Annotated in this window: 40 protein-coding genes and 1 pseudogene (1 of these 41 running past the window's edge); 7 read left to right on the forward strand and 34 right to left on the reverse strand. The window is 45.5% G+C overall.

Features of this window, described 5'->3' with window-relative positions:
• The first annotated feature begins 281 nt into the window (after positions 1-281).
• Both AC1DLM_RS17820 and AC1DLM_RS17825 read left to right on the forward strand, forming a co-directional pair.
• Positions 282-2,183, forward strand: a complete 1,902-nt coding sequence (locus tag AC1DLM_RS17820) for a TOMM precursor leader peptide-binding protein (protein WP_477570723.1) — start codon at positions 282-284, stop codon at positions 2,181-2,183.
• A gap of 242 nt (positions 2,184-2,425) precedes the next feature.
• Positions 2,426-2,536, forward strand: coding sequence for a YjcZ family sporulation protein (locus AC1DLM_RS17825; protein WP_171628410.1), 111 nt, complete (start codon positions 2,426-2,428; stop codon positions 2,534-2,536).
• A gap of 172 nt (positions 2,537-2,708) precedes the next feature.
• Here the strand turns inward: AC1DLM_RS17825 and AC1DLM_RS17830 are convergent, their stop codons facing one another.
• The 15 genes from AC1DLM_RS17830 to AC1DLM_RS17900 form a co-directional block, all read right to left on the reverse strand.
• On the reverse strand, positions 2,709-4,106 hold the full coding sequence (locus AC1DLM_RS17830) for a sulfatase family protein (protein WP_441987386.1): 1,398 nt from the start codon (positions 4,104-4,106) through the stop codon (positions 2,709-2,711).
• An 18-nt stretch (positions 4,107-4,124) separates the two neighbouring features.
• On the reverse strand, positions 4,125-5,660 hold the full coding sequence (locus tag AC1DLM_RS17835; RefSeq protein ID WP_441987387.1) for an extracellular solute-binding protein: 1,536 nt from the start codon (positions 5,658-5,660) through the stop codon (positions 4,125-4,127).
• 29 nt (positions 5,661-5,689) lie between these two features.
• A complete protein-coding gene (locus AC1DLM_RS17840; RefSeq protein WP_477570724.1) occupies positions 5,690-6,556 on the reverse strand; it encodes a carbohydrate ABC transporter permease in 867 nt (288 codons plus the stop codon).
• A gap of 22 nt (positions 6,557-6,578) precedes the next feature.
• The gene (locus tag AC1DLM_RS17845) at positions 6,579-7,529 is read right to left on the reverse strand and encodes an ABC transporter permease (RefSeq protein WP_441987389.1); all 951 of its coding nucleotides are present in this window, start codon (positions 7,527-7,529) and stop codon (positions 6,579-6,581) included.
• A gap of 151 nt (positions 7,530-7,680) precedes the next feature.
• Positions 7,681-10,008, reverse strand: a complete 2,328-nt coding sequence (locus tag AC1DLM_RS17850) for a helix-turn-helix domain-containing protein (protein WP_477570725.1) — start codon at positions 10,006-10,008, stop codon at positions 7,681-7,683.
• A gap of 229 nt (positions 10,009-10,237) precedes the next feature.
• Positions 10,238-11,005 (reverse strand): DeoR/GlpR family DNA-binding transcription regulator, encoded by a 768-nt coding sequence (locus tag AC1DLM_RS17855; protein WP_441987391.1) that lies wholly within the window; start codon positions 11,003-11,005, stop codon positions 10,238-10,240.
• A 46-nt stretch (positions 11,006-11,051) separates the two neighbouring features.
• The gene (locus tag AC1DLM_RS17860; RefSeq protein WP_477570726.1) at positions 11,052-12,026 is read right to left on the reverse strand and encodes an aldose 1-epimerase family protein; all 975 of its coding nucleotides are present in this window, start codon (positions 12,024-12,026) and stop codon (positions 11,052-11,054) included.
• Positions 12,027-12,084: 58 nt separating this feature from the next.
• A complete protein-coding gene (locus AC1DLM_RS17865; protein ID WP_441987393.1) occupies positions 12,085-12,633 on the reverse strand; it encodes a D-lyxose/D-mannose family sugar isomerase in 549 nt (182 codons plus the stop codon).
• Positions 12,630-13,856, reverse strand: coding sequence for a carbohydrate kinase family protein (locus tag AC1DLM_RS17870; protein ID WP_441987394.1), 1,227 nt, complete (start codon positions 13,854-13,856; stop codon positions 12,630-12,632). Before AC1DLM_RS17870 ends, AC1DLM_RS17865 begins: the two co-directional genes overlap by 4 nt.
• Positions 13,857-13,858: 2 nt before the next feature.
• Positions 13,859-15,016 carry a Gfo/Idh/MocA family protein gene (locus AC1DLM_RS17875; protein ID WP_441987395.1) on the reverse strand — a complete coding sequence of 386 codons (1,158 nt, stop codon included), beginning with the start codon at positions 15,014-15,016 and terminating at the stop codon, positions 13,859-13,861.
• 30 nt (positions 15,017-15,046) lie between these two features.
• On the reverse strand, positions 15,047-15,880 hold the full coding sequence (locus AC1DLM_RS17880) for a class I fructose-bisphosphate aldolase (RefSeq protein ID WP_477570727.1): 834 nt from the start codon (positions 15,878-15,880) through the stop codon (positions 15,047-15,049).
• 237 nt (positions 15,881-16,117) lie between these two features.
• On the reverse strand, positions 16,118-18,604 hold the full coding sequence (locus tag AC1DLM_RS17885; protein ID WP_441987397.1) for a glycoside hydrolase family 38 N-terminal domain-containing protein: 2,487 nt from the start codon (positions 18,602-18,604) through the stop codon (positions 16,118-16,120).
• A gap of 51 nt (positions 18,605-18,655) precedes the next feature.
• The gene (locus AC1DLM_RS17890; protein ID WP_441987398.1) at positions 18,656-18,817 is read right to left on the reverse strand and encodes a hypothetical protein; all 162 of its coding nucleotides are present in this window, start codon (positions 18,815-18,817) and stop codon (positions 18,656-18,658) included.
• A 445-nt stretch (positions 18,818-19,262) separates the two neighbouring features.
• Entirely contained in the window at positions 19,263-19,730 is a 468-nt protein-coding gene (locus AC1DLM_RS17895) for a NanQ anomerase/TabA/YiaL family protein (RefSeq protein ID WP_441987399.1), read from the reverse strand.
• A 12-nt stretch (positions 19,731-19,742) separates the two neighbouring features.
• A complete protein-coding gene (locus AC1DLM_RS17900; RefSeq protein ID WP_441987400.1) occupies positions 19,743-20,705 on the reverse strand; it encodes an N-acetylneuraminate lyase in 963 nt (320 codons plus the stop codon).
• A gap of 167 nt (positions 20,706-20,872) precedes the next feature.
• Between AC1DLM_RS17900 and AC1DLM_RS17905 the strand changes: the two genes are divergently transcribed.
• Positions 20,873-21,739 carry an AraC family transcriptional regulator gene (locus AC1DLM_RS17905; protein WP_441987401.1) on the forward strand — a complete coding sequence of 289 codons (867 nt, stop codon included), beginning with the start codon at positions 20,873-20,875 and terminating at the stop codon, positions 21,737-21,739.
• Between the two features lie 115 nt (positions 21,740-21,854).
• Here AC1DLM_RS17905 and AC1DLM_RS17910 read toward each other — a convergent pair whose 3' ends face one another.
• The 7 genes from AC1DLM_RS17910 to AC1DLM_RS17940 form a co-directional block, all read right to left on the reverse strand.
• Entirely contained in the window at positions 21,855-26,942 is a 5,088-nt protein-coding gene (locus AC1DLM_RS17910; protein WP_477570728.1) for a CBM96 family carbohydrate-binding protein, read from the reverse strand.
• 99 nt (positions 26,943-27,041) lie between these two features.
• Entirely contained in the window at positions 27,042-28,637 is a 1,596-nt protein-coding gene (locus AC1DLM_RS17915; RefSeq protein ID WP_477570729.1) for an extracellular solute-binding protein, read from the reverse strand.
• Between the two features lie 56 nt (positions 28,638-28,693).
• Positions 28,694-29,584: a carbohydrate ABC transporter permease gene (locus AC1DLM_RS17920; RefSeq protein ID WP_441987404.1), complete on the reverse strand. Its 891-nt coding sequence runs from the start codon at positions 29,582-29,584 to the stop codon at positions 28,694-28,696.
• Between the two features lie 3 nt (positions 29,585-29,587).
• Positions 29,588-30,562, reverse strand: coding sequence for an ABC transporter permease (locus AC1DLM_RS17925; RefSeq protein WP_441987405.1), 975 nt, complete (start codon positions 30,560-30,562; stop codon positions 29,588-29,590).
• A 180-nt stretch (positions 30,563-30,742) separates the two neighbouring features.
• Complete coding sequence (locus AC1DLM_RS17930; RefSeq protein ID WP_441987406.1) at positions 30,743-33,067, reverse strand: helix-turn-helix domain-containing protein; 2,325 nt, start codon at positions 33,065-33,067, stop codon at positions 30,743-30,745.
• A gap of 45 nt (positions 33,068-33,112) precedes the next feature.
• A complete protein-coding gene (locus AC1DLM_RS17935) occupies positions 33,113-34,732 on the reverse strand; it encodes a response regulator transcription factor (RefSeq protein WP_477570730.1) in 1,620 nt (539 codons plus the stop codon).
• The gene (locus AC1DLM_RS17940; RefSeq protein ID WP_441987408.1) at positions 34,713-36,512 is read right to left on the reverse strand and encodes a sensor histidine kinase; all 1,800 of its coding nucleotides are present in this window, start codon (positions 36,510-36,512) and stop codon (positions 34,713-34,715) included. Before AC1DLM_RS17940 ends, AC1DLM_RS17935 begins: the two co-directional genes overlap by 20 nt.
• A gap of 177 nt (positions 36,513-36,689) precedes the next feature.
• On the opposite strand from AC1DLM_RS17940, the gene AC1DLM_RS17945 reads away from it, so the two are divergent.
• The 3 genes from AC1DLM_RS17945 (at position 36,690) to AC1DLM_RS17955 (ending at position 39,926) form a co-directional block, all read left to right on the forward strand.
• A complete protein-coding gene (locus tag AC1DLM_RS17945; protein WP_477570731.1) occupies positions 36,690-38,048 on the forward strand; it encodes an ABC transporter substrate-binding protein in 1,359 nt (452 codons plus the stop codon).
• A gap of 88 nt (positions 38,049-38,136) precedes the next feature.
• Positions 38,137-39,075, forward strand: a complete 939-nt coding sequence (locus tag AC1DLM_RS17950) for a carbohydrate ABC transporter permease (protein ID WP_441987410.1) — start codon at positions 38,137-38,139, stop codon at positions 39,073-39,075.
• Between the two features lie 11 nt (positions 39,076-39,086).
• Positions 39,087-39,926, forward strand: a complete 840-nt coding sequence (locus tag AC1DLM_RS17955; RefSeq protein WP_477570732.1) for a carbohydrate ABC transporter permease — start codon at positions 39,087-39,089, stop codon at positions 39,924-39,926.
• Between the two features lie 78 nt (positions 39,927-40,004).
• On the opposite strand, the gene AC1DLM_RS17960 is transcribed toward AC1DLM_RS17955, so the two are convergent.
• The 9 genes from AC1DLM_RS17960 to AC1DLM_RS18000 form a co-directional block, all read right to left on the reverse strand.
• Positions 40,005-40,808: a polysaccharide deacetylase family protein gene (locus AC1DLM_RS17960; RefSeq protein WP_441987411.1), complete on the reverse strand. Its 804-nt coding sequence runs from the start codon at positions 40,806-40,808 to the stop codon at positions 40,005-40,007.
• A 16-nt stretch (positions 40,809-40,824) separates the two neighbouring features.
• The gene (locus AC1DLM_RS17965; RefSeq protein ID WP_477570733.1) at positions 40,825-41,736 is read right to left on the reverse strand and encodes a carbohydrate ABC transporter permease; all 912 of its coding nucleotides are present in this window, start codon (positions 41,734-41,736) and stop codon (positions 40,825-40,827) included.
• A gap of 2 nt (positions 41,737-41,738) precedes the next feature.
• On the reverse strand, positions 41,739-42,689 hold the full coding sequence (locus AC1DLM_RS17970; protein ID WP_171628453.1) for an ABC transporter permease: 951 nt from the start codon (positions 42,687-42,689) through the stop codon (positions 41,739-41,741).
• 88 nt (positions 42,690-42,777) lie between these two features.
• Positions 42,778-44,451: a type 2 periplasmic-binding domain-containing protein gene (locus AC1DLM_RS17975; protein ID WP_441987413.1), complete on the reverse strand. Its 1,674-nt coding sequence runs from the start codon at positions 44,449-44,451 to the stop codon at positions 42,778-42,780.
• Positions 44,452-44,550: 99 nt separating this feature from the next.
• Positions 44,551-47,340 (reverse strand): sensor histidine kinase, encoded by a 2,790-nt coding sequence (locus AC1DLM_RS17980; RefSeq protein WP_477570734.1) that lies wholly within the window; start codon positions 47,338-47,340, stop codon positions 44,551-44,553.
• Positions 47,340-48,119: a response regulator transcription factor gene (locus AC1DLM_RS17985; protein ID WP_441987415.1), complete on the reverse strand. Its 780-nt coding sequence runs from the start codon at positions 48,117-48,119 to the stop codon at positions 47,340-47,342. Before AC1DLM_RS17985 ends, AC1DLM_RS17980 begins: the two co-directional genes overlap by 1 nt.
• Before the next feature lie 131 nt (positions 48,120-48,250).
• Complete coding sequence (locus AC1DLM_RS17990; RefSeq protein ID WP_441987416.1) at positions 48,251-49,324, reverse strand: sialidase family protein; 1,074 nt, start codon at positions 49,322-49,324, stop codon at positions 48,251-48,253.
• A 39-nt stretch (positions 49,325-49,363) separates the two neighbouring features.
• Positions 49,364-50,314, reverse strand: a complete 951-nt coding sequence (locus AC1DLM_RS17995) for a D-2-hydroxyacid dehydrogenase (RefSeq protein ID WP_441987417.1) — start codon at positions 50,312-50,314, stop codon at positions 49,364-49,366.
• A gap of 23 nt (positions 50,315-50,337) precedes the next feature.
• A complete protein-coding gene (locus AC1DLM_RS18000) occupies positions 50,338-51,507 on the reverse strand; it encodes a mandelate racemase/muconate lactonizing enzyme family protein (protein ID WP_441987418.1) in 1,170 nt (389 codons plus the stop codon).
• A 401-nt stretch (positions 51,508-51,908) separates the two neighbouring features.
• Between AC1DLM_RS18000 and AC1DLM_RS18005 the strand changes: the two genes are divergently transcribed.
• Positions 51,909-54,344, forward strand: a complete 2,436-nt coding sequence (locus tag AC1DLM_RS18005; protein ID WP_477570735.1) for a sialidase family protein — start codon at positions 51,909-51,911, stop codon at positions 54,342-54,344.
• A gap of 228 nt (positions 54,345-54,572) precedes the next feature.
• On the opposite strand, the pseudogene AC1DLM_RS18010 reads toward AC1DLM_RS18005, so the two are convergent.
• From AC1DLM_RS18010 to AC1DLM_RS18020, 3 genes and pseudogenes are all read right to left on the reverse strand, one after another.
• Positions 54,573-54,674: pseudogene (locus tag AC1DLM_RS18010) on the reverse strand (sigma factor-like helix-turn-helix DNA-binding protein); the annotation flags it as partial.
• A 98-nt stretch (positions 54,675-54,772) separates the two neighbouring features.
• Positions 54,773-55,825 carry a hypothetical protein gene (locus AC1DLM_RS18015; protein WP_477570736.1) on the reverse strand — a complete coding sequence of 351 codons (1,053 nt, stop codon included), beginning with the start codon at positions 55,823-55,825 and terminating at the stop codon, positions 54,773-54,775.
• A gap of 73 nt (positions 55,826-55,898) precedes the next feature.
• On the reverse strand, positions 55,899-57,671 hold the 3' end of the coding sequence (locus tag AC1DLM_RS18020) for a sugar-binding protein (protein WP_477570737.1). The gene runs 3,150 nt beyond the window's last position; 1,773 of the gene's 4,923 nt are visible here — the last part of the coding sequence; its start codon lies off the right edge, out of view — the gene reads right to left on this strand; the stop codon is at positions 55,899-55,901.

Consider the following 57,671-nt stretch of genomic DNA (forward strand, 5'->3'; position numbering starts at 1 on the left):
CCTTCTGCCACCAGAGATACATTGCTATACAATGTACTCCTGTTTAGGTAAGATCGATTGGATACCTGTCCACCCATGTGTAAAAACAGTCATTCACCTACATCTGAAAATTGTAAGCGCCTTGTCCAATACGTGCATATATTAGTCATCACTCCTATAAAATGAAGTCATCTTAAAGAAAGGTTGTTATTAGGAGAAAAATTAGCGGAATCCTTGAAGCGATGAGATTCAATTTTGGAATCCTTGAGCGGGGGCTAATGCTGCGAGATGAGGTGATCTGCATGAATGCTATCATATCCGTTGTTGGAACAGGTTTATTGGTCGACTTCGTATGCGGAATGTTATTGGACCATTATCAGGTCGTTCGACAGAAAGATTTCACTTCAGACATACCGAAAGCAGCGAAATTGGTTGTGGTGCTGCACGATGACTGGCCTTCCTCGGGATACTTAGAGGCTGAAGAGGTGTTACAGCAGGTTGGCATCCCATGGCTGCGGGGCTTTATTTCAATGGATGAGGGCATAGTTGGGCCTTTGATTCGTCCGGGTGTGCCGGGATGCACGGAATGTGCGGATAACCGGCGTTTTACGGCGTCGCCTGGGAACATACAACATGCAGTACGATCTTCGCCCTCAGGACTTTGGCATGTTGCTCACTTGCTGGTTGCCGAGACGCAGCGAGTGCTGCAGGGCAGCCGAGCCCATACAGAAGAGCATATGTATATCGTTAACCTAAATAATCTGAGTAGCTCGCTCCATTTTATTCTGCCTGACCCGCTTTGTCCGGTGTGTGGCTGCTTGCCAGACGATTCATCGGAGGCGGCCAACATTTCGCTCAAGCCGAGACCGAAGATAAGCGCAGACAGTTACCGATGCCGTCCGATAGAGGACCTGAAACAACATTTGGTCAAAGACTATTTGGATTACCGAACTGGCGTTTTTAATGCCAAGATGCTTGACCTCGAATCGCCGTTTGCTGGGGTGGGGGTCAATCTGCMGTCGTTTATGATGGGCGATGAGGTAACGGGAGGTCACAGCTTTTCTTATGCTGAAAGCGAATTGACCGCAATCTTGGAAGGATTGGAGCGGCACTGTGGAATAACCCCCCGCGGCAAACGAACCATAATCTACGACAGCTTCAACCATGTTGCGGATCAAGCACTCGACCCCTCCAAGGTTGGATTATATTCGAAGAAACAGTACGCCCAGTCTGATTGCACGTTCCAACCGTTTGACCCCGCCATCCCGATCGATTGGATTTGGGGCTATTCGCTAGTGCAGAATTCTCCGATCCTTGTTCCTGAGAGTCTCGCTTATTACAGCTCGGGATTTGGTTCCGCCTTTGTTCAGGAAGGCTCTAACGGGTGTGCATTAGGCGGGAGCTTGGAGGAAGCCATCTTGCACGGTATTTTGGAAGTGGTGGAGCGCGACGCGTTCCTGATGACTTGGTATGCGCAGTTGCCTATCCCGCGCTTGGACCCCTATTCCACTAACGATCAGGAACTGCGGCTCATGCTCGAAAGGCTCCGCGTTGTTGCCGGATACGATATACATTTGTTTAATATGACGATGGAGAATGGGATTCCGAGCATTTGGGCACTCGCGAAAAGCATCAGCCCTGGGAAGATGAATATTATCTGTTCGGCGGGAACTCATCTGGATCCAGTAAGAGCTGCGAAAAGCGCCATTCACGAATTTGCCGGCAGGTTGATCTTTTTGCAAGAGAAATTTGAGGAGGGCCAAGAACATATTAGGCAGATGCTCGACGATCCATTTCTCGTATATCAAATGGAGGATCATGCCCTGCTTTACGGTTTGCCGCAAGCAGAGGAACGGCTGCAATTTTTGTTGAACGACCAACGCCCGCTCAGAACGTTTGACGAGGAGTTCAAGCGTAAGGCAAGTCATGCGGATCTGACCGATGATCTGAAGGACACGATCGAGGTGTTTCACCAATTGAACCTCGATGTGATTGTGGTGGATCAATCATCGCTGGAAACGCTGCGAAACGGGCTGCATTGTGTAAAAGTACTGATTCCGGGAATGTTGCCGATGACGTTCGGACATCATTTGAAACGCTTGACGGGGCTAAAGAGAGTGTATCGGGTGCCGGCGAAGCTTGGATATGCGAAAGAACCGCTGAAGGCTGGTCAACTCAATCCTCATCCGCATCCATTTCTATAATAGCCGAATGATCAGTATGTCAACTCCATTATTATCGTCATTTGTGACTCACAAATAAACCGGATTCCTGTACGCTTAGGAATCCGGTTTATAATGTGTGTATTCATAGGGGGAAGATGCGGTTATTTTTTCCGGGTATATTGTAAATGTAAACTCAATTTGGTGCATACGTCCAATCAATTACTATCTAACGAACATATTTTATACCGTAGTGACAAATCACCAGAGGGGAATGAGTACACATGGGAGCAGTAGGTTATGGTGGAAGTTGTGCAGGTCACGGTTCAAGCGCAGCAGCTATTTTGGTTCTTTTTATTCTTTTGGTTATCATCACGTCAGCTTTTGTATGGTAATTCCTTAATCCTACACAAATAATAACGAGAAAAAACGTCCGCGAAATAAAATACGGGCTGTTTTTTCTCGTTGTTTTTATCATAAACAAATCACCAATAAAATCACTTGGAATTAGCTCTGCGCTTGCTGCATTGGGATATCACCTTGATTAGCACCGAGATCTCAAAGAGGCTACTCGTGATACGCCTTCTTTCCTTGCCCGTCGAGGCCGGCAAGCTCCAGCTGACCAAAGCCAGTCACCGCTTCCCGCGTACCATCACGGCTCGGATCAACATAGCTGACGAACCAGGTATCCAGCCGTTCCTTCATGGAACGTCGCTGTTCTTCGGCCTCCGGCGCGTCGATCACATTGTTGCGTTCGTCCGGGTCGGCCGCCAAGTTATATAACTCATGCGGTCCATAAGGATACCTGTGAACGTATTTCCATTCCCGCGAACGGATCATGCGAACCGGACCGTATTCGTCATAGATGACGACATCCTCTCGTCCAGCCCCTTCATCGCCAAGCAAGAGGGGCAGGAAGCTTCGACCAGGCAGATTCCCCGCTTCTGGATGCTCAATCCCTCCGACATACGCCAGCAATGTCGGCATAAAATCGTACCCGCTGACCAGTTCGTCGCAGACGCTGCCTTGCGGAATGCGGCTCGGGTGGCTGAAGATGGCTGGTACTTTAACGGACGTATCAAACATATTGAACGGGAACGTGCCGTTGCCTTTCCCCCATATGCCGTGATGACCGCAGTTGAAACCGTTGTCGCTCAAGAAGCAGATCAGCGTTTGCTCGCGCATACCCTTCGCCTCGAGCTTGTCGAGAATGCGGCCAACATTGCGGTCCATTGCCGTCACGGCAGCAAAGTATCCTTTCAAGTTTTCCCGTTGGTCGTCGGACCAAGGTGCTGTTTGGATCGACCAGGGATGCTTCGGCTCCTGCGGGCAGGTGTCGAACTGGCAATTATCGTACATATCGACGAACTCCTGAGGATGGCTGTCGATCCAAGGACTGTGCGGCGCCGTGTAATGCACACCCAAGTAAAACGGCTGATCATCTTGTTGTGACTCCAGGAAATGCAAGGCATCGTCGGTGATAACATCGGTCAAGTAACCCGGTTCGTCGATCAATTCGCCATCGCGAATCATCGGCGCATTATAATAAGCGCTGCCTCCCTGCTGGTGCACATACCAATGTGTAAATCCTTTTTGGGGCTTTATACTGTCGCCAAGGTGCCATTTCCCGCTCAATCCACACGTATAACCGCTATTAGCTAAAAGTTCCGTATAGGCKGTTTGGCCCTTCAAATATTCAATCGGTCGATCCCCCACATTACCACCGCGAATCCAATCATGTATGCCGTGTTGCGACGGCATGCGTCCGGTCAACAGCGAAGCGCGCGCAGGCGAACATACCGGCGAGGTGCAGAAAAAGTTCGAGAACCGCACCCCTTCTGCCGCCAAACGGTCCAAGTTCGGCGTCTGGATCTCGCGATTGCCAGCACAGCCGAGCGCCCAAGCGCCTTGATCGTCACTCAATATGAAAACTATGTTCGGCTGCTTTTGTACAGATGGAAGCATCTTATCAACACCCTTTCCTTACTTCTTCTGCTGCGCCAAGTACGCCTTGTTAACCGCTTCTAGCACTTTGTTGCCGCCTTGGTCACGCCATTTTTTAGATAACTCGGCCAAACCAGCGTCAATTTCCTTCTTGCCAACAATCATGTCGAGATAATATTGATTCAACAATTCCCCCAACACGCTGCCCATCTCCACTTCCTCAGCGGTCGTCACATTCACGAGGTTCGGGACCAGGTTTTTTGTGGCGATGTCTACGGATTGCTTCGCTCGGTCGGCCTGAGGCTCGGTCTGCGGCAAATAATTTTCCGTAAGCGGCCATACGACGCTGCCCCAAGCGAGTGGATGCGACCAGCCGTTAGTGGCAAAGCCGTCTTTGGCCCGTTCTTCTTCATTGTACGTAATTTTGTCGCCTGCTTTCGTGTAATGAACGCCTTCGATTCCAAGCTCTAGCAAGCTTCGGCCTTCCTTAGACAGCATGAATTCGATTAATTTAGCCGCTTTTTGCGGATCTTTGGAATTTTTCGTAACCGCTGTGAACAGGCCGCCCTTCGGCGCACTCGCCATCCCTCTTTTGCCATCCGGTCCGGCCGGCGGTGCCATGAATCCAAGCTTGCCTTGCGGATTCACTTTTTGCAGGCTCGTTTCGAGACGGTTCACGTGACGAAACAGCGGTGTGCCCATGAATCCGACCTTGCTTTGAAAAAACTTTTGCTCCCGCTGCTGTGTATCGTTCAGCAGAAATTCCGGGTCAATCAGCTTCTCTTCCCACAACTTACGCAAATATTGAACGCCTTGCTTGAAAGAGGGATGCTCGAATATGGGAGCGACCTTGCCTGTGCTGTCCAGAACCCAATCGCCATGAGGCAAACCATAACCGTACAGGACGAAATGGAACGACCCGTTGAATCCAGTGCTTTTGGTGCCTGTCAATCCGTACGTATCGGCCTTTCCATTCTTGTCGGGATCTTTCGTCGCGATTTCTTTGAGCACCGTATATAATTCGTCCAGCGTCTGCGGCACCTTCAATCCGAGTGTTTCAAGCCAGTCCGCGCGATAGGCAACCGTAGTGTTCGAGCGCTCCTCGATGAAGGGGTACCCGTAATATTTACCGTTAACGGCGGTCCAAGATAATTGCTTCTCGAGCTTCTCCTTGACGGTCGGCATTACGGGCAAATAGTCGTTTAACGGTACGAGTAAGCCTTCCGAGATCCATTGGTTTAATGATGGGGACGGATAATTAATGGTCACGATATCCGGCAAGTCCCCGGTCGCCATAGCAACGTTGATCTTCTCAAAGCCGTTCTCCGGCACGAGCTTGACTTCCAAATCGATACCGAGTTTATTGTTGATTTCGGCAATAACCCGGTCTCCCGGATTGATTGCCTTGGCAGCACCGTCGCCTGGGGTGAGAAATACGATTTTGACCTTTTTGACTTCCTTATTCGTTCCGGTGGCACCTGCCCCAGACTCATTTTCGGAGTTTCCGCATCCTGCTACAGATACCGCCAGCACCCCGGAAAGTGCAAGTGCAAGCCATTTATTATTTTTTAGCATCGTTTGTCCTCCTCTTCTAATACGAACCGTCATTCCTTAACCGCTCCAAGCGTAACCCCTTGCACGAAATACCTCTGAAAGAACGGGTATATGAGCATGACTGGAATGGTGGAAATCATGATCGTTGCCATCTTGATCGATTGACCGAGCAGAAACGGGCTGTCACCTCCAGATTGAAAGGCGGYCTCGTTATCAATGAGCATGGACCGCAAAAATAACTGGAGCGGCCATATTTCCTTATCCGTCACATACATGACCGCTGTGAAAAATTCGTTCCATTTCGATACCGCATAAAACAAGGATATGGTAGCGATGGCTGGCATTGACAGCGGGACGATAATTCGCAGCAATATACCGAAATCATTGCAGCCGTCGATGCGCGCAGACTCTTCCAAGCTTTCCGGAACGGATGAGAAGAAACTGCGCATGAGAATCAAATTATACGTCTGAATCGCTGCGGGAATCATCATTGCCCACATCGAATTGATGATTCCGAGCTGTTTGACTACCAGATAGTTCGGAATGATGCCCCCGCCGAACATCATCGTGAATACGATCGCGAACATGATGATACGTCCGCCTGGCAACTGCTTCTTGGAGAGTGCGTAAGCGGCCAATAGGGTCGCTATCATGCTAATCAATGTTCCGAGTACAGTAACGATCACACTCACTTTGTACGAAACCCACAACTGCTTCAAACCGAGAATATAGGTGTAGGCTTCGAATGTAATCGATTGTGGATAGAGATGAATGCTTGATGACAGACTTTCTTGAATGGGCGTGATCGAGACGATGAGCGAGTCCCAGAATGGGTACAGCGTCAACAGCGTGATCAACACCAGAAATATAACATTCGCTGCGTCGAATAGCTTTCCGCCGAAACTGCCGCGAACCATGCTGCATTCCTCCTTTGCCTTTTTAGTAAACACCTTGCTCACCCATCATACGGGCCAGCCGATTCGCGATAATAAGCAGCAAGAAGTTAATTGCCGATTTGAACAAGCCGACTGCTGCGGCCAGGCTAAACCGTCCTTCGGTCAACCCGATCCTGTACACATAGGTGTCGATAATATCGGATGTTTGATAGACACCAGGATGGTACAACACGAAAATCTGTTCGAAACCCGCCTCCATCAGATGGCCAATCCTCAAAATCAATAAAATGATGATCGTGCTGCGAATACACGGCAACGTAATATGCCAGATACGCCTCCACCGGTTGGCCCCATCCATTACCGCAGCCTCATACAACTGCGGATTGACTCCAGCGAGAGCAGCCATATAGATGATTGTGCTCCAACCGAACTCCTTCCAGATCATCGACCAGACGAGTGTGCTGCGGAAATAGCTTTCATCGGTCAGGAAGCCTACCGGCTCTCCGCCAAACGAGCGAATCGCGTTGTTGACGACACCGCTGTCGGTCGATAGCAGATTAATCAACAGCCCACCGAGGATGACCCAGGAAATGAAGTGAGGCAAGTAAATAACCGTTTGTACCGTGCGCTTGAATGCAATCTTGCGAACTTCATTCATTAATACCGCCACAAACAAAGGCAACGGAAAACCGAAAACAAGCCTGTATAAGCTGATGACGATTGTGTTCCAAAACACTTGCCAAAACTTGTCGAGCGCGAACAACGTTTCGAAGTGCTTAAACCCTACCCATGGACTCCCAATAATCCCTTTCGTAATACTGAATTGCTTAAACGCAATTAGAGCTCCATACATCGGGTAATAATGGAAGACACCGTAATAAACAATCGCAGGCAAAAGCATCAAATAAATATAGCGGTTGGATGCGATGCGTTTCCACAACAATCGTCTCCGTATATTGAGTTTCGGCCCCGACGTGGTCGATGGAACAGCCATGGACAAAATTCCCCCTTTCTTTATGCTTGTTATCTGTAGGTCATGTAAGCACTTTCAGCATAAAGTGGAGGGGGAGGTGTCCTCAAGATTCAATTGTTGATAACGGTTTCATAATGTCATTTTCGTTAGGTGTCAATTCATCGGATTAGATTCATTCGTTCGTATTTAGGCTCTCAAGACGGTCCAGTACGTCCCCATTCCGGTACTCTGTTGGCGTCAAACCTGTCATTTTTTTGAATGTGCGAATTAAATTTTGCTTTTGTCCGAACCCCGTCGCTTCGGCGATATCGTTAATATTACGGTCCGTCTCTTTCAATAGCCGGCATGCTTCACGGAAGCGCGTCTCTGTCAAATAATCGATAAACGTCGATCCCGTCATTTCCTTAAACAGCTTCGATAAATATTGGCTGTTCATGTATGCCATGTCGGCCAGCAGTTGAAGACCGAGAGGCTCTCGGTAGTGTTCACGAATATAAGCCGCCAATTTAGCGATCACTTCTGCGTTTTTATTGTCACGCCTATGCTCTATGTCGCCTGCGATAATAGTCAGGATACGGTCCAGCCAAACCGTGATTTCTTCTAAATTTTGAAGCTTAGCGAATTCATGGTGCCATCGGTTTACTTGCTCGACCGTTTCTTCTCCGGATATGGCAAGCTCTACCCGTACTGTCACGAGAGCGTTCAGCAAGTGGAGCAATATCATGTTTTTGTAGGAGAGGCCGAAATGGCCGTCATGTTCGAGCTGGTTGATGATGCTGTCCTTCGTTTCTTTCACTTTATCTAAATGGCCAGATTTCAGATCGCCGACAAGTTTGTCTACTTGCTGACGGTACGCGATAAACTGGTTCCGATTAGCACGGTTGACATCTAGATCGTGAATCGACAAGATGCTTCCAATCCCGGCAATCCTTTCGTGCAGAAGTGCTTCGGTTGCTTCGTTGTAGGAAAGTGGTATTTCCGTTATAAGCTCGTAATTACCGCCTATTCCGAATGTAACGGAGACGCCTTCGAGTTTCGAGGTCACCTCGTTCTTGATCCGGAAAGCGAGTTCCTTCGCCTTGTCGATTGCTGGGTTAGCCGAATCCCAATGTCCCGTGTTGAGAATGATGACATCGTGCTTATGAAACCTGCTGATGTAAGCTCCTTTACCATAGAGACCGATGGCATCCTCACAAATGGTGCGGATCTGGAAATGAATCAGGTTACGAACCTGCTCGTCAGGAGACCTGAGCATAGGACCATTCAAATGGACCCGCATGGCCATCACCAGAAAACCGTGCGGCTCTAGATTGAGGTGATAATAGTTCAATTGCCCAATCATTTCATCCTCGTCGGCTGTTTTGCCTGATAACAGATTTAGAAGTAAATGATCCTTCAAAATAAGCTCCTGTCCGCGAAACCTTGTCTTGAACTCCTCGTTCTCGTGATGCAGCCGATCGATCGACTCGCGGATAAATCCGAACTCATCCCCGTACTTCGCCTTCGGCAGCGGCTTCTCCATGTAAGAGATGAGAGCTTGCACCATGTTCCGGACCGGCTGGTAATGCCGTCTCGAGACGACTACCATCAGCAACACTCCCGCTGCCAAGCTGATTACTGAGATAAGCAGTGTAATCCGAATCACTTCGTTGGAACGTTTAAATAACTCTCCGTGCGGGTTCAACGTAATGTATATCCAGTTGGTAAACGACGAGCTCAGAAACGATACGAACATCTTTTTACCGCCGATTGTTTCCACGAAATATCCTTCTTTATGCTCGCTAATTCGCTTGATGTCTGCCTGCTTGAACTGTTCGAGCAGCATGCTTTTATCTTTGTAGGACAGCACTTCGCCGTTGCTATTGAGAACCGCGACATTGCCAAGCTTCCGGTTGTTCGTATTGACTACCGCATTGTAGAGCACGTCCTCCTTGAGATTAATCAGCAAGACGCCCTTCTTTTCTACGCTATTGAACGGTACAGTAATTAAAAAGCTAATGACGTTGTCCCGATCGCCACCTGTCGTCAACATGCTTGCCGCTAACCAGGCCGAGGTGTTCGGACCTTCTACAAAACGATCTAATACCGATCGATACGAAAAGTCAGCCATGTCGGTAATGCCCGAGCTCGATATTAGCTTCCGGTTGACGGAACTATATAAATATATGGAGTGTACGTAGTYGGACGAATTGATCCGTTCATCGAACAACGCTCCTGTATTTTTCAGAAACCGATATTCTTCTTCCAAATTCCACGGGAGCCAAACTGATTTTTGCACGTCACTGTTCAAAGCAAGCGTCGTAGCAATTTGTTGGACTTCGCCAAGCGACTGATCGACAATTTTGCTCGTTTGCAATAACAATTCATTATTGGCACCGATAACCTCCTCCTTCAACATAGCTGTCGTGTACCGGTATACGAGAGCTCCAACAAGACATGTAATCAGAACAACAGCAATTGTCAAATGAAACAACAATCGGATATAGATGGATCGTTTCACCGGATGCCCTCCCCCTATTTGGTAATTTCTTTATTTTACCGTGAGGGGTATCTTCCGTCCAGATAGAACCTTGAAATGCCTCCTCTGATACTATTATCCAATTAAAATAAGCCGGAACCCCAATTGCCCAAGGAGTCCTGGCCTTATTTCATTCTTATTCTAAACACTCTCCAACAACCGCCATCCCTAAAAACGTACAAACCGCTTCGCCAGCATCGCTATCTGATGATCATGCATCCGAACAAACAAGCAATTGAACTCCGCTTTCTTTTAAAGTCGCATGAAGTTCACCTTCTGGGTACTTGTCTGAAATAACTCGATGCACCGCACCTATCTCAGCAAATGAAAACAGATCCCGAACGCCATACTTCGTGTGATCCATTATTACGTTTATTTCAGACGCTTGTTCGATAACAAGCCTTTTGATTTCAGCCTCGTGCATATTAGAATTACTGAATCCATGCTTAGAGGTGAGACCCGTTGTTCCAATAAATACGCGGTCAAACGCCATTTTGGCAATTGCTACGGCAGCGACTGGGCCAACGAGTGTCGATGTTTTATCCAGCAGCATGCCTCCCACGACAATGGTCGGAATCTGCTTGCCTTGCAGCTCGGCTGCAATATTTAATGCATTGGTAACCACAGTGATCGGCATATTCGGTGTTAGATACTTGGCTACTTGAAGTGTCGTTGAACCTCCATCCAGAAAGATAGATTCCCCTTCATTAATGAGCTGTGCTGCGCGGAGGCCCATTTTCATTTTTTCTTCCATCATGACGCCTGTGCGATCTTGCAGGGCAATATCCTTGCCTATCAGGATAGCTCCTCCAAAAGTTCGTCTAAGCAGTCCCATGGTCTCAAGCTTTTCTATATCACGACGTATCGTCATTTCTGTGACATTAAACATTTCTTTCAATTCAGCAATTCGAATCTCACCATCGAGTGCCATCCGATCTAAGATTTGTTGCTGCCGACCATTTATTTGATTTGTTATCATGAAGAACCCCCGTCAATGTTTCTATTCACCTTATTATCCCAATCATTTAACTGAGGTTCAACCTGATTTCATATTTTACCGTTTCACCTGGCTCCAGATATACCAAAGTCCCTCGCTCACGCTCTTCTTTACGACCTCCTACATGACAATTAGCAGGCTCGATACCAAGCACATGTGTCCCACTACCAGGCATTTTCCATTGAACGAGATTAGGCAGCGTTTGCGAAGACCATTGAAGAGAGGCTTGAACCGTCCCTGTTCCCCCATTTAATGGAAAACAAGGATTGCTAATTCGCACCAATGGCTTATTGGCAGACTCATGATAATAAACACGTTCTTGATAAGCAGCATCAGGAGCCTGCCACTCACCATAGGCATGGATAGAAGTATCTTGATCACGCGGACTCACCTGATCACTATAAAATTGAATACGTGTCTCTTCCATCAGCAGCGGGAAACCAAAGTTAAAATGGTACATAATCATATGCGGACAGGGCTCAAAACCMATGTTACGAACTTCGTCTTTAATTAGTATTGTATTGTCACCAACACGACTGTTGATTTCTCTAGCTAATTGAAGTCTTCCACCGAAAATAGAGGTTTCGTTAATGGTTCCTGAAATACACAGATCCATCTCATCTTCCTGCCAAGTGCTTCGTGCACATACTTGTTCTGCTGGTGTATGATGATACCGTCCATGAAGTCCAAGACGCTCACCCTGATCCTCACAGCTAGCCCCTACTTGCATGAGCCCACATGTCATGAGTAACCCGCCAGATGCAGTCCGGAGCCATTGATTGCCTTCCGCCTCATAGTATGAAGGATGGGCATCCCCATTCGGTGATTGCCAGCTAATCGGCACACCATGATATTCCGCCAAGGAGATATCTAAACCTTTGGATGGGACCACGTTATAACTTAAGCCTGCACCTGTCCGCACCTGAATATACGCCACACCTGCTTCTTTGCCTTCAACGGCAACGAAGCGTTTGATTCCCGCTATTTGATCTATCTTGCCCACTCTCGCCTCCATGTCTCGACGCGACCATGCTTTTCCATATAGGTTCATAGGATTCTACCTACGCATCTTCATGAATAATCGGCATTCGTTGAATGCGCAGATCTGTAAAGATATCCAACTCATCCCGACTCGTACTTGAAAATTCGGAAATGATGGCCCCTTCAACGCCAGCTTGAAACCAATGTTTAATCCCAGGTTCAATGGTATATTGCTCGCCCGGATGGAGGACGATTTCATTCATGACAGTATAGGAATCCTCACTTCCTGAAGGTAAAATAGCCGCTATCTCTGGTGTAGGCTCCCCCTCCACATATAAATAGACGACCCCTGCACGGCAGCGAAAAGTTTCCATTTTACCAGGTTCGTTCGCGATTCTAGGATGAAGGTGCTCGGGACAAGTTTGTCGTGGAAAAAGAACTAAGTCTTTTGCACAATAACGGTCGGTATTGATATAAGTAATGAGCTCCAGCCCTTGTACCTCAAGCTGTCCCAGTCCAAAGTCTGCAACTTCAATTCGTGCAATCTCTTCCTGAGTTAAATGAATGCCTGATGATGTCAACATATGTTCAGCCAGCTGCTGAGCTTGCTTAATCTCACTTCGCTTCATTCGCTTCTCACGCTCTCTTTCGAAGACTTATGATAAGGTCCTATCCAGATCTGATCATCATGCAAATGCCAATTGACCAGCTTCAACTTCGTCGCCCGTTTCTTCCATCCTTTGTTCATTCGGTCTTGGACCGCTGTCCACTCGGGTATGCCACTGGTCGCATCCGCCTGTTCCACATTGCAAGCTCCTACGCCAACAGCGCTCTGCAGTGACTCCTTTAGAGATAGCCCCCTTGTCAGTCCAAATAGGAAACCTGCAATTGTGCAATCTCCTGCCCCTGTTGTACCTACAACATCGACTTCATAACAAGAGGAAATGTATTCGCAGTTTAGCCAATCATCGAATTGATTCTGCTGGGGTAAACTTAGCCCCATCCGTGCAAATTTCTTCTCATCTGAGGTTGTTCGTACATATAACCCATGCTCCCCCAGTTTAATGACTACAATCGCCACCCCCATTTGGATGAGCTCAGCGGATAGTTGAGCTAATAATACGCCATCAGCATAAGACAACAGGTCGCCATCTGGAGCCGTTTTTTCCATGAGGTCGTAACGCTCTCGGTCGAGCATATAAACAATTTCTTCGAAGCTTGGTAAAAAAACATCGACATAAGGAAGAGCTTGCGTCAGAATTTCTCGCCAATTCCCCCTTCCAGCAGTTGATTCTGGGTCAGGTTTGGCCATATCAAGAGAAACCGTCAAGCCACTCGCTTTGACTTTCTTCAATAAGGATACAAGCTCTGCCCCCTCATTCTCGAACATGTTCTTCATGAGAGGTGGATAACCAAAATGAAACAGCTTTGCTCCTTGCAATTGTTCCTGATTCAAATCAGAAGCCGCATACGTATCATTAGCTCCCGTCGAGTGCAGAAACATCCGATCCATATTCGGTGGACTAATGACGATGGAATAGGAACTATTAGCCTCCGGCGATACAATCATCCCCTCCACTAAGGAAGGATCCTGCTGCCTCAGCAGGGTAAGTATGGCTTCACCGAAGGGGTCCGCACCTATCTTCCCCATTAATTTCACCTTGCTTCCCAGTCGGTGAAGCGCAAGTCCGGTATTTGAAACTGCACCTCCCGTTGAAATGACGGCAGGCCCGATATTCACAAGCTTCCCAGGTGATAGCAGGGCAGCCAAGCTCGATTGTTTCTCATCAATCGTTGGAATAATATCCAAGCAAATATGCCCTGCCACGATGACTTCCGCTTTGCCGCTCACATTTATTCCTCCCAATGTAGCGCTATGGTTTGACCGGTTCGATTGGATTCTAACGCAGCTGTAAACACCTGATGACTGGCTGCGGCTTCTTCTGGCGTGGCGCAATAAAAAGGCTGCGCCATCTCTTTAGGGTGTGCTAATTCATCACAGAATGCAGCCCACATCTGCAAGATCGAATCCGAGAAGCCGAACTCAAAGATTGCTCCTGTAATGGTRCTGTACGCCGACTTATAAGGAGCATCTGTTTGATGCCAAGACTGTACCCCGCCAGGGTTGTAAGGCAATGAACTCACTTGCTTTGGGTTCTTGGTTGTAAATTCCGCAGAGAATTCCGTGCCCATGATTCGGATGAACCACGTATTAGCATGTCCTGGGGCAATACGCTTGGTCGATAGGACCATCGGAAATTGTTGCCCTCCCGTATCTACCTCACAGGCCAATATGGCATTATCCCACGTTTCGCATGGAACTATCTCCCCTTTGCCATCGGGACGTTCTGGTACAATTTTGGACAGCAAAGCTCTTACGGATTTCGGTTTCCAACCAAAACGCAGAGGCAAATGAAGAACGTGCATCCCCAGATCGCCCATACAACCATATTCGCCATTCGTAGCGATACGCCTTTTCCAATTGATTGGTTTCGTCGGATCTAAGTCACTTGAATGCCAGAATCCAGCCTCAACCTCAATGATCTTCCCGAATTTATTCTCTTCTACCCACTGAACCATTTGTTGAACGCCTGGGAAAAATGGGAATTCTGATGAGCAACGAACGATGACATGGGGATTGCGTGAAATAGCTTCCAATATCAAGGTATTGGCTGCCTGATCGATACCGAATGGCTTTTCACCTAGCAAATGTTTCCCTGCTTCAATGATATCGATATAGATTTGAGCATGCAGGTTGTGGGGAACCGCACAGTAAATCGCGTCAATATGGGGGTTCGCAAGCATCTCCCTATAATCCGTATAGGTAGCTTCCACACTTGATACGCTGTCCTTGAACCACTGTGTCGCTGCAGAGTTGGCATCACAAACCGCTATGATTCGGGGTTCACTATCGATCTCGGTAAGATGGCACCATCTTGCGGCGCTACTTGCAAATTCTTTGCCCATCAAGCCGCAGCCGATAACACCAAACCGAATAATTGTCCTAGTCAAAATGAGATGACCTCCTTCTGGTATGTTAAGTTATTTACGCAGTAACGCAAGCGCCTGGTCTTCCGAAGCCCCGTGATGAACAATGGACATTAAAGCTTTGGTCATGCCAGCAGGATTCGGATGCTGAATGACATTGCGGCCGTACACAATACCCGATGCGCCTTGCTTCATCAGCTCCACCGTGCGGCTCATGATCTCTTCATCGCTTGCTCGGCCTCCCCCGCGGACAAGGACAGGAACGCCAGAAGCAATCCCAATGACACGATGATACTCTTCTACATGCTCAGATGGGTCTGCTTTAATGACATCTGCCCCAAGTTCAACAGCTTGCCTAACAAGCGGMATTATTTTGTTGATATCGCCATCGACGATATAGCCGCCTTTTTCCTCGTTTGCAAGCATAACTAAAGGCTCCACCATCAGCGGCATGCCGAATTTTTCACATGCTGTTTTAAGATGTGATACATTTTTCACACATTGATAATGAAGCTGGGGCTGATTCGGCAATTGCAACAGGTTCACACATACAGCTACAGCATCCATCCGGACCGCTTGCTCAATCGCTTTGTCAATCAGTTCGCTGAAAAGAAACGCAGGAAGCACATTCCCATAAATATTGGCAACATCTGTACGAAGCACAAGTCCTGGTTTATGACTGCCTGGGATGGCTTGCAAATGCTTGGCTTGACCTATGCTAAGTTGAATACAGTTCGGACTCGCATGAACGATGGTTTCAACAGCTTCCTTCATATTTTCGATTCCGGTTAGAAACTGAGCCTCATTAAAGAAGCCATGATCGATAGCTACATCAAAGCATTTCCCCTGCTCACTAAACATGCGATTTAATCTTGGTTGAACGGACATGTCTCCCACCCTTTTCATTGTTTTAAAATAACATTTAAAAGTTAATTTATAACATAATAATATGTTATTTTATAACATACGTCTATCACTTTTTCTATTCTGCGATAAAAAAATACGAGCTCCTAGATCCAACTCTAGGGCTCGCATGGTTAACCTACACTTTTACAGATCCCATCATAATACCGTCAATAAAGTATCTTTGCATAAATGGATAGATCGCAATAATTGGAATCAACCTTAATAACCTTCCATTAATGACTCTTGCACAACTTCTCCTGTTTCTTTACGATACCGTAGCGTAACAATTTCGAAGCCATTCAACTTGATTTCCTTATGCAAATTATTTTCCGGGAAATACAATTTGGCCGTTTCACCTTTACCTGAGGATTCAAATAAGCGCAAAATATAACCATCTCCATTCTCAGCTCTCTTGAAGGCAGTCAATTGAACGCTTGAAGCTTCAAGCTGGAATGGGCATTGCGGCTGCGTGCCTTCGCCGGATGGGAAGAATGAAAGCGCATATGGCTTTTCATGATGGACCAGCGCTTCCGTCTCGATTACAGCGAAGCGATTCTCTGCTGCACCCGCGTTCAACCAAAACGAGAACTCACGTTCTCCTTGGTCCATGCGAGGGAGGAATCGATCCTGAGGTAAGATCGGTCGTTCCCCAATCGGGTGGGCACAATATCCTGCGCCGCGGAGCAAGGACAAGCGAATCTCACCCGCTTGATAATCGGAACCATAGACGGAATCGTTAATTAACGTCACAGCACTAGCGGTGTGATCATTCGCAGATTGTTCCTGCGCAGCTACCCAGCGTTGGGCAACAACCTCATCGCCATTCCTCTTTAATTCACTGATGCCGTAAGCCGTCTGCCCCACATACGCCGCTTCCTCCAATAAGGTAGGTACGGACCATTTCAACATTTTATCCTTCTCGTTCCAATACACACGCACATGAATTTCAACTTCCGTTCCTTGCTTTGGAAGCTTATAGGTTTGGCAGATGACGGAATCGCCATAGCTGAGCAACGCCTCGATGACGGTGCGAACCGGACCATCCTCGACCACACGAACAGAGGCTAACTCACCTTGCTTAACGCCGCTGAACGTTGTTCCGCTACGAGGGTTCATCAGCTCGAATTCCCCTTCTACACTGTCAAAACGATTCACGTCCATCCGCCATGGATCTTCATTATCAGTCACGACGATCGGCTTGCATGCAGATGGCTTCAAGTAAGAGACGCCATCCACTCGATACGAATCGATGAGACCTGTCGAACCGTTGATGATGACATCCAGTCGCTCAGAACGGAAAATCCAATTGCCGCCCTCTGGCAGAAGCGCAACCGCTGGACGCTCCGGAATCATTTCCAATCGACAATCAAATCGGTTCATGGTCATCGGCTCTAGTACTGCTTTGAACACGGTGCGTTTCCGCCAATCCAAGTTCAAGTTACTCAGCTCTTTCTCTGGCTGTGAAGGCACCTGCTGTCCGCCTCGGTAAACCACAGGGAGCGAGAATTCCTCGTTCCAGTTCTGATCTTCCAGCATAAATTCACATTCTACTGTCGTCTCGATTGGGAATGGATGCGGATTAAACACAAGAATCGGATATTCCTTGAGCTGTGCCTTCGGCTGCCCCTTCGCTAAAGCGAAGAAAGCTCTAGCTTTCATCCGTGCGACAATTTCCAATCCATGATCCAGCGTTCGAATAGAAGCTTCTTCCGCTGGCTGTACGGATGTACCGGGTAAGATGTCATGGAATTGTGCGGTCATCAGATCGCGTAAAGCTTCGTGCATCTCCTTATGCGGATAAGCAAGTAAACGATTTAGCACGGCTGCCGACAACATTTTTTCCGTCATAAATAATTCACTTTCCAGCTTGCGATGCTTCTGTTTAATACGGATCATCGATGTGTAGCACCCAACAAATCGGGGATTCAAATCGCCGTCAAAGTTAGGTAATTCAACCTTCGCAAGGAGTTCCTTAAAGTACGCTTCCGGCGTGGAATGCCGAATATCAAAGCCCGTATCCGCTTTCATCAACTCCGCAATGTGACCCAAATCTTCCCGAGAAGGGCCCCCGCCATGATTACCGACACCCCATAGAACAAGACCAACAGGTTGATCCCCTAGCTGCTCCATATGCTGCTTGATTTTCTCTACTGATTTACCCAGCAAGGTGTTGTAGCCATCTTTCACCTTATGGGCAGCTAGTTTGGAACCATTAAAGCCTTCCCAGATAAAATCCTGTCCTGGAAGCTCGGGAAATGAATCTGGACGCATGAACACATAAGAATCATAGCCAGCCTGCTGCATAATTTGAACGAGCCCTTTACTATGTCCAAAAGAATCGAAATTAATTGCCGTTGTGGGCCGTGCACCGAATTGCTCCTCGAAATACATCCTTCCGCTCAGCATCTGTCTAACGAACGATTCGCCAGAAGGCATGTTGCAATCCGGCTGCAAATACCAGCCACCCATGATATGCCATTTCCCCTGCTTAACGAGCCCCTGTATGCGAACAAACAGTTCAGGTTCATACTCTTCAATCCACAAATAAAGATGAGCCTCATTATGGTTAAATACGAAGCCGCCATACTCTTCGCAGAATTCAGCTGCTGCACGGAAGGTCGAAACCGCCGCTGCTGCCCCCTCTTCCCATTCCCATTGCCAAACGGGATCTAGATGCGCATTGCATAATAAGTGTAATGATTTCATCGCATATCCTCTCAGGATGGTGCTCCTGCTTCCATCGCCAGTTTATTTTTCTTATACATATCCATATAGTAAGTAAGCACTTGCGGTTGTTTTCGGAAGCTCCGTATGACGGGCTATATTTTCACCTGTAGGAGGCTCGTCATCTAGCATTGTACAACCGACAACGACCACGAACATGACCGCAAATCCTATTCCCTTCATCCATTGCTTCACTACGAAGGCAGGGCCTCCTTCCATGATCTCTCGATCATCTTATTGTATGTAGTCTAAAAAATAGAAACCAATCCCTCCTTGACGGATCGAATGAAAAGGTTCACATTCTCTCTATCTTAAGGGACTGGCTTACGAATTAATACTATAATCTAGGACTTTTCGTTAGATTTCAGGTACTTTCGTCAGCTGCCCCTGCGATCTGAATTTTAAAAGTTGTACTTTTAGGAGGAGACCGAGTTAAATGTAAGCACATTTTAATAATTAAATAAAAAAAGGCCTTACGATTTCTCGTAAGGCCCTGCTTTGCGCAATTTTTTTCTATTTCATTCTAATGCACCAGCCGCCCATCCCATATCGCTTACAGATATGGTCGATTTGAATCAAGCTCAAATCCTTCGCCTCTATTTTGCGGTGTTCACCGCCAAGGTTTAAAATGTCGCCAGTTTTAAAGCAAATCGCGGTGAATCTTAACAACGAGCTTGACTAAATGCACGCTCCCTGTCGGATGACAATTAGGTCGATGAATTTCGCCAGGCCAATAGACGGTGAAATCGCCTGGTAGAAGCCGGATACGTCCTTCGTTCTCAACATGTTCGAACAGGATGTAGTCGCTCTGCTCCAGTTTGTCTTCAACCGTTTGGTTCAGATCGGAGGTAGATGCGAAGCCTTGCCATTCTTCCCCTTCCAATACGAAATGGATGTCGGCATAACAGGCATGTGCCTCGGCAAGCTGTTCCTCAAACAGCTTTGTCATCGGTTTCTGCTTCATGACGTACATGTTCTTCCCTTCAAATTCAACCGTAGAACGCATATCGGCCGTGTTCATATTTATGACGTATTCGAGTGCACGACATACGGCCTCACCGTATTGAAATTGGTGATCCTGCCTATGTCGGATCGTATCGATAATCATCGCAGACTCCTCCTAATGTCCGATGCCCGTATTGCTTCGGTGACGACACAGCACGTTACTCTCAACGTAGAATACTCTGATTTGTTCACATTCTTTTACGGTAAACCGTTTAAGCGGCTGGCGGACGGCCCACGATGAGATAACGCCCTGCAAGTAAAGCATATATTTCTCATAGGGGATAACATCGAACTGAATCATATGCGCGATCACCTCGTTGGCTTCGGATTGCATCGCCAGCAGCGTTGGCATATGAGGCCGCTCTTCTGCCGCTATCAGCTTATACATCTGTGCGAACAAGCCGGGCATCATGTTGAACGTGCTGCCAATGGCACCGTCTGCCCCTGCATAAGCGCCTCCCGAATAGATCTCGTCATGTCCATTGAAAATCAGGAATTCACTGCCGCATCTTGCCCGAATCTGCTGCATCTCAAACAAATTCAGCGACGTGAATTTCACTCCGATGCATTGCGGATTACGGCTCATCTGCTCGTAGAAGTCCATGGACAAGCTGACCCCTGTCGCTCCTGGGAAATGGTAGACGATCATCGGGAGCGGGACCGCAGCCATAATGGCCTCGTAATGCTCTCGGATTTCTTTCATCGTCACCTTGTAGTAGAACGGAACGACAGCCGATACTGCGTCGACGCCTTGCTTTTCCGCGTGTTTGGCAAGTCTGATCGATTCCAGCGTGCTGATGCAACCTACGTGCGCAATAATTGTAACCCGCCCAGCAGCAGCCCTAACCACCGTCTCCAATATTTGTTCCCGCTCACCGCTAGTCAAAATAAATCCTTCTCCAGTGCTTCCCCCCACATAAAATCCATGAATGCCCTGACTAATTTGATGCTCCACTAGATTTGCCAAAGATTCAAAATCGATTGCGCCATCCTCATGCATCGGTGTCAGCAGCGCCGTAAAAATACCGCGAAACGTAGATCGTTTTTCATTGTTTATAGTTTCGTTGTTAATCGTCATACTCCTATTTCCTCCMTTGGCGCCATAGCGCTTGTTGTGAATCGTGATGATTGTATTGTAGCGCCAGGCATGGTGATGCGTTTCTCATTTTTTTATTAAAACTCTCATTTCTTTATGAAACCGACTCAATTATAATGAAGCTAAAACGGAAGGGAGCCAAAGGTGCCATGTACCCGCAGTACTTGTTCGAATACCCGAATGTCGAAACAGACTTTCCTTTTTATATGAAAAAAAAGAAGTACACCTCGGTCCCGTCACATCGCCACGACTTTATCGAATTATCATTCGTGCTTGAAGGGACGGGCAAGGAACGCATCAACGGTACCGAGCATAACTTGCAGCCCGGCACAGTCGTTCTTCTGCTGCCTTACCAGATTCACGAATATGATGCCACGCCAGGCGAGACGCTGCAGATGTATATTTGTAATTTCGATATGAAGCTGCTTACTGCGGGCCCGGAATCGGCCTGGGGCGTGTACGAGCTTCTAATTGGCAGCGACAATCCCAGATCAACGCATATCCGATTGGAGGGCCACGATTTCGAGGAAGGGCTGCTGCTATGGGAACGGTTGTACCGGGAATACGAATCGTCGAAAGCCTGGAAGCCGATCATGCTGCGAGCGTTGCTTCTCGAAGCATTGGCACTGTTCGTTCGAGGCAGCGACAAGCCAGACGGAAAGCGAATTGAAAGGCAACACCCAAAAAATTCCAAGAGCATCTGGCCTATTGTCCAGTACGTTTACGACCATTATCTTGAACCGTTATCGCTGACATCATTGTCCGAGCAGTTTCATATACATCCGACACAACTCAGCACGCAGTTCGGAAGCGAATTCGGCATCCATTTCATCGATTTCCTTCATGAGCTTCGGATCCGACACGCTTGCAGCCTGCTCATTTCCTCGGATTTGCCGATCTCGCAGATCGCCTACGAATCCGGTTTCTCTTCCTATCCCACGTTCTCCCGCTCCTTTCTTCGCACGAAGGGAATGTCGCCGCGCGATTACCGGGAGCAGCAAGGGCGAGAGCACTAAATCTCTGTTCTCCTCCGAAACATATTAAATCCCTCCATTCCATTTGAAAATAAATTTTGGACCGCCTTATATTAGAAAAGCCCGGTCAGAATTATCTCCTAACCGGGGCAGGCCATTATTCTAGCGCGTGGGCAAGTTCAATCAAGATGTCTGCCAACTCGTTCGGAATCCGTTTTCCTTTTTGCGCTGATATCTCGTTCACATAAGCGCCATACTGCGAATGTTCCAGCTTTTTGACAAGCGAGTTGATCACTCCGTTCGATCCAGCACCGGTTACGAATCGCTGTGTTACTATCATTAAGCTGTCCCTTGTCACTTGAATTGTGTAGCTTGATGTTTCGATTGAAGTGTTGCCTGCTGCATCCTCAGCAGTTGCCGATACCTGATGTGTGCCCAACCCCAGCATATAGGCAGGACTATCAACCAGCAGCCCGTTACAATTGCTGTAAACAATGCCCGATACGCTATCCGTGGCCGAACATGTTATCTTCACATTCTGATCGACAGTAAACGTGCCAACGCCGGAAATCTGCACGACCGGGGAAGTCTGGTCAATTTTTAATGTAACCGACTTAGCTTGCTCCACATTACCTACAGCATCGGTTGAGCGGTATAACAACGTATGTGTTCCATCTTCAACAAACCTAAGTTCCTGCGTATATGGCTGCCATGTGACACCGTCATTCAAACTATACACAGACTCTGTCACACCGGATCGATCATCCGTGGCGCTCAGGTTAACTTTGACAGCAGATACGTACCAATCATTATGCTTCGTTCCGGCAAGCGCAGCAAAAGTAGTTGGCGGGGTATCATCTGTTACGACCCACTGCATGGAACGAAATTTATTGGACAATTTGCCGTCGCCGATCCCRCCCCCCCATTCGATCCAACCTTTCCTACCGTTACCATCATTGTCATTAACCAATAAAGAGAAGCTGATGACCCCGTTCCTTTCAGCTTTAATCGGTGTTAATTCCGACCAAGGAAGCCCCAACTCGTAAATCGTTTCGTGCTGATTTTCATCTCTCGTGACGACAAGATCGCCATTTGTCACCAACCCTTTACTTACTCCCGGTGGTGTAATCCAGCGATAAATTTGCGGACCGTTTGGTGTTTGGGAAATCCCGTATTCATACCAACTGAGACTCTCTCCCGGGAGTCCGTTCGAAATTGCGAATTGAAAGCTGTCATTTTTATAAATGTCCGCTCCGGTAAAGGGTGCAGTCATGGTGTTATCTTTGACCCTGGCTGTGATATACAGACGATTCGAATCGAAGTTAAGCCAAAATTTCCCACTTAAATCACTTGCGCCTTGATAACCTGTCATCTTGACTGTACCCTTGGACAGGTCGATTGTGGAGGAAGCGGCTGCCGTTTCTGGATCGAGCCCTCCGCCAACGTTTACCGTCCCTTGCATAATGGGATTGAATTCAGCCGTTCCTTCATAAGTGAATGGATCGAATTCATCAAAGTAGACCGTGACTTTAAGCGCATTGGTTACCCCTAGACCGTAACCGATAAGCGGAATATCATATACATCTGCGGAACTGGACTGAACCACAGCATGTATGTCCTTCGTTCCCGATTGCGTACCGAACTTCCATTCGACTTTTTTAACTTGCAATCCTTTGGTGGCAGAAAGATTGTTAATCTGAATTTGAAGCGTTTTGGTCATCGTATCTACGTCGGCAAAAATGGGACGAACCTTGACTTCATAGGACTGGAGAGCTGTAACCGCACTCCTTATCATGCCGATCTTGTCATTCCCTTTCGTCAAGTAACCCTTAACCAAGCGGACTCCGGGTTCATTCAGATTCGAAACGGTCAGCATTTGGGTAACCTTATGACCACCCTCGGCAACTACCGGATATGACTCGCCTTCAACCTTCAAGCTAAATGAGTATGATGCAAATGTTGTATTATCGGTTTCCAATGTCAGATTGATCGGATCACCAACCCGAGTGGGATCTCCATGCAGGGAGAACGTGGAATCCTTTTCGACTCCGGAAATATGCCCTTTTATAAAAAACGGCTCATCGTTTAATGTCACATACACATTCCCATTATAGGGGACGTAGGTTTCTGTATTTCCCATCATATCCGTGATTTGGATCGAATTGGTGGTATGAATAACAGCCGGGACCGACGAACCTATTGCCCACAAAGCTCTTATTTGTTCACCGTTCTTTTCAAAAACGTAACTTCGGATGTCAGTATCCGTCGAATCCTTACTTACGAACTGTGCGCCGCCAAGTGCTCTTGACATGGTCGCATAAGCCGCGTAGGCAGGCTTAGGCGTGTAAGCGCCCAGTTTATCATTCGGATTACGGATGATGCCGAAATTATCTTCGTTATAATTGAGCTGAACTCCATCGTTCATAAAATCGTACCACATAATTTTATCGATGCCGTTCGCGATTGAAACGACGTAACCACGAATCAGGTAGTCCGCCTGCTTCTGTTCATCCACTCCGCGACTGTCCAGTTGCGTCGGCCAGCCTGTCTCGGAGATCCAGATCGGTTTCAGCTGCCCATTATTGTAGGTCCGAATCAAGTCCTGCAAGCCTTTAATTTGACTTTCCAATCGTTCCGGCTCACCGGGATAAACATAAGGATGAACGGAAATCACATCCAAATATTGCATGCCCCCAAGCTGGAATACTTTTTCCATCCAATTCAMGTCGATAGCCATGACCATGCCCACGACAGGCATGTCAGGATGCGCAGCCTTGACTGTTTCATATGTTTTTTTCAGCAATGGAAAATAGTTTTCCGGTTTGGAATCTGCCGGACCGTTTCCTCTGTCCCCGAAGCTTCCGTTGAATTCGTTGAAAACCTCGACGGCATCAAGCTGGCCATCGTAACGATCCGCATATGCTTTCACATAATTGGCGAATCCTTCACGGCCCTCATCGGTATAGGGGGTGCTATTGTTATCGTAAAACGGGTTGTTGAATCCGGAAACAAACGTGAAATCAAAATGATCATCATTCAACTTCGCCATGTAATCATCAGGAGAAGGAGAAAAGGTGTATGAACCCTTTTGCTTTTCAATACTGTTCCATTCTCTGCCGTCCCGAACCATATCGATTCCGGCATATTTCATCATTTTTATCATATTAGCAGCATCTGCCGGCGGGATACGGTGCAGATGGGTAGCCATCCCGAACGGAGAATTCGCATGCCCCGATTGATCTAAAGGAGAAAGCACGGCAAACGGAGTTTTGATGGAAACGGGATCGCTGATGTTCGATTGGACCTTAATTTGTAGAGTGAAATAACCGAACGTTGTAAAAGGAACGGTCAAAATAGCCTCGCCCTGAACAACCGGACTGATCCCTTCGGAAACCGCAGCTCCTTGATAGTCATAGACTGCCCACGTTACGCTTGGTCTTGTAGATATTACCTTAAATTGGATAGCCTCATGATCCATAAACACATTGCCCGGACGAAGCTGTACCAGTTTCGTGGATGGCAACATCGTTGTAATAAAAGGGCCATCCGTGCTCCATTGATTCAAGCCGTTCACGGCCTCAACCTTAAACGTGTACTTTTGATCGATTAGCAGCCCCGTAACCGTATAAGAGCTTACAGTACCGGCAACCGTCCCCAGGAGGATTCCGTTTTGATAGATTTTATAACCAGTTACGCCAACAGGGTCCGCCGCAGCCGACCAGTTTAATTGTAAGCCCGTTTCATTGGGATTCGAAACGGTGAGGCTTCCTCCGGACGGCCAATTGGGAGCGTTTGCATTTACTCGATCTGTGGAAAGTTCCAGATACGGCCGGTTCACCGTGTTTTCCATGCTGTTAATTTGCACAGCATGACCTTGTGCAGCTTGCTCCAAGAATGCGAAACTGACCGTCTGATCCAACGCCTTTTGCCTTTTCACAAAAGCAGTCACATCGACTTCATACCAGCCCGCTGTTTTGCCTACATCGATGTTGGCGATGTAAGTATCAATAGCTGGCTTCGTATTCCAAGTTACCGTGTTGGCTTTCCATGAATCGTCCTCCATACCAAATACTTGGACACCAATTGTCGAATTCTCGGTATCAATGGCATAGATCTTTAATTTGGCCGACCCAATCTCGCTGGCATAATATTTCAAATCATACTTCATATACGTTTGCCGGTTTAAATTGGCGTCTGCATCAAAATTCTTCACACCTAGCAACGCAGCTGTTCCATAGTTATCATTCGCGTTCCCTCCGCCCCGGACATAGGTGTCCTCGAGTGGCAGAATAACCGTCTGTTTCGGGTTAGGCAACGTTACGGTCACATACGGCCCGTCGTTACTCCATTGATTCAGGGCATTACCGCCTTCAACCTTGAACGTAACCTTCTGTCCGACCTGCAATCCTGTCACCGTGTACGAAGTTACCGATCCGCCAACCGTTCCGATGACATTTCCGTTTTGATAAATCGTATAGTTTGCCACGCCTGCCGGGTCTGTGGCCGCCGTCCAGTTCAATTGCAGGCCTGTTGCGCTTACATTAGAAATATTGACTGCCCCCCCAGACGGCCAATTGGGAGCGCTTGCATTTACACGATCAGTGGAAATTTCCAAATACGGACGGTTCTCCGTATTCTCCACACTATTGATGTTCACAGCATGACCTTGTGCAGCTTGCTCTAAGAACGCGAAGCTGGCTGTCTGATCCAACGCTTTCTGCCGCTTCACGAATGCCGTCACATCGATTTCGTACCAGCTCGCTGTTTTGCCAACATTGATATTGGTTATATAATGTTCGGGAATCGGCTTGGTATTCCACGTTACCGTGTTTCCTTTCCATGCGTCGTCTTCCATGCCAAACACTTGAACGCCGATCGTTGAATTCTCAGTGTCAATGGCATATATCTTTAACTTGGCCGATCCGATCTCACCTGCAAAAGAGCTTAAATCATATTTCATGAAAGCTTGTCGGTTAATATTAATATCCGCATCAAAACTCTTTACACCTAGAGTTGTAGAGGATCCAAAGTTCGTATTCGCATTCCCTCCATTTCTGACATAGGTGTCTTCGCTCGGATTTAATTGTGAGATAACCGGATTAGATGGATTAGATACCGCAGCTAAAGCAGACATTTTATCGTTTGCATAGGGAACAAGCGGAGCAACAAAACCTTGGAGCAAAGCAGCTGTCATTGAAAAAGCTAAAACCATACTCGTTATTTTCAATTGCATCTTTTTTATCATTTACTCACCTCATATCGTTATTTTAAAATAGTTGCCAAGCGCTTTCCCCGGACATGATGGACATCCGGAAAAAGTACTTGCCAATTTCGGTACAGATTGTTATTTAAAATTGTTCTTGTTCTTCTGATACCAATCCTGGACCTGTTTATCTACGTTATCTCCGCCGAGGCGCTTCCATTCTTTGCGGAGGTCGTTCAGTCCATCCTGGGCTGTTATGGACTTCCCACCGGTAACCACTTTCGTTTCAATCTGAACAGCGATCGGTGAGAACGTAGAGATCAACTGGGTTAGTTCAGGAATATCTGGGCTGTATGGTATATCCCTCCGGTATGTATTCTTCATCGTCAATTCGAGCGATTTCGCCTTCAACTTGGCATAGTTCTGAGATATCTCATCTTTCGCCGCCATGTCTACGATTAATTTAGGTGTCATCATCGAATCGATCATGAGCGCGTATTCGCCAGCATAACTGACTTCCTTGATAAATTTGTCCTGATTAATTGTCTGCCGAACGCCATCAACTGTTTTATAATGTACGTTCTCCTCCCCATACTTGAGAGGTACCCATCCATCCGTCAGCATCCAGTCTATAAATTGTATGGCCGATTTGATCTGGTCTTCCTTCATTTTACTGTTAAATACTGTAAATACACTCGGTGGCGCTTCCTGATATAAGCCGTTCTTACCAAACTTGGTACTGACCGATTCGAGCGGTGTCAACTTCGCATCTGGCACATTTTTCAGCAAATCGCGATAGGCGTTATCCATACTCCCCGCACCCCATTGGCCCAAATATATGCCTGCTTTACCGGTCGTCAACAACTGGGTTGAGCGCTGAAAATTAGTGTCTGTAATATATTCCTTGTCGATAAGCCCTTCGTCAAAGAGCTGCTTCTGGAATGCAAGCGAATCCGCGTAACGGTCAAGGAGCCTGCCGTATTCCAGCTTGCCGCCTTCCACATACCACTGATTTTCCTGTGTGAAAAATAATGCGCGCAAAATACCGACACCGCTACCGCTTAATGAAATCGGAATAGTGTCCGCTTTGCCGTTGCCATCCGGGTCACCGTCTCTAAATTTGCGAGCGACTTCGAGAAATTCCTCTGCCGTAGACGKAGTCTTTAGACCTAGCTTATCCAGCCAGTCCTGACGAATCCACATGCCGTGATTGGCGACCGTATCACGCGCGAACGAAACCGCATACGTTTGACCGTTGACGTTCAGATAAGGTTTAAGCTCCGGGTGCTTCTCCAGATAAGCTTTATACGCCGTGCTGTATTTGTTGATATAATCGCCGATCGGCTGAATTACGCCTTGATTGGCCAACTGGCTGATGTAATTTCGGTCATATTCCCAGATCAAATCAGGTGCTTCACCGGAAGCGATCAAGGCGTTCAATTTGGGCTGCGCCTGGCTCCGGGTAACGGGAACCCATTTGACATTTACAGGTGATTTCTCGTTGATCCACTTTGTCCACCGGTTGTTTTCATAAGTACCTTCCTCCGTCGGMACTGCACCTCGATCAAACATCGATACGCTGATTTCCTTCTTAGGTCCCGTACTTGGAACGGTGGTGGAGCCGGGTGAAACTGAAGACTGTACAGAAGAAGTATCCTTGGAACTACATGCGGCAAGCATTGTTAAAGACATGGTTATAGCGAGAATAGCTTTTCCCGCTTGTTTCAACTTGCTCATTCTTTCATCCCCTTACATGTATAATATTTATATCAAGAGCAAGTTCGCTCTGGATATCAACCTTTGACCGATCCGATCAAAACACCTTTGACAAAATATTTCTGAAGGAATGGATATACGCACAGAATCGGCAACACGGCTATGACAACAGCTGCTGCTTTAATTGCTTCCGGAGTAAGCAAAATTCGTTCCACGGCATCATTTCCTCCAATATTGTTTAATAAATTCTCGTCCACCTTGTTAACCATCTGATACAGCTTCACCATAACAGTCAATTTGGTCGACTTTGTGATATAGAGCATCACGTTAAAGTAGCTGTTCCACCAATTAACGGCATAGAACAAAGATAATGCAGCCAAAATAGGCTTGCAGAGTGGGATAAAAATCTGCATTAATATTCGCCAATCACCAGCGCCATCCATCGCTGCAGACTCTTCAATTTCTTCCGGCAGCCCTTCCATGAATGTTTTCATCACAAACATGTTGTAGGTGCTGATCAATCCAGGCAGCCAGACGGCCCAATAGGAGTTCATTAACCCCAACATTTTGATGAGGATAAAGTTGGGAATAATGCCGGCGACAAACAACATCGTAATCGTGATCATCATTAGTATTGCGTTTCGACCAAGAAGTCTCCGTCTAGAAAGCGGATAGGCTGCCAGAATTGTCATGATCATATTAAGCACCGTTCCAACTAACGTGACAACAACCGTGTTACGCATGGCTACGAATAGCTGACCATCGTCAAACAAACGTTCATAGGCGACTATATTAAACTCGATCGGCCATAAGAAAACTTCACCGGAATTAATCGCCCTGCTGCTGCTGAAGGATGCCACTATTTCGTACCAGAACGGGAACAAGGTCATTAATGAGATTATGCCGAGAATGAGGTACATACTTATACTTGCCAATCGAGTTAGAATCCCTTTGCTCGTTATACTCATTGCTTACCATAGCCCCCGTTCACCGGTCATTCGAATCATCCGGTTAACACCAACGATCAGGATCAAGCCGATGGCCGATTGAAACAGTCCGATCGCCGTTGTATAGCTGTAGCTCATATTCTGTAAACCTACCCTATACACATAGGTGCTAATTACATCTGCAACATCAAGTACGGAATTGTTTTGTAGAACGAGCGTTTGTTCCAATCCCACATCCATCATTTGACCCATCCTAAGAATAAGTAGAACGGCAATCGTACTGCGAACACCGGGTAATGTAATGTGCCATATTTGGCGAAGCTTGTTGGCACCATCCATCTTCGCTGCATCATAAAGCTGCGGATCGATCGAGGCCATTGCTGCCATATACAGGATCGTTCCCCACCCGGCTTCCCTCCAAGTGCCCGACAACGTATAGATTAGCGGCCACCAGAACGAATCTGCCATGAAATAGACGGATTCCCCACCGGATATTTTCTTGAGGACCATATTCACAACTCCCGTGCTTGGTGACAACACGGCAACCACAATTCCGCCCAGCACTGCCCATGACATGAAATGGGGAACGTATAAAAAATTCTGTACAATACTCTTGTACCATTTCCTGCGGACTTCATTGAGCAGAAGAGCAAGGACAACCGGAATTGGGAATCCAAAAACGAGGCTGTACAAGTTAAGTACGAGTGTGTTTCGTAATATCCGCCAAAAGTCAGGGCTGGCAAAAATCATTTGAAAATGCTTAAGTCCAACCCACTGGCTTCCGAATACACCGTCTGCGAACCTATAATTCTTAAAAGCAATGATTTCTCCGATCATTGGAGCGAATTTGAACAGCAGATAAAAGCTGATCACGGGCAGGAGCATCATATACAAATGTTTATCCTGCATCATCCTTCTCCAAATCGATTGTCTAAACGTTCTCGCTTCAACCCTTTGCTTCCCGGTCCGCAATTCTGTTGCCGGGAGTCTAGCCTTCATATCGTTTCACCCTCTCGTTAAGTCTTTTCCCAAACCTTTCGTTCGGTTACAGTTTGATTGTAGGAGGGCTGACAAGAGAAGGAAATAGACGTGTTATGAGGTATGTGCCTTTTTTTGTATATTGCCTGGTTACATTTCTTTAGGGTGGTACCTTTATCTTGGGTTTTTGCTCATTAAAGCTTACTCCGACGCAGAATTCGCTCCTATTCCGAGCACCCACTCCCGATATTCGGTGGGCGTCATGCCCGTATATTTTTTGAAAGCCCGAAGGTAGCTGCGTGTATTTGTATACCCAACCCATTCTGCGATATCGTTAATCTTGCGGTTCTTAACAACAAGCAGCTCCTTGGAAGCATTGATCCGGATCTCAATCAAATAATCAATGAAGTTTTTCTCCGTATATTCTTTGAACAGCTTGCTTATATATGACGGATTTAATTGAAATTTTTCGGACAGCAACTCAAGGGAAAATTCACTCTCACGATAATGTTCTCGAATGTAAACCAACAACCTGTCAATTGTCTTATTGCTTCCCCGTTGACTGCGTTTTCCTTCAATTTTACCCGCTAATCCTTCAAGTACAGTTTTGACGATCTGCTGCATATCCTGCCAATTGTCGCATTGATGAATCCGTTGGTGGAGATTACCCATCTCTTCAAGTGATTCTTCCGTATTTATGCCGATCGAAGCAACGACCTGCAATGATTTCATAATCAGATCGTAGGAGAGCTGCCTTATCAAATCGGGAGATAAGCTGCCATTTACCGCTTCTTGAAACAATTCCGTTATATATCCCTCTAATTTCTCGTTTTCTGTCTGCTTTAACGCTTCTACAATTCGATCCGTCATCTTTATCATGCGGTAATAGTCCTGATTATCATGCCCCAGCAAATCTTCTATAGAAATGACCGAATGACTGCCGATGACCATTTTGTATTGCAGGGCTTTTTGCGACTCTTCGTACGATATCGGGATATCCTTCATTTCCTGATAGCATCTTCCTACACCAATGGTCACCTGAAGCCCGAATTGCCTCTTCATGACATCCAAAACCAACTCGAGAACGGCCAATGCACGCAGATGGTTTTGTTCCATATCTCCTTCTGCAAAGCTAAAAACGATGGCAGCGAAACCCACTCCTAAATCAACTGCAACCCCCGAATTTTCCATATTCATCAACTCTTCCGCAACGTTGCATAACGCATACGTATACAAGGTTTCATCTTTCGGGCTAACACCGCCCTCCTTACTGATCTCGGCTGTACACACGACAAACCATTCAGAAAACAAGTTAACTCCAGTAAATTCCAGGTGATGGCGCACGGATGCATACTCCGTTCTATAGCCGGACAGCATGTCCAAGATGATTCTCCATTTCAATACTGGCTTGGAATCCCGGACCTGCTTCTCTAGTTGTTCACGATCTACAAACATTTGGTCGAATACCGTTTCAAGGTAACCCAGCCCAACAGCACTTCTCATCGGCTCATCTTCAGGATGGACTGGCTTGAACGCTCCTGACATTTTCCCGGCTAATCGATCCAAGGGCTTAAAGGTMCGCCGGTTTACGTAAAAAAGAACAGTTAGACCTAAAAGAACCATACCGGCGGCAAACGCAATCATTAAACTCCGTGTAGACTCCAAAGGCTGATATACGTTTGATTTGGGAATAACGCTGACAATTCGCCACCCCGTATATGTAGAGGCTGTATAAAATATCGATTGCTCAATCCCCTCCATTTTCACTGTGAAATATCCACTTCCGTTATGGCTCAGAATCTGTTGAATATAGGGAATGTGTGCCAAGTTCTTATATAATTGCGTTGCGTCGTCATGAGTCACAATGTTTGCTTGATCATCCATAATGAAGGTATGTCCGCCCTGGTCTTCTTCATACACATCCTTGATCATCCGATAAAGAACATCTACACTGATATTGATGGCAACAAGTCCCTTTCGATATTCAGGGCTGCTGATCGATGGATAGGAACGAATCAGCGTAACGACATCCTGTTGTTTTTCACCATCCCACACTTTATGAGTAGTCAGCCATTTTGAATGCCCTTTCATTTTGATATAAGTAGCCAACCAGCTGTCTTCCGAGTCACTTCTCTTCAAATACGTTTTATCAGTCAGTATATCGCCACTTGCCTCTGAATAAAGGAATATTGAAGCAAACAGTTCATTCGTATGCACAGCCGTTTTCAGTTTGTTTGATAATCCAAAAAAATTCGCATATTTCTGAGCTGCATCATCATAACTGTCATACATAAAATATACATACTCTAACTCCTGCGACATATTGAGCAAATCTTTCTCCGTTTGACGAAACACGATCTCGATTTTATCATCAATTTGCTTCAACAAAGCAACATGAGTATTCTTCAGATCCTGCTCCAATCGTCCTACGGTACCCGCATAAGACAGCCAAAAAGATAAAAAAATTATCGTTATGAAAACCAAACTGTAAACAAACATGACCTTTCTTGAAATGCTGAATCTCATAGACTACCCCTCTCTATTACAATCACTCGCATTATATCGCTAGTCTTATTGGCGGAATTCAGTAGGAGTCATCCCGATCTTCTTCTTGAAAAGCCGACTAAAATATTTTTCGTCTTGGTACCCCACTTGATTGGCGATTTCATACGTTTTAAGATTAGAGCCGAGTAGCAATTCCTTAGCTTTATCCATCCGAACCTGGGTTACATAGTCAGTTAAATTTATGCCTTCGACCTGTTTAAACAAAAAGCTTAGATAGACTGGCGACACAAAAACTTCTTTGGCAATGGTATCCAAAGAAAGGTTACTTGCATATTTGGTTTCTAACATCGTTTTAGCAGCTTCCACAACGTTATTCTTGCCGGATTTTCGCAAATCAACGGTTAACTTGAGCAAATGACGAAGAAACGTTTTGCAGATTTGACTAAGTTCCTGCAAGGTAGCAGCGGCTACAACGTATTGAATTTGCTCAGCCGTCAATAGATGATCCAATTGCATCTTGGGATGCAATTCGGAAATAACGCTGGCGCTATAAATCATGGCTTGCAGACTTTCCGTTTTCGTTAATGGAATTGTAATCTCCTTCTCTTGCAGTTCATTGAAAAATGAGTGCATCCAATCCTCTAATTCCTGAAGATTACCTATCTTAAGTGCCATTCGCAGCCGTTCATAAGCAGTTGATATTTCTTCAGCTGTAGACGCTTCAGTTATTAAAGACTCCCGTCCATCGTTCTTTCTCTTGCTCTTTGACATTTCCCAGTCTAAGTCATCAATAAAAATGACTTCGTTCGGTCCAGTGTAATATTTATATTCCAAGGCCATTTGAGCCTGTTCATAGGCCATCTTCCCTTCGAGAACCAATTGTTCATTATGGGCTGAGATCCCGACGGTAACAAAGTATTTTAATGTTTGCTTAATATTTATCACCAAATGCTGCAGGTCACGGCGAAGTTCCTCCATCGCAAATGACATATTAATAATCATCACAAACTGTCCGGATTTCTTCAGAAAGATGCATTTATTTTCCCATCGTTGCAACGTTTCCTCAGTAATATTCTGGATAGCGAAATTCATCAGTTGTTGATCTTCATAATTATAATTTCTGAGGGTTTCGGGATCCTGCTMGATTTGCAGCAGGACTATTCGGAAAGGCTCCACGGTCAATGGAACCTTCAGGTAGGCAGTTTTCTCCCTAAACAACTTCTCGTTAAGTCGAGCTCCTTCCAGTAAGCTTCTTAAAAACCTGTCACGGATTAGAGGCATATTTTCCTGTAGTTGGTGGTTGCGTTGGTTTTCTTCCTCCCATTCTTTTTTTATTTTAATGAGCACTTCTAACATCATATCCGTGTCCGGCGGCTTAAGAAGGTAATCCGAAGCTCCAAGCTGAAGTGCTTGTCTGACATAGTCAAATTCATCGTGGCCGCTGAGAATGATGGATTTCATTGACCATTTCCGATTGCGAATTTCTGTAAGCAATTCCACGCCCCCCATGATTGGCATTTGACAATCCACTATAATCAAATGGGGCATTAGGCATGCCATTTGCTCCAAAGCCTTTCTCCCATTTTCAGCCGGTGGAAGCCATTCAAAGCCGTATTCCCCCCATGGAATTAACATGCTCAATCCTTTTATAACAATCGCTTCATCATCAATGACCATGACTTTCATATAGTTTCCCCCATTGTGTTTCATTTTCAATGATTGGAATTCTTACAATCACAGTGGTGCCGATATCAGGAATACTGTTGATTTGCAGGGCATATTCAGGACCAAACATCATCTGCAACCGTTCGTTCACATTTCGCAAGCCATAACCGCCTTTACTTCGTACTGGTATATATAACAGTTGTTCCACCTGATCCGGATTCATTCCATTACCATTGTCTTGAACGATCCAAACAATATCACTTTCTTGAACATAAGAACGAATTAATAGAACTCCTTGGCGATCCGTAGGCGGTTCGAACGCGTGTAGGATGGCATTTTCCACAATAGGTTGGAGAAGAAGCTTCAACGTAATAAAATGGCCAATGGTGGAATCGATATGATAAATGGGAGTGAATCGACTAGGAAAACGTGCATGTTGAATATTGATATAGGCTTTGATTTGATTCATTTCATTTTCTAATTTGTAGTAATCTTCACCCTTATTCAGCGAAAGCCGGAACAATTCGCTCAACGATTGAACGACTTTAGCCGTTTGGTTATCTCCGTTGATTTTTGAACTAAAGAAAATGTAATCCAACGTATTGTACAGGAAATGTGGCTCAATCTGTGCTTGAAGTGTTTTCAATTCAATCATTTTCTGATTCGTTTGACTGATATAAACTTTCTGAATTAGTTCATTCAATTGGGCGACCATTTCATTATACTTTTGCGTGAGCAGCCCGATTTCATCTTTCGACTCCACAGGGACCTTTTGATTAAAGTCCCCTCGTTTAAAATTGTTCATAGACCGAAGCAATTTCTTAATAGGCAGTGTAATGCCTTTAGAAAGCAATATAGACATCACAATCGCAATTAACAGGAGTGAGAACGACAATATGATCGTGCTGCTGAGCACAATGCTATATTGCTTTTGGATGTCGTCCATCGGAGTAAGGCTCACAATATGCCATCGATATAGCTCAATAGACGTGTTCGCAGCTAAATATTTTTTATTTCCTATTTCATAGATCCAGGTTTGATTGGGCTGAAGCAGATTTTTAATTCCGTTCACATTGTCCTTAAAATGCTTGCTCATTTCTTTATCATCCAACTTACTTGCAACGAGTCGATAATTGTCGTCGAAGAGAAGCAGATTGGTCGTCCGACTGATCTGCACATCTTGGATGGCATCTCTTATGGCATCTCTATTAATTCCAAGAAAAAACATCCCCAACTTTTTGTCTGCATCATACAAACTTAAAATACGTCTGCCTAGTACGATATCATTGTAATTATGTGCGTATATAAACAGAGAAGAGCCCGAATAATCCAAGTGAGACTGGCCGTTACGCGCAGCCGTAGCCATATATAATGGGGACTCTTTAAATTCTTCATAGGGTACCACCTGCCTGAAAAACTCCGAGAAATCCTTAAACATAAAATCATTTTCTCCATACAAAACAATAAATGATATATACTTTTTTGCTTGTTTCAAATTAGATAAATAATTGAAAATTGTCTTTTGTGGATCACCAATATACGAAGGAGCAGTTTGGCTTAGCATCGATTGAATGGTTTCGTTCCCCACAATAAAGGAAGAAAGGTCGGTGGCATCATCCAGCATATGCTTAATATTGTCGGCAATAAGCCGGATGATTTGCACTTGATTCTGCATCGTCTGTTTCTCCAAAAAACGGGTTGCTATGTAGTATGAAAAGCTGCCAAGCCCAATGACGGGAATAAGCACGAGCAAAATGAAGGAAACAAGCATTTTGGTTTGCAATGTTTTGAATTGAAGCATCCTGTTTTCTCCTCACTTATGTTAATTACTAGCATTATAAAGCTTTGCAAACGTCTAAGGTATAGCCTTTCCCCACTTGCTTGAATAAGTCCACTAATCCTTAAAATCGTCACATTGTAATAAAATTCGAGAACATTTACGATAAATTTGTATCCAAATCATCAAGGAGGGGTAAACATGAAACAGTTAAAAAAGCCTGCAACGATCCTAATCAGCCTCGTAGTACTGGCAAGTGTAGCGTTGACAGGCTGTAGTTCTAACAAAGAGGAAAAAAGTGCATCGAACACAACTCCGGCAGCATCAACGAAAGAAATCGATTGGAAAACCGTGAAAGCGGATATACGTTTCGTCTATCCGGGAACATCAGAGGCAGAAAAAGAGTTAGCCGATCAATTTAAAACAAAAATGAAAGAAAAGTATCCAAACGTCAACATTGAGTACATGTTCTTATCCTGGCAGGATATGGAGAAGAAGCTGCCTATTATGCTATCCTCTGCCGATTATCCGGATATAACGATGACTCAAGACGTCACAAGCCTTATTCAGCTGGATGGATTGGAGGATATTTCTCCTTATTTCAATAAAAAAGGCGCAGCATTGAAAAAAGAAGATTTTCTCCCAGGAACACTGGAATATGYGTCCAAAGGAGATAAAATCTATTCCGTTCCGAATCTTGCCAACTCCTTTACCCTCATGGTAAATGAAAAAATGTTGAACGAAGCTGGCATGAAAATTGAAGAATTAAAAACTTGGGACAGCCTGGAGAAAGCAGCACAACTCATGACGAAAGGCGATAAGTACGGCTTTGGTTATCCGCTAGGCGTAGCTCGGTTTGCTTTCAGAGTTCCTTTTACGGCCGCATATAGCAATGGGCTCCTGCTCAGCGATACTACGGAAGCATCAAAGAAAAAATATATCGAGACGCTAGATCATTTCAAAAAATTAGAAGCCTACGGTCCGAAAGCACATTTCACATGGGGCTATCCGGAAATGTGGCGCTCGTTTAGCAACGGAGAAGTGGGCATGGTTGCTGCAGGAACCTACTTTTCTGCTAATGTGTACAGCATCAATCCGGACATCATTAAGGTAACCAGAGCGATTCCTTATCCGAAGGGACCTTCTGGGGACAAGGCACAAGCACCGGTATCGAGCGTTGGAGTAGGCATGTTCAAAGGCAGCAAAAATAAAGATGTTGCATGGAAGCTAATCGAAGAGTGGTCCTCTTCCGAGTTTAATACGTCAGAAGCAGCTGTAGTAAACGTCACTGCAATGAAAACTGCAAATTTGGATGAGATCGTTAAGAAGGCTGAAAAAGTTTACCCAAAAGCCATTGATGGTCACAAGCGAATTTTGCAAGACTTTAACCAAATTCTAGTCAACAATGGTGTACCCATGGCTACCATCGTAGGGCAACCTGAGATAGAGACGCTTGTGCAAGATAATATGACGAAGCTTCTCACGGGAAAAACGAGTACGGAAGAAACGTACACGGCTATCAAAGATGGGATCAATAAAATAAAAGATAAGTTCAAATAACGTTTGTAAGCATGCATCGGGGAACCGACAGGAAGTTAAAGTCGCTGTTCCCCGTTTTTTTTACTCTTATTAAGGAGGTAGTTCACCTATGGACACGCCAATCAAACAACCTAATTCTTCTATTGCGTTAAGAAATAAACATAACCGTTCCCTTATCAAACGGTATGCTTTCGGATATTTGCTGCTTGCGCCAGTCGTATTATATGTGGCCTTGTTTCAATTTTATCCGTTGTTCGATACGCTTCGTCTCAGCTTCTTCAAATACTCACTGCTTCATGGCGGTGGCACGCAGTTTACGGGCTTGAACAACTATAAAGAGTTGATTATGGATGATGATCATTTCTGGTTCATTCTTAGAAATAGCCTTGTTTGGGTTATTGGTTCAACATTGCTCCAATTTCTTATAGCCGTTCCAGCTGCACTTATCCTAAATCAGAAGCTTCGCCTCAGGGGCCTTTGGCGTGGGTTAGTTATGGTTCCATGGGTTTCTCCTGTTGTTGTGATCGGCATCATTTGGAAATGGATTTATGACGGACAATATGGGTTGCTCAATTACTATTTAAAGCTGCTGCATCTGCTTCAAGACAACATCGTTTGGCTCGGGAACGAATTTTGGGTGTGGCCATCATTGCTGCTCACTTCTACTTGGAAAGGGTTCCCCTATGTTACATTAATGCTGCTATCCGCACTGCAGGGAATATCCAGTGAGATGAAGGAAGCAGCAGAAATTGACGGGGCGAACAATTGGCAGAGATTTCTTTATGTCACACTACCTTCGTTAAGACCGATCATGTATGTCACAGGTATGGTTTCACTCATCGCTTCTTGGACGAAGTTCGAAATGATCTGGGCATTGACCAATGGTGGACCGGGTTATACAACCAGTATTTTGCCGACCTATTTATACACCCATGCATTCGTTTATTTGGATTTAGGTAAAGGCGCTGCTATTGGAACTTTATCGATGCTGATTGTGTTGATTATGGTATTTGTTTATGCAAGATTGTTTGGTAAAGATAATAGTTAAGGGGCGAGAACATGAGAGAAACTTACTTGATGAGAATATGGAAATACACGATTTTGTTTCTATTATTAGTTTTTACCTTAGTACCTTTTCTTTGGCTATTGGATACTTCATTCAAGAGCGACGAAGCCATATTTGCCTMTAAACCGACTTGGTGGGTATCACCTTTTACTTTGGATAGTTATACATGGGCTCTAGGAAAAAAAGGGATCCAGCTTGGAAAACTGTTGTCCAACTCTCTGATCACATGTGCGATTACCGCGCTGATAACGGGTTTGATAGCTTGTATCAGCGGTTATGGTTTAGCCAGATATAAAGTTCCAGGGATTAAACTCATATTCGTACTGCTCGTATTGGCGCAGATGATTCAAGGACCAATGATTATGATTCCATGGTATAAGTTTGCATCCTCGATGTCGCTTTTGAATACCAAGACAATACTTGTCATGATTTATTGTACGATGACAATTCCTGTTGGCGTCTGGATCATGAGCGGTTTTTTCAAAACAATCCCGATCGATTTGGAAGAAGCGGCCTACATGGATGGCGCATCGAAACTAAAAACATTGTTTGTTGTTGTGATTCCCCTTGCTTTGCCCGGGTTAGTCGCCATTAGCCTCTATTCCTTTATTCTTGGTTGGAACGATTACCAATACTCGCTTATTTTAACGAACTCCCTTGCTGCGAAAACTGTCCAGGTTGGCATCGCTGAGGTGATGGAAAGCATGGGTTCGACCAATTGGGGAGGCATTCTGGCCAGTGGTGTAATTATCATCCTTCCAATTATTCTGATCTTTGCTATCATTCAGAAATTTCTCATTGAAGGTTTAACCGCCGGAAGTGTTAAAGGATAATTTCTACACAATAACGAGTGTTAAGAAGGCTTGTAACCTTTAACACTCGTTTCAAAGTTTCTATCACAAACATCTATTTCACACAAATAGTCTTTTAGTTTCTCCAGGCTTTATTTCAATGGCTTGTCCTTCCAAGCTGAACCACACGGACAAGGCAGAAGGATTATGAACCAGTTCCCCTGAAACAGCAAACCGTAATTGGTGCAATGCTTTGACGTAAAGGACGATTTCAATATTGGTCGCATACCATATATCGGGTTGCTGACCGATCAATTCACCAAATCGCTCAAGCTGCTCCCAGTTTTGATTGTTATTAAATTCATAACTGTGACCCCATACATATAGCAAAGACATTCGAGGATGACGCGGTCGATCATCAATAAACTTTTGGCCGTATTCCAGCATATCGCGATGGTGGCAGGTAGGAGACCACAGCAACCACTCCTCCGGCATGTCAAAGCTTCCATGATTGATTGTAGTTCGCGCATACTCCACTCCCAGTGCAGGAAGCAGCGCCACAACCTCCTTGTTCCAAGCGCCGTGTGGGTATGACAACCCCTTGACGGGATATTCGGCAAGCTGCTCCAACTCCCGGCGATCCTGCAAGATCTCATCGGCAATTCTTTCCTTTGGAGACAAACTCAGATATGGATGGCTGACCGTATGAGCTGACACCTCATGCCCGCTAAATAATTCTTTCACTTCCGAACGATCCAAATAACCTGGTTTTCCCAAGAGTCCGGAATTCAAGTGAAACGTCCCCCGAATGTCGAAATCATTCAAAATACGAACCATTCTCCGGTCGAATTCCCGTCCGTCATCGTAACTTAGCGTCAGAGCTTTGCACTTTCCGCCGGGAAATAGATCAAAACGAATACGCATACCATCCCTCCAAATTTCAACCTTTTATGGAACCAATCATAGCTCCTTTTATGAAATATTTTTGCAGCCATGGATATATTAATATGATGGGGCCTATCGAAAGCAGCGCAATGCCAGAGCGGACGTTGCTCATCGCAAGCTGCGCTTGCTGCGCATTATTATTTAACATCAAATCATTGCTTTGTTCGCTGATGGATGCCAGCATTTCACGCATAATCACTTGGATAACCGTCAAATTGCGGTTCCGAATATAAACAATGGCATCAAACCATGCATTCCAATGCTCGACTGCAGCCCAAAGGGCTATGGTAGCCAGTACAGGCGTCGAAACCGGCAAAATGATTCTAAACAGAAGCGTCAAATAACCGGCTCCGTCGATCACGGCGGATTCCTCCATAGCTGTATCCAAGGACATAAAATAATTTCGCATGATAATGATACTGAAAATGGCAACAGCTCCCGGAATGATGAGAACTAGAAAGTTGTCGAGCAGCCCCAAACTACGAATGATCAGATAAGTCGGGATTAACCCCCCGCTAAAAAACATAGGGATGATGAAATAAGTGGTAAGCCCCCCGCGAAAAGGAAGTTCTTTCTTGGCAAGCGGATAAGCGGCCAGTATGGTAAATAAAACCTCCAATACAGTCCMGAAGGCGGTACGTAAAATCGAGTTCATATAGGGCCGAACGATCTCCCCAGTGGAGAGCAAATACCGATAAGCTTCAAAGGACCAATTATTTGGCCAGAAATGGAAACCGAGCGTAGTCGCTTCTCTTCCGTCGGAGAAAGATAACACCACCACCTGCCAGAACGGATAGAGGATGACCAATGAAAAAATAACCATAAACATGCTGTTTAGACCAACAAACCACCAACCGGGTTGGAGTCTGACGCGGATTCTGCCTGTTCTTTGCTGCACTTGCCTCATGTTCACCACACCCCATAGTCGTTGAATTTACGCACAATCTGATTCACTGTGACGAGCAGAACAACCCCCACCACGTTTTTGAACAACCCGACTGCAGCGGAATAATCTAATCTAAATTCGACGAGACCCGCCCGGTACACATAGGTATCGATAATATCTCCAACTTCATAGACCAACGGACTATACAAGTTAAGAATTTGATCAAACCCGCCGGATAAAATGTGACCTAAACGAAGTAGAAATAAAATAGTGATCACAGGGATAAGCGAAGGCAGTGTAATATAAATCATCTTGTGAAAACGGTTAGCCCCGTCTGATTCCGCCGCTTCATAGATTTCCGGTGAAATCGAGGATATCGAAGCCAGATACAGAATCGACGCCCAACCCACTTCCTTCCATGCATCGGAAATAAGCAGAAGAGGGATAAAATAAGTTTTACTGGATAAAAAGTTGATCGGTGTTCCGCCGAATAAGGTAATGACGTAATTGACTACMCCCCGCTGTGGGGAAAAGACCTCAACGACCATGCTGGCAATAATGACCCAAGACATGAAATGCGGTAAATACGAAATGCTTTGTACGGTCCTCTTAAATTTATTGTGCATGATTTCGTTGATCAGCAGCGCAAAGATGATCGGGAACGTAAAGCCTACCGCAAGCCGCAGAACGCTGATGATGACGGTATTTCGGAGTGCTCTTATAAAAACGAAATCATGAAACATATTTTTAAAGTGTTCAAAATTATTCCAGGGGCTGTCCCAAATACCAAGCCCGGCTTTAAAGTCCTTAAAAGCTATGATCACGCCATACATCGGCGCATAATGAAAGATAGCAAGATGCACGACAGGCAACAGCAAAAGAAAATACAACATTTTCATTTTTTTTACTTTTTTCCACTTCAGAGCTCTGGATGGTTTCGCTTTAATGACTGATGTTTCAACTGAGATAGCCATGTTCCTCCGCCTTTCTAAAAAGTGGGGAGACTTGTCTCCGACAAATCTCCCACGTTCCATATCTTATTCGTTTTTCCTATATTGGAAATTACTTCTTACGGAGATCTGCGACTTTCGGCGCTTTTTCCAGTTCGGCAAGAAGCTCATCACCACCGCTGCTGCGCCAATTCTTCACGTAGGCATCCCAAGCAGAATCGACATTCAGCTCACTCGTAATGGACTTAAACAAGAATTCATCCGTAATCGTTTTTAATTTTGCATCGTATTTGGTTTTCAACTCATTGTATTTGGTTTGATTGAAATAATCCCATTTGAAGGGCCGATAGGCAGTTTTCCTGCCTATTTCTGCTCCAAAATACAGATCTGTCAATTTGGAAACGGCAGCATTACTATAATACGCATTGACATTCCCTAGTTGGATCGGCAAATTGTAGTAACCTATACCGTCTTTTTCGACTTCCGCTGCCTGTTTAGGAATGACAGCCGACTTATAAGGCTCAGCTTCCCACGAATAATCTTTTCCTTCTTCACCGAACGCTGAGAGCATGAGCCCCTCTTTGTCCAAGTTCAAATAGTCAAAAATCTGGAGAATACGGGCTAATTTTTCATCCGAGACATCCTTTTTGATGACCATCGCGTAGCCGAATCCATCTACAGGCGTATAAGCGGCCGAACCCTGCTGACCTTTAGAACCGATAGGTGCCGGGGTAAAAAGAAATTTCGCATTCGGATCCTTCAAGACGAGATTTCCAGGCGGACGATTGAACGTAAAGGGCACCATGCCTGCCGCTTGAACCTGCACCTGCGCTGCGCCGTATTTCCCGGCAGCGAATTTTTCCCAGCTTTTAGCGCGGTTTAATGTGGTGAATTCCGGATCGATATACCCCTTCTTATTTAAAGAGGCCATGTATGTCAGAAACTCTTTATAGTTTTGGCTGATCGCATAATTGACTACTTTCCCGTTTTCCTCCACATTATAATCCCAACCAACGCCAAACGCCCCAGCTTCCGTATTTAAAGCCCAAGATGCATCGCTATTGTTCAGAAGTAAGCCATACGTATCCTTTTTACCGTTGCCGTCAGGATCATTATTGGCAAACGCTTCGAACATTTTCTGCTCTTCATCTAGTGTAAACGCTTGCTTTGTAAAGAAAATTCTTTCGGCACCACCGGAAGTCCCCACTGGAACGATGTCCCCTTTTGGTTTAAATCCGAGTTTTTCCATCCAATCCAGACGGTAAACTTGACCCCAAGTGAGATTATCCCAATCTTGTTTATAACCCGTGAGGGCATAATATTCGCCATTCTTACCAGGAACTTGATTTATTTTCCACCCCGTTGGCTGATCGCTTAAAACTTTAGCGTAATTAGGAGCGTACTTCATGATCATATCCTTGGGTATGCTTCGGGTGACAGAATCCGAATATAACTTTTCTGGCGCATCCATGAAGGCGATATCCGGCAATTCTCCCGAGGCTACCATCAGATTTTTTTGTTCCTTGTTGTTTACATCCAGTTTTCGATTCTTCAATTTCACATTGAATTTCTTTTCAATCATTTGTTGAACCTTGTTGTTGTCTTCAATCTTGCCTCTAGCCCCTTGGCCAACCCAACTGATGTCCAGCGTTTTTGAGGTATCCGCTGGCTTGTCTGACACATTGGTAACGTTCGGTTCGCTCGTTGTTTCCCCCCCCGAGCATCCMGAGGCCATCAAGACTACTGCCAAGCTTAGTGCGGTAACGCTTACTTTTTTACTTGTCATATTCATCCCCCTAATCTTATCGCTTGCCTTACCTATTCATTATAAATAAGAAGCCCCTGAGATCAGTAACACTATCATCAGGGGTTTATAATACGAATCTCATACATTTGAGGACGCTTCCATAGGGTTAACGCTCTGGTACGGAAGCCGGATTGTCACTATCGTTCCAACACCGGAACTATCGATCGATAAGCCATACACATCGCCAAAATGGAGTTTAATTCTACTATTCACATTATATAATCCTACATTTCCCCGATCTCTATTCTCCAAACGAAGACGAATTTCTTCTAGCTTATTTTGTTCTATTCCGGGGCCGTTATCCTTGACGACCACTTCGATATGATTCTCCTTTTTCATACAGCTGACCCTGATCCTAATCTCTCTGTTATTCATCTTAAGCGTATGTCTTATTGAATTCTCAATAATGGGCTGTAGGATCATCTTATTAACGACACAATCGTTCAGCGATTCGTCCATATGCCATTCGAAATAAATCCTATTCTTATAGCGGTAGCTCATGATCTTCGAATAGGACTGGCAGTAAACGATCTCTTCTCTAAGCGTCGTTAATGGGCTGTCTTTCCCCATGGCGTATCGAAACAGACGACTCAATAGTCCAATCATATCTACTGCCAAATGGCGCTCTCCCTTTTCGATCATATACATGATATTTTCAAGTGTATTGTAAAGGAAATGKGGATTAATTTGTGCCTGCAGCGCCTCCATGTGCAGCTCCCTTTTCTCAAATTCAAGGGTTAGCCTTTCTTCATTCGCATCCAACGTGTCCTGTACCAACCTGTGAATCCTCTCCAGCATGTGGTTAAAGGAAATTCTTAGCTGTTCAACTTCATCAATCGCAAAGCTTCTATGGAGAGTTAATTGATTAACACGATCAAGATCAATGCTCAGATAACGGTTTTGAATGGAAGCTAGCGGCTGCACTAAATACTGTGACATCAAATAGGAAAATAGGAGAATCAGCAAAAAAAGAATGACCAATAAATAAATATCATCGAAAAAGAGACGTATCACCTGATCCCTAATCGCCGAAGCATCGTACCTTGCAATCACATACCAGGGTAAAGCAGCGATTTTCTTGGAAAAATATATGGCGTTATTCGAGCGGAATAGGGTCCCCTCCGATGAATCCAATTGAAACGGAATGTCGGCTTTCTGCCCGATTCTTCCCATATCCGGATGGGAGATTATACGTCCATTTTCATCCATGATAAACGCTTCACTGCCATTCCCGTTCAGATCGGCATACAGATTGGTGAAGAAAACACCGTTTATATCCGTTTTCATATAAGCAATCGGACTTGAATAGCGATTAATATCGACGATGCCTATGCTTAAACTTACCGTAGATGAGGCTGTATCCGTCGGTGGAAGCCAGTAAAAAATAGGTTTACGGCTAGCACGCATTTGCTCGAAAAAAGTCGGGTCGATTTGGTTTGCATGCTTATATCGATTGCTGTAGATCAATTGATTATTTATATTGTAGATGCCAATGGCATCCTCACTGAGAATGGGCAAAAAACTATCAAAAATCAGTTGATCCATATGCTGTTGCAGGTTATCGCTCGGTTGATCCACATAGGATACAACAAACGCGTCGTAAGCCAAACGGGTCATGGCAGACTCTTTTTGATCGGCAAATAACTCTACTCGATGAGCTGTCTTATCAAACAGCGTATAAAAGGTTTCTTCCAATTCCTGCGTAATAATTTTTGATGATTGCACATAAAAAACCGTAACGAAAAGACAGATAGGAAGCAGTATCGTAATTAAAAAATACACAAAAAAACGGTCTCTCATCGTGAACCTTTTGTATCGATTCCGTCCATCTTCCACAGGTTCCCATCGTTCCTCCAAGCTGCGCTGCCTGCCGATCCAACTAATCAGGCTGTGCAAAGGGAACAAGATTTTGCGGCCTATCAAATGCGATAGAAAAAAAGTAAGTAATGCGCTGCCGCCTAATATGATGAGCGAATATCCCMCAAGCGCCAGAAGCTGCCTTTTATGAAACCCAGATTCGTTTTCAGCCAATGCGATGCGGATGTCATGAAATCCGATATCCCGAAAAAAATAACGTTTCCCCGAGAGTGGAATGCCCTCCATTTGCTGCGTATTCTCCCTACTTTTCAGCAGTTCATTGATTTCTGGCGTAACTGTGCTCCCCTTAAATAGAACTTGGTCCTTTGCATCCAAGACCGCCAGAGATTCACCGTATGGAAGAATACGATTGAACGCCACTGTATTTAAATTGATTGTGAGTATTCCGAGTGAACCTTCTGGACCTTTAAGCGGACACATAAAGTAACTCGATTTGTTCCATATGTCCAGTAGATTTCGCAGCGCGTCATCATTGATTTCCAATGAATTCAAGCCAAATGCTTGATACGTCTGGTTTATGGAGACGAACCTGATCTGATTGTCTAGGTTGGAAAGTGACAATTGATTGCCCTCAAAATAATACGAGGAATACTTGGCATTCGAACTGTACTGGCCACCCTTTGTCCAAACCGTGATGCCACTGATGAACTCATTTCCTTTATTCAAATTAAATAGGGAGGACTCTACATTTTGCGACAGACTCACCTTTTCATACGAAGTTGCATCTTGTCGCTCTAATTTGTCCAACGATTGGATTAATATGGTATTATTCCGCAAACTATCTATGGTTTGGTAAATATCTTCGAATTGCTTGCGCACATCCGCGGTTGTTTGATTCAATTTCATGGCTTGCATCATATCGGTTTTCTCATCAATGTAACGGACGGTTTTCACATAGAGGACATAGCCGATAATGATGAGCATTAGCGAGACGATCGAAAGGGAGAAAAGCAACAAAAAACGATTCAGCTTTATCTCTTTTCGCTTCATTACAAGCCTTCCTTGAACTGGAAGACCGATCCGCCAGATTCTCTATAGGTTTGCGGCGTAACACCGCTTATGCGTTTGAATATTTTATTGAAATACGAAAAATTGCCATAACCGACACTCATCGAAATTTCAAAAACTTTGTAATCGGTATGCAACAATAATTTCATGGACTCGTTGATTCTAACCTCGTTCAGATAATCAATAAAATTCTTACCCGTTTCCCGCTTGAATAATGTGCTGAAATAGTTCGGATTGACGTGCAGCCGTTCCGAAACGTCTTCCAGCTTGATTCGTTCTGGATAGTTTTCAGTAATATATTGCTTCGCAACAGCAACATACGAATTGCGATCTCCACTCGTCTTTACGACCATATGTTTAACGGAATTAACGGGTTGCCCAGCTTCGTTCTTTAAATTATTGGCGACATCTCGGAACAGCTCGAGGAATTCATCGCGAATAATTGGCTTCAGCAGGTAACCTTTCACCCCAAAACGTATCGCCTCTTTAGCATATTGAAAATCATCATACGCACTCATCAGTGCAACCTTGATGTGAGGAAATTCACTTTTCACGCACTGTGCAAGTTGTAATCCCGTCATATTCGGCATTAAAATATCCGTCAAAATGACATCCGGATGACATTCGCGTACCATTTGTAGAGCTAATTCTCCATCTGAAGCACACCCTGCCACTTCAAATCCAATCTCAGCCCATGGCATGTTATTGATTACCCTTTCGCGAATAAACTCCTCATCATCAGCAATCAATACTTTGTACATCGAATCCATCCCCCCTGTTATAAGCGCTTACAAATAGAGAAGATTGTTTCTCCTTATAATTCCTTATAATTAGATGTTACCTTGATAAGTATGAAAAAACAACTACCGTCTATAGACGGTAGTTGCCTTGCCTAAACCATTATTCTGGTGTCTAACACTGCCGCCATTAAATCGATTCCAGTCCGCTTAAACGGTGGATCTGTTTCCGGAGCATCGAAGGCCGGATCCTCAACCTGCATATAGGTAATGATTGCTTTGCCGGATTTTGTGAACATACAATTCAGATTGGTATATTCATTCGGTCCCACCGCAATATTCCCCACTCTTTTCCAGGATTCCCCGCCGTCTGTAGAAACTGCTGCGCTTAAAGGTGTACGTCGTCCGAAATGATGCTTACCGGGTTCGTACTGACTATCGTTCCATAACAGAAGGAGTACATCGGTGCCAGGAACTCGCCGCAAACAAGTGCATGATTCCGGCGATTTCAAACCGCTTGTTTGCGGTAAACTCCACGTGTTGCCGCCGTCCATTGAAGTACACAGAAACACCGCGCCCAATTGAGACCTGATGGACATGAGAAGACGTCCGTCACTCATTTCAGCAACGGAGGATTCCATGGCGCCACGCATAGGCAAATCTACGGTACCAGCTGCACGCGTCCATGTAAATCCGTCATCATCGCTAAAGCAGCATCCTATCTCATTGTGTTGACCACCTTGATGGCCTGTGCCGAAGTGGAATGGAAGTAACAATCGACCGCTGGACAGTAGGTTGATATGATTCGCACCACCTTGCAGCCATTGACCCTTCGTACGTTCCCAAATGTGTGCAAGAAATTCCCAGGTCTCGCCTCCATCCTTCGAGACATAGGCTTCCATTGTGGAGCTGGATCCTCCCTGATGGCCTCTTAAGCAATGGAGAATTAACGTTCCATTGGGTAGAAGACACAGACCAGGAGCCTGTACATTGTGATCTTCCGGATTGACATCGATGAGCATCCGCTCGCGTTCCCAGGTCATTCCGCCGTCCGTAGAAGTTTTGGCATAAATCCGGCATAAATCGAAATCGCTTCCAAAAGAACCGTCATACTTGTGCCAAACCGCTAACAATGTGCCATCCTCCAACTCAGCGATGGAAGCCGTATCATTCCTTGGGTTATTTGCAGCAGATTTCGCAATTGTCGCGTATTTTATTGTATTCATCATGTCATTTCACCTCGTAAATGGTCATTGTTGTCATTTTTTTTATAAATTCACCTGATTGAGAAATGGTTTCCCCTCACGATAATTCATCAGATTGTTCAAGAGCAAATGACAGAAACGATCGAATTCTTTGACCGACCGTCCTCCCGAATGAGGTGTAATGATCACATTATCCATTTCCCATAACGGACTTTCCATTGGAAGCGGTTCTACCTCGAAGACATCAAGCCCCGCGCCCTTCAGCCTACCGCTAATCAAAGCCGCATGCAGGACATTCTCATCGACGATACTTCCGCGAGCCAGATTATAGAAATAGGCCCCATTTTTCATAGAAGCGAACATTTTATAATCAAACAATTTCTCTGTCTGTGCGTTGCCGGGTAAGATCAGGATCACATGATCAGCTTTCGCTACAGCTTCCTTGATTCGGGAGCTTGAGTACATTTCATCCATGTAAGGATGTGATTCTCCGATTTCACGACGCACCCCAATAGTACGAACGCCTAATAGGCGCAGACGTCGCGCGATTTCTGTGCCGATGTCACCCACTCCGACGATGCATGCCGTGCTGCCATACACCTCTTCATATTCTGATTGACGACTCCAGCTATGCTTACTCATATCGCGTATGTGATGCGAAATACGGCGCGTCAATGCGAACATCATAGCAATTAAATGCTCTGCTACAGCAACAGACATGACACCGCTAGCATTACAAAGCGTAAAAGAGGGATCATCTTGATGTTTGTTGCCCAGGAAAGCGTCATAACCAACGCTTCCTAATTGGACAAGCCGAACCGGGCTTCCTGCAAGCCATTCCGCTTTCGGCCAACCAACCACAATATGAGACTTACTTATCTTTTCACGGAAAACAGACTCAGAAGTTTCTTCGTCTATTCGTTCCATTGACGCCCAACCGGACAAAGCCTGCCGGATACGTTCCATGTGTTGTTCCGTAAAACCATTAACTGCAACCAAGACATGAGGTTTCATGGTTTATTTCTCCCACCTTCCTATTAGGAAACCGTCAGCGGAACCCGATATACAGAACCTGGCATGTAGGGATATTTCTCTTCCAGCCCTTCGGGCCAATGTACACCTAATCCAGGGGTTGACGGAACCTGTATACATCCGTTCACCATTTTCAAGGGTTCAACCATCATTTCCACACGCAGGGGATTCGGCACATTGGAAAGCTCCAGAATCGTGCAGTTCCTAGAAGCGAACGCAGCGTGGAAATTCCCCATGATGCCCACTCCTCCGCACCATGCATGAACGGCAATCGGAATGGACTTACGTTCGCACATTTGCGCTACTTGGCGGAACACGCTCAATCCCCCGATAACGGCAGCATCCGGCTGGAACAGGTCGAGCGAATTCGCTTTCAAATACGATTCAGCTTCTACAAGACTTGTAACCGTCTCACCTCCTGCAACCGGGATGTTGACGTGACGGCGAATTTCCGCAAATCCTTCATAGTTAGTTACCTCTGCCGGTTCTTCCATCCAAAGGAGGTTGTATTTCTCAATGCGTTTTGCGATCTCAATTGCCTGTTTGACGGACCATGGATACTTCGCTAAGCCTTGCGCGGCATCGACAGCCAGTCCGATATCCGGGCCAAGTGCTTCACGGCACACGGCTACCTTCTCTTCAATCGCGTCGATATCCGGCAGCAGGTTGATACGAATTTTCACCGCCCGGAAGCCTTGCGTCACATAGTCACGCATTTCTTGTTTAAGCTCATCAATCGGTTTATTATTACCACCGCTCGCATAAGCCTTAATTTCATTATGCACCTTGCCACCAAGTAATTCGTACACTGAAACGCCAAGTGCCTTGCCTTTTAGATCCCAAAGTGCCATCTCGATGCCGCCAATCACGCATTGCGTTAGCCCCATTCGACCTAGGTAATAATTAGCAACCCGCATTCGATCGGACATCTCAAGAACGGACATGGGGTTTTGCCCAATCAGATCGTGCTCCATTTGTTCCGCTATTCCTCTGACTGCTTCGGGTGCATAAGTGCCCGCGTAGGTTTCACCCAAACCATAAATGCCTACATCGGTTTCCACTTTCAGAAAGGCCGTTGGACGGTACCCTGTTTTCAGACAAATTTCCCGCTCCGCATCCCCTTTATTGGCGTACGGAGCGCTGACAAGGATGCATTTAACAGCTGTGATTTTCATTCCATTTTTACCCCCTCGATGTTCAATTTCACCCAATAACTCGTTCACTCCGCTATTAATTATATAGAGGAAGCACCTGAACGCCGTAACACAATCCTTAGAGGTTTATAATACAATTTTCACCGATTTGGAGACACTTTCTTCCATCGGATGGTCGGATGTTCAATCAGCCTAATAGTACTTGAATAAATCCACCAAATCTAAATTTCATCCCGTTATCGCATAGTGTTCCTAGTGATAATATGAGAGAAACCTCTATTGACGACTTTCAAAGATGAGCGACCGTGCTTAGAGGAATCTACATTTTAATGGAGGGGATACGGTAGCAAGTATCTACTTATGAATGCGCTTTAAATAAACTATGATTCATGGCAATTGATATGTTAGGAGGAAACTTTATTATGAAAGAAAATCAAAAAATACTTCTTTTTAGCCTCAGTTTCACTTTCATCTTTACCTTGACACTTGGGTACTTCATACTTATTAATTCACCTGTTGCTCATGCGTCTTCACCACCTTCTTACATGCTTGATGAAAAGGTAGCTTATCAAAATGATGGTTCAAATAACTTTTGGTGGACTCACATGCGATGTGCGACCACTCCGGGCGGTTCAAGTCCCCAAATTATGTGCACCGTTTCTAAAGATAAGAATGAAAGCCCTACCAATTTATCGGATGTCTTTTATGATATTGCTTTTACGTCCAGCACGGATTTAGGTGAGACTTGGTCATCGCTGACAACCATTCCTCAATTTCAATGGAAGACACTGCCGGATGGTTACCAAGGTATGCTAATTGATCCCGTCCCCGTGTATCACAAAAAAACAGGAAAGATCATCCTGTTCGGCATGGCCCAATCCTATGGCCTTAATTTTGCTAAGAAACATAACTACCCCGCTTATGCAGTATACGATCCTGCCACTTCAACTTGGAGCAGCGATTGGTATTTATTGGACTGGCCTAATATTTTCGGACATACGGGCAGTGTTTATCCCTATGAAGCTGAGGATGGTACAGGAGACATTCTTTGGCCAATCAATTTATTGGACGGAACGGGCTCCGTAAAGGTTGTTAAGGCCTCATTTAACGGCACTGCACTTTCCTACATCAACCAAGGTACGTCGGTACCCAATTCAGGGGGGAACGGAAACCGTTCCGGTATTGAAACATCCCTTACCAAGTACAATAATGAATACTTTATGACCCTTCGCGATGATCTCCAGAACAGGTTGGCCAAAAGCAGTGACGGTTTGACCTGGCAGTCAGCAGTGACTTTGCAATGGGAGGACGGAACAGCTATAACCGGTAGTATGAATACGCAGATGCATTGGGTGACACAACCGAATACGCTATACCTTGTCTATACACGACAGGATGCTTCTAACACGGATATCCTCAGATACCGGGCTCCCTTATGGATGGCTGAAGTCGATTCGGTCACGCTTCGTGTCAAGAAAGACACAGAGCAAATCGTGATGTCGATAACAGACAACCGGGCGCAATTKGGCAATTTCGGAACCACTGCGGTTACACCTGATTTAAGCATTGTGACAAGCAACGAATGGAACTCCCTCGTTCCTAATCGAGCCATTGTTTCGAGAATTTGGTGGAATAAATCGAACATCGGTACTTGGAGCTTAGATGAAACCTCAGGAACTACAGTTGTGGATTCCGCTGGCGGCCTTAATCCCGGAACCATTGTGAACGCGACGCGTGACACAAACGGCAAATTTGGAAGTGCTTTACACTTTGACGGCAGCGGCGATTATGTAAACTTAGGCAATCCTTCCAGCGGTGCATTTGATTTCGGAACCACACAAAACTTCTCGATCTCTGCTTGGGTGAAAACCAGCGTAACGGGTACAACACAATATATTTTAAATAAAGGAGATACGAACGCTTCATATTGGTTACGATTCGAGGCGAATAATACCATTAAATTCCTTCTCGACTATGGCAGTACCTTTGACTCCGCTCAATCGACAGCCACCTATACGGATGGGCTATGGCATCATGTTGTTGGTGTCGCCGACCGAACAGCGGGTCTTAAACTATACGTCGACGGTGTATTAGTTGGGCAGGATACCAGCCCTACAAGCGGGACCATCTCCAACTCCCTTCCATTAACCATTGGAAGCAATTCTACAAGCACAATGAATGGTTTCATTGATGAAGTGAGACTATACAACTATGCTTTGAATTCAACGGAAGTGGGACATTTATACGGGTTGAGTGGATATTGGAAGTTTGATGAGACCACGGGAAGTACAGTGCTGGATTCTACCTACAATGGTTATCATGGAACAATTACAAATGCTGTTCGGAGTGCGAGCGGTATGTTTGGCGGTGCTTTAAGCTTTGACGGAAATGGCGATTATGTATCTTTGGGAGATCCCTTCAGCAATGATTTTGATTTCGGTAGAACAGGGAACTTCTCCGTTTCCGCATGGGTGAAGACAAGCGTCTCTGGTACAATCAAATATATGTTGAATAAAGGAGATTCAAATGCCGCATATTGGTTACGATTTGAAACAAATAATACGATTAAATTTCTGTTGGATTATGGTAGTACCAGTGATGCGATCCAATCGACAGCAACCTTTGCAGATGGGCAGTGGCACCATGTTGTAGCCGTAGCCGATAGGGTTTTGGGGCTAAAGCTATACGTCGATTCTGTTTTGGTCGGCCAGAACACTATACTTACGGGTGGGAATATATCTAATGCATTTCCTTTGACCGTAGGCGTCAACTCCGCAAGCTCGATGAACGGCCTGGTCGACCAAGTTAGGATATACGCTTATCCTTTAAGTGCAGCAGATGTCCAAAGCTTGCAATAGAATTCCAGCAATCACAGTAAAAAAGGTAGTTACTGCGTTAGAGCAGCATCTACCTTTTTTCATTGGAATTATTCGATGAAGTACCGTGTAACCAATGGGATTTTAAAGGTTATCTTGCTAAAACATAAGTTKACAGTATAATTAAGCAATAATTAAAGACTATCTTTGATCTGTTTTAGCAGTTACACCAAAACCCGTTTGTGTGTATTTGCAATGCTGTTCTTTCCTTTACCGCTTCGCCTTGTAAAATTCATGATATAGCTTCATCAGCGCCCGCTTCTTAATACGCGACACATAGCTACGCGAAATCCCCATCTCCTTCGGCACCTTGCAATCGTTGGATGCGTAAACGTATGTGCAGAAACTTCATGTCCACAATACAATTCTGCAACCTCCTCCTTAGGCATATCTCCAGTCATTTCCCTTCATTATTTTATCACTCCAATAGTTATTGGTTCGCTGGTCGTCACTGCAATACAACGAAACTCATCTTGCTCTTCGAATATGATCAGCTTAGTCACATCACCAAGCTTGTAAGGCCTGCTCGCGCAATAAAAGTGATATAGCACCCCGTTCCAGTAGATTACGCTCGACTTATGGGCATGAATTTCATCAAGTTCCCCTTCGGCCCCATGTGGAAGCAGCGGCTGCTCAACCGCACGCCAATTTGTTAAATCGTCAGAAAACGCCAGGGCACCCTGCGCGTGACGGCAATCGAAGCCAAAGGCAAAATTGACCCACTGCTGACCATCATGCTTTATACAAGGGTCGCTAATAAATTGACTAAAAAAGCTCTCTTCCTTCACTTTAAGTATGGGGTTGTTCTCATAGCGTTCCCAATGGATTAAATCGTTCGAAAAGGCAAGCCCCGTCTCTTCTTTCCAAGGCCACTGCTCCTCGCGCTTAGCATTGTAAAACATCCAATATCTCTCTTCATGTTCGATAACGCAGCATTTATATAAACCTGCCTTTTCCCAATCCGCTCCATTTTGATTGGTAAAGACAGGATGATCCAACCTATGCCATTCCAGTAAGTTCTCATCCTCTGTCCATGCGAGTCCCATCACGGCGCCGCCTGCTTCATAGCCCTTATCCGGATAAGCGTGGTAGATCATCCAATAGCGATTGTCTATCTTTTTGAGTCGCGGCAGGTCGTACAGGAAATTTGACTCCAGCAGCATCCATGATCCGGCAGCACCCACATGATCCCATCTTTCATCCGTGCGCAATCGCGGGAGAATAATCGCCTTATGCTCCCATTCCAACAAATTCGAGCTTGTCGCAAGCGCTGTCTGATATCCTACTCCGTCAAATCCAACGTACATCATATAGAAACAATCCTGATGGGCAAAAACAAAAGGACAATCAACGGCTTGTGAATCAAAATTGCCTTCCGTTCCCGATCCGCTCAATACCGGACGGTCGAGCCTATAGGGTGTATGCAGCTGTGTAAATTGCTCAATATTGATTTTCGACATCATGAACCACCTAGMTTTCTTATTTTGTAAAAACACCTGCTCCCATCGAGGGAGCAAGTGTTCAGGAATCATTTTATCAACTGTTTACGATCACAATTAGCTTCCCACTAACCGTAGCTCCAGCATAATTAAGGAGTTCAACTTGGTACTCATACGTACCTTTCGGTTTATTGCGGATCGCTGTTGTGACTGACTGCGCGCTCGGCGTGCGATCAGCAAGCTGTCGCGTATCGATGAGTATGCCATTTTCATACAGGCGGTAAGTCGTACCATTAGTACCCCACCACATATTCATGCTGACGTAGAAGTTTCCGTCACCATCCCAATTATCATGGGAGAGAACGGGCACCGCCGGTGCTGCTTGGGTAACCGTTACCGTATGCACATCGCTTCGTGTTGTACCCGATGCGTTGGAAAGCTCCGCATAATAACGGTAAGTACCATTAGGTCGGTACGTAACGGATGTGACGGTAGTTTGGGCATTCGGCGAATGCGCTGTGAGGGTTTGCGTATCGATCAGTACGTCATTCTCGAAAAGCTTATACGTACTGCCGTTATTTCCCCACCACATGTTCATGGTGATCGAGTACTTGCCGTCCAGAATTCCCGTGTCGTACCCATTATCATCCGACAACACCGCTTTTCCAGGAGCATCCTGAGGATTCGGTTTCGGCGAAGGCTTCACCGTAACGCCCCCATTCCCCTCACTATGAAGGAAATACGTGGCATCATTCTGATTGAACGAAACTTGAACCGGATATACCTTTTCCTGATCCGCGTTCGCTTCCAATTGGATGGTGTAGTTGAGCAGTGCTATCCCATTCACATCGGTAACAGCCGTTCCGATCGTATTCTCGTATACCGCAAAGGACACGGCTTCCCCGGCAATCGCATGCCCATTCCTATCCTGCAATGTAGCCCTTAATTCTACGGAATCATTTAGCTTTCCTTCCGCATTAGAGGCTGCCAGTATCGTGCTATGGTACAGTTTGAAAGGAATCGTTTGCTCGGTCGCATTTCCGGCCTGATCAACAGCTTGTACGTATAACGTATGGTTCCCTTTGCTAGTCACGGGGGTGCCAGATATCCAGACTTCCTCATCCAAAAGCGTGCGAACGGTTTGCAAGTCACCGTCTTCATCCTCGGCTCTCACGACTGGAATTACTTGATCCGTGTAGTTCCCCCCTGCCGTTACCCCTTCCATGGTGATGACGGGAGGCGTTGGCGCTTTAATCCATTGAACCGTTCTGAATTTTTTGGGATCTTTGGTTTCACCAATGCCAGAACCCCACTCGATATATCCTTTACGACCGGTACCATCGTTATCATTTACGACCAATGAGAAGCTGAAGGCCCCATTCGTTTCCGGTTTAATCGGCGCAAGCTCCGACCATGGAAGCGCGAGTTCATAGACCGTAACCTTTTGTGCTTCATCGCGCGATACCTGCAAAGAGCCGTTCGTCACAAGCTCCCTGACGCTGGTATTAGGCGATGAATAACGAAAGATTTGCGGCCTTTGCGGTGTTTGGGATAGTCCAATTTCATACCATCCCAAATTCTCTCCAGGGATACCCGCCATCGCAGCAAACTGCAGGCTGTCATTTTTCCAAATTTCCGCTCCGCTTATAGATGTATAATTCACATCGTCAATGATTTTCGCGGTCAAATAGAAATAATCCCGATCCCAATTCACCCATACGCTGCCGTCCAAATCCGTTGGACCTGTGTAATTTTGCATTTTTACCGTTCCTTGCGACAATTGGGCGACTGGCGGCGACGCTATGATCGCTGGGTCAGCCAAGCCGTCAAGCTGCAGCGTACCAGGAAGGATCGGATTGAAATCCAGCTT

This window comes from Paenibacillus sp. 01T442 (genome assembly GCF_056398345.1).

What these genes read in the sequence shown, in the direction of transcription:
- AC1DLM_RS17985 (WP_441987415.1), bottom strand. Translation starts at nt 48,119, where the DNA reads ATGTACAAAGTATTGATTGCTGATGATGAGGAGTTTATTCGCGAAAGG.
- AC1DLM_RS17845 (WP_441987389.1), bottom strand. Translation starts at nt 7,529, where the DNA reads ATGGCTGTTCCATCGACCACGTCGGGGCCGAAACTCAATATACGGAGA.
- AC1DLM_RS17940 (WP_441987408.1), bottom strand. Translation starts at nt 36,512, where the DNA reads ATGCTTCAATTCAAAACATTGCAAACCAAAATGCTTGTTTCCTTCATT.
- AC1DLM_RS17995 (WP_441987417.1), bottom strand. Translation starts at nt 50,314, where the DNA reads ATGAAACCTCATGTCTTGGTTGCAGTTAATGGTTTTACGGAACAACAC.
- AC1DLM_RS17950 (WP_441987410.1), top strand. Translation starts at nt 38,137, where the DNA reads ATGGACACGCCAATCAAACAACCTAATTCTTCTATTGCGTTAAGAAAT.
- AC1DLM_RS17990 (WP_441987416.1), bottom strand. Translation starts at nt 49,324, where the DNA reads ATGATGAATACAATAAAATACGCGACAATTGCGAAATCTGCTGCAAAT.
- AC1DLM_RS17835 (WP_441987387.1), bottom strand. Translation starts at nt 5,660, where the DNA reads ATGCTAAAAAATAATAAATGGCTTGCACTTGCACTTTCCGGGGTGCTG.
- AC1DLM_RS17925 (WP_441987405.1), bottom strand. Translation starts at nt 30,562, where the DNA reads ATGAAGGCTAGACTCCCGGCAACAGAATTGCGGACCGGGAAGCAAAGG.
- AC1DLM_RS17920 (WP_441987404.1), bottom strand. Translation starts at nt 29,584, where the DNA reads ATGAGTATAACGAGCAAAGGGATTCTAACTCGATTGGCAAGTATAAGT.
- AC1DLM_RS17895 (WP_441987399.1), bottom strand. Translation starts at nt 19,730, where the DNA reads ATGATTATCGATACGATCCGACATAGGCAGGATCACCAATTTCAATAC.
- AC1DLM_RS18015 (WP_477570736.1), bottom strand. Translation starts at nt 55,825, where the DNA reads ATGATGTCGAAAATCAATATTGAGCAATTTACACAGCTGCATACACCC.
- AC1DLM_RS17905 (WP_441987401.1), top strand. Translation starts at nt 20,873, where the DNA reads ATGTACCCGCAGTACTTGTTCGAATACCCGAATGTCGAAACAGACTTT.
- AC1DLM_RS17855 (WP_441987391.1), bottom strand. Translation starts at nt 11,005, where the DNA reads ATGATAACAAATCAAATAAATGGTCGGCAGCAACAAATCTTAGATCGG.
- AC1DLM_RS17825 (WP_171628410.1), top strand. Translation starts at nt 2,426, where the DNA reads ATGGGAGCAGTAGGTTATGGTGGAAGTTGTGCAGGTCACGGTTCAAGC.
- AC1DLM_RS17900 (WP_441987400.1), bottom strand. Translation starts at nt 20,705, where the DNA reads ATGACGATTAACAACGAAACTATAAACAATGAAAAACGATCTACGTTT.
- AC1DLM_RS17865 (WP_441987393.1), bottom strand. Translation starts at nt 12,633, where the DNA reads ATGAAGCGAAGTGAGATTAAGCAAGCTCAGCAGCTGGCTGAACATATG.
- AC1DLM_RS18000 (WP_441987418.1), bottom strand. Translation starts at nt 51,507, where the DNA reads ATGAAAATCACAGCTGTTAAATGCATCCTTGTCAGCGCTCCGTACGCC.
- AC1DLM_RS17960 (WP_441987411.1), bottom strand. Translation starts at nt 40,808, where the DNA reads ATGCGTATTCGTTTTGATCTATTTCCCGGCGGAAAGTGCAAAGCTCTG.
- AC1DLM_RS17885 (WP_441987397.1), bottom strand. Translation starts at nt 18,604, where the DNA reads ATGAAATCATTACACTTATTATGCAATGCGCATCTAGATCCCGTTTGG.